We start from the raw sequence: 57,671 nt of genomic DNA on the forward strand, positions 1-57,671 counted from the left end.
GTTGGCGATGGCACAAGAACGGGCGGGGACTTCGGGCGTGTTCAGAACAATATTGGGGCGGTGCCGCACCCGATCGGTCCAGTAGCGTTGCAGATAGCGAAGACGGGCCTCTTTGCGCTCGATCCCAATGCCTTCGTGAAACTGAATGGCGTCCTGAATGGCCAGATCTGTGGCAACCGGGTGCGTTCCGGTATGATTCAGTTTTCGGATATCGTCATCGGCCACACTGCTATCAGCAAACAACGGCCAGAGTCCGGCAATTTTATCTTTACGCACGTACAGGATACCCGCGCCCAGGGGTGCGCCGAGCCACTTGTGTAGACTGCTGGCGTAATAATCGCAACCGCCAAGATCAGGCAGGGCGAAATTCAGCTGTCCGAACGCGTGTGCGCCATCGACCATTACCTCGACGTTGTGCTTATGGGCCATCTCCACGATCTGGCGAATCGGCATGATCTGACCCGTGATGTTGACCATGTGGCAAACCATCAGCAGCCGTGTTTTGGGCGTAATCGCTTTCTCATATAGGCTGACAAGTTCCGCGTCGGACTGCGGATGATTCGGCAGAGATACTACCCGGTTGACGGTGCCGTGTCGCCGGGACTGAAGGCGAAACATATCGAGCATAGCGCCGTAATCCTGTTCGGCCATCACGGCTTCGTCACCGGCTTTCCAGTCGATGCCCGCAATGACCGTATCCAGCGATTCGGTGGTATTTCGGGTAATGATCAGCTCGTCGGCCGAACAGCCCAGCAGGTTAGCCAACTGCGTTTTCGCTACTCGCTTGTCATCGAACTGGCGCGTTCGCATGTAGTAGGACGACACGGCGTTTACCTGTTGAATATGCTGTAGGTACTTGTCCAGTACGGGTTTGGCCGCCAGCGAATAGTAGCCATTTTCGAGCTGGATGAACTCTGTCGTGACCGGAAACGCCGTTCGGATCTGACCCCAGAATTCCTCCTGTTGGGCCAGCGTAGTGGCCGGAACATGGGCTACCGACGCCAGGAGTTCCGTCAGATTCGGGCCGTTCACTGTCGCCAGGCTCGTTGCTCCAACGACACTCTTCAGAAATTGACGCTTCGATAACGTGGACATAACTGATCAATAATAGGCTACGTGGGGAACGATTGCTACTGCGATATACGATCTAAAAACACCTGTAAGCGTATGATTTGAATACCTCGATATGGACTGAGCGCGAGCAAATCAATTTTATTGCCGGTGATAAGGTATTCCGCCTGCGCGTCGATCGCTAATGACAGAAGGTAATTATCATCGGGATCAGGGCTGTCTGTAACGACAGTGGTAGGCTCAATCAGGGTAAGTCGTGCCTGAATCGCTTTCAGAAAAAGAGCAATTTCGTCGGCAGTGACGTACTTTCGGAATTTATCCCGATGAGCCACTTCCGAAAGTTCAGCCAACAGACTGGCGTCAGCAAACAGCTCAATAGTGGGGTTTTCCAAAACGATTTTTAATTTATCGCGGTGTTTTTTGCCGATCAATGCACTGATAAAATCGTTGGTATCGACCACAATTTTCATGCTGGATCAGTTGGTTGCCCAAGTTGCTTTTCGAGCCGATGCGCCTTGATTTCGGTCATTATTTCATCCTCCGTGATGCCGGGTTCGGTTTGAGGCAATTGGCTATCGGCTTTGTTCCACAGATCTACCCAGGCGGGTTGATCCACTTTTAGGGAGATAATGCCCAGGTCAATCAGGTCGTCGATAAGCTTTCGGGCCTTGGCTGTCTTAATTTCTATAGTGAGCGTTTCCATATTACGTGCAGTGCTTACGTTTCCAAAGCTAACAAATAACCGGGGGCAAGACAAGTGGGTAAACAGGCCGCTTTGGTAGGTTTAGCCCGCCGATTGTGAGCCAGAAACCCACAACTGTCTTGCAATACGTTATCGCAGATTAGGTACGGGCAATACCGGTAAGCTTTCGTTGCCATCGTCACTAACCGACTGCACGGCGAAGTAATAGTTGTCTTTCGAGTAGGGCAGGGTCATACCAAGCTTGGTCGTAAAGAATTTCTTTTGCCAGAAGGGCCAGTACGTTTCGCGCATCAGCACATAATAGCCTTTCACCTTGTTGGACTGAGGTGCCTGCCAGTACAGAGCCGTTGAGTTTGTCAGGTTGCGAACATCAACCGTCACTTTTTGGGGTACGGTCGGCGATTTGGCGAGGTTGGCGAGCGTGGCCAGATTGACCGCCGTATTTTTGCGGAGGTAGTCGAAGTCCATAAACTTCGGGTAGTCGCCGTACTCAATGCCGTTCTCCGTTCGCAGGTCCTGGTGCTGGTGTTCGTAATTTTCGTTCATCTCCGTCAGGCGAACGGCGGCAATGCCCCGCTGCACGTAGGGCGTGTGATCACCACCGCGCAGGTAACGGTCGTTGCGATACACCAGGACTACTTCCAGATTCTCGACGTAGCGTTCGCCCACTTCTTTCAGGTAGCGGGCCAGGGTGCGGGCTTTGCCGTCGTTTTCGTTGCCAAACTGCCGGATTTGCCCAATGCGACCCGTTGTATCCTTCAGCAAGTTTCCGGGCAGTCCTTCACTGAATACCCGAAGCCGCGTATTGTCTATGATGCGAAGATCGCCCGGCGCGGACCCGCTGCTGTTGTTGCTACCCATAATGTCGTTATTGAGGACACCCTCTACGTTCCATTTCTCCTTGATGGCCCGCTCCGACAGGTGTTCGGCCCCGAGTAGCCCCTGTTCTTCGCCCGTCAGCGTAACGAAAATAACCGTGGCCGGAAACGATGCTTTGCTCATTACACGGCAAAGCTCGATCACCGCAGCCGTACCCGATCCGTCGTCATTAGCACCCGGCGCATCAGATTCGCGGTTCATGACGTTCGTGACGCGGCTGTCCATGTGGCCCTGAACAATAAAAATGCGGTCGTCGGTGGGGTCGGTGCCTTTGAGCGTTGCCATCACGTTGCCCATGTTCGCGGGCTTGTCAACGCGTCGGCCATCGGGCTGCAGCGTCCAGGTATCGAGTGTAGCGGTCAACCGGCCACCCGACTGTTTGGCGTATTGATTGAATTTGCCCAGAATCCATTGACGGGCGGCCCCGAGTCCTTTTTTTGCTGGTTGATCGGTGGCGTTGGCCGGAACGCTGAGGGTATGACGCGTACCGAAACTGACCAGACCGTTGACGTGTGCCCGCAGACTATCGGCCGACACCTGACTGACCAGATCAGCAATTTGTGGATCACGATTTATGATGGACTGGGCCTGTATTAGGGGAGAAGAAAGAACGGATAGGAGGAAAAGAGGAGGGATCGACTTTATTCGCATGAGTTTTATGATTGAGTGGGCGAAGCTAACAAAAAAGCGCAAACCAGCCTAGTTTGCGCTTCTATGAGGGGAAATTGCCAATTAATAAGCGGATAAATGACAATTATCCGAAATAAATGAATAGTGTTGATGGCTAGCGGCTCATGTAGGCGGCAACACCGAACGCCAGTACGGATACGATCAGGCCGAACATAAACACCGAATACGACCAGCGCAGGAGTTTGTATTTTTTGCCCAGCACTTTGCCCAGAAAGTAGATGTCGCGGATCATGCTCGAATACAGAAAATCCGAATCATCCATCATCCGGCGCATGCCCCATTCATAATCCGGGAGGTCCATCCGGTAGAAGTTACCGAAAAAGAGCAGGTTGGCGGTCTTGTTTTCAATGTCTTCTCGGCTAAATACACCGTTCGTCACGTTCGGGCGAGTAGCCAGCACGGCCAGTACGGTAGCGACTACGCTCGTGATGGTGAACATAATGGTCGGGATCGTCAGCGCGGGCCAGTCCTCCAGTTTTCGGATCAGAATGCTCAACACCAGCGAAATAACGATGGTATTGATCGAAATCATGATATTGGCTTTGGTATCGGCCATGGCACTCAGCTGGAAGTGATTCTGCGACGTTAGCCGAAACATCGTCTCGACACCGCGACCGCGCTCCTGTTTCTTTGCTTTAGGCGAGGCTTCGGCGGTTGGTGGGTCGAGCAGGTGATCCAGGCGTTCGGCCTGGTTTTCTGGCTTGTCTTTTTTAGCGTCTTTGGTGAATTTCTCCTTCTGTTCAGCCTTTATTTCGTCGTCGCTATCATCACCGTCGTTGGCAATCTGCTGGCGAAGAATGTCCAGATTGGCCGCCTGACGGGGAGCCAGCACGGTTTTGCCGTAGTGGCTGAAGTACTGGTGGTTTTCCAGAAAGCCCGCCGTTTTTTTGCGCCATTTTTTCTTGCTGATCTTCGTACCCGTCCGTTTTAGCTCCTGCCGCAATTGCTCGCTGCGTTCCAGAAAATCGGGTGTCGACAAATGCCCTAAATCGGCGTCGCAAAGGATCTCGGCCAGGGGGTTTCCCTTCGGCGATTGCGGCATCTTCGTGGCTTCGATGCAGGCCACGACGGCCTCGATGCGCTTGGACGGCATGCCGTGCTCCCTCAAAAAAGGACGGGCGTGATCGACGCTGTTATCTTCGTGGTTATCACAGCCATTAATGTAGCCCGTGTCGTGTAGCCAGGCGGCAATCAATACCGTTTCGCGATCCGTATCCGATAAGCCCTCCTGATCGGCAATCTCGGTGGCAAACGATACGACGGCCTGCGTATGGCTCAGGTTATGGTAGGTGTACTCTAATGCAAGCTGCTTGAGCAACGTTTCAGCGTAAACACGGGTTTGATGAAGCAGCGTGGTTTCCTGAGCGATCATACGGTTTGTTTGACTATACTTGCCGGTAAGCACCAAAGTAACCAATAAAACACGGATTCCGTTACCGGTGCTCGGTTAATTTTGCTCAGCTGTATCGGCCTGACCAGCACCCGGTTGTTCCAAAAATTGGTTGACTAATTGGATCGAAATCGCACTTGGATTCGACGATTATAGTTATGGAGCAGACAAATTTCCTCGCTGCATGAAGTTTTTTTACATATTGATTTCGCTGTTGACCATCGGAACACCCGTTTGGGCACAAACAACGTACAGCCTCTTTTTACTCGGCGATGCCGGAGCACCTACGCCCGATGGTCGTGATCCTATACTGAACACGCTTCGGGCTCAGCTACAAAATGCTGGTCCGAACAGTTCGCTGATTTTGCTGGGTGATAATATCTATCAGTTTGGTATGCCCGACGCCGATCATCCGGATCGCGCTGATGCTGAACGACGTATCCGCGAACAGCTCGACATGAAGGCGGCATTTGGTGGCCGAATTTTTGCCATTCCGGGTAACCACGACTGGGACAAAAGCGGAAAAGAAGGGTGGCAGCGGATTAAAAACCAGCAGGCATTCGTCCGGCAATACATGGGGCGTGATGATGTGTTTTACCCAAACGATGGGTGTCCGGGTCCGGTAGAAGTACGATTGTCCGATTCGCTCACGCTGGTGTTGATGGATACCCAATATTGGTTGCATCCGTGGGATAAGCCGGGTGCCGATTCCGATTGTGGCGCGAAGACCCTACCGGAATTTCTGACCCAACTCGATGATATTCTCTACCGAAACCGGCATCGGCAAGTGGTCGTTGCCGGGCACCACCCGATGTACAGTCATGGGGAGCACGGCGGACATTATACGCTAAAAGACCACCTGTTTCCGCTGACCAACATTCGTAAGTGGCTGTACGTGCCGCTACCCGTCCTTGGGTCGATCTATCCCGTTTATCGATCGGTATTCGGGAGCTTGCAGGACCTGCCAAATCCTGTCTATCGGGAACTACGCAATGGCATGGTGGCCGTCTTCAAAAAATACCGAAACCTGATCTACACCAACGGGCATGATCACAACATGCAGTTGATTCGGCGCGATAGCCTGAATTACCTGACCAGCGGCAGTGGTTCCAAACACGAGTCGGTTGGCAAGCCCAGGGAGTCACTGTTCGCGGCCGAAAAGCGAGGGTTTGCCCGGCTCGATCTGGGGCGTGATAACCAGATGACCATTTCATTTTTTGCGCCCAGTGAGCAGAAGGTAACTGGCGAATTACTCTACCAAACCGTTATTCAGCTCCACCCCGACGCGGCTCCGAACAGGACCGGACGCATTCAGAAACAGCCGGACAGTGTACGGGTCGTGCCGGGTGCCGGGTATGCCGCCGGAGCGGGCAAACGGTTCTTTTTCGGTAGGAATTATCGCGATGTCTGGACGAGCCCACTGACGGTTCCTGTGCTGAATTTGCGGAAAGAAGGGTTGGTGGCTACGGAGCGCGGGGGAGGGATGCAAACGCTGTCGTTGCGGCTGGTTGACCGGAAAAAGCACGAATTCGCAATCCGTTCGATCGAGAAATTTCCGGAAAAGGCGATTCCGGCTGAACTCCGAAGTGGTTTGGCGAAAGATATCGTACAGGATCAGATTTCAGCCTCGCATCCGTTTGCGGCACTGGCCGTAGCTCCCCTGGCCGAGGCTGCCGGTGTTTACCATGCCAACCCGAACGTGGTGGTCACGCCCGACGATTCGACGCTGCGCGATTACCAACATCTATTCGCCAACACGCTGATGCTCATTGAAGAACGGCCCGATGGTGACTACAAAGGAACGGGTCTGTTCGGCAACACGACAAAGCTGTACAGTACGCCCAAACTGGTTGATAAATTACAGGACGACAATGACAACCGGGTCGATCAACAGGCAGTGTTGCGGGCGCGGCTGTTCGATATGCTGATTGGCGACTGGGACCGTCACGATGATCAATGGCGGTGGGCGAGTTTCAAATCGGGGAAAGGCTTGGTGTTCAAGCCCGTACCACGCGACCGCGACCAGGCTTTTTTCGTTAATGAAGGCGTCTTGCCCCGCATCGTGAGCCGACGCTGGTTGATGCCGAAAATTCAGGGATTCGATTATACGATTCGGTATGTGCCCGGCTTTAATACGAACGCCCGATTTTTCGACCGCTCGTTTCTGACCGAGCCTAGCCGCGCCGACTGGCTGGCCGTGGCCGATTCTCTTCAGAAGGTTCTGACTGATCAGGTTATCGATGATGCGTTGCGTCAGTTACCCGAACCATCGCGCCGACTCACCGCCGAAACGATAGCCGCCAAACTACGCCAGCGTCGCGCCGATCTACCGCGCTATACCGACGAGCAATACCGTTTTCTGGCCAAGGCCGTCGACGTAGTAGGCAGTGATAAAGATGAACTTTTCGATCTGGTCCGGCGGCCCGATGGCAAAACGGATGTGGTCGTTTACAAGCTCAATAAAGACAAACAGGCGACGCAGCAGCTATACCGACGGCTATTCGATTCGAAAGAAACGGACGAAATTCGGTTGTATGGACAGGGGGGCGACGATCGGTTCGTGCTTCACGGATCGGCTTCGGATGGTAGTCTGATCCGGATTATTGGGGGCAAAGGTGAGGACGTAATAACGGATAGTTCATCGGTTCAGGGACTGTCGCGGAAAACGTGGGTATATGACCTGCGTAAGAATACGACTATTACGAGCAGTTCTGAAACGCGGAGTCGCCTATCCGATGACAAAGCCGTGAACACCTACGATCGGATGGCGTTTCGCTACAACCTCACGATGCCGCTGGTTACGATACAGGCGAATCCCGACGATGGCCTTTTTCTGGGTGGTGGTATTCTACGCCGGACGCAGGGCTTCCGAAAAGAAACGTTTGCCCAACAGCACCGCATCATAGCCAGCCATGCCTTCGCGACCAACGCGTTTAACTTCCACTACGACGGCACCTTTACCGACCTGGTAGGGAAGGCCGACCTGGTCGTCAATGCCGATATAAAAGCCCCCAACTTTGTCCAGAATTTCTTCGGAATTGGTAATGAGACCGTATTCAACAAAGAACTGGGCGTCAATTATTACCGGGTGCGGTTCGAGAACTGGGGCTTGAACGCGCTTTTACAACACCGAGTCGGGAAAGCTACTTTTTTCTACGGTCCCGCTGTTGAGCGGGTCGAACTGGAAGAAGGGCAGCAGAAGTTTATTACGGACTATGCCCAGCGCATTCCCGATGGGAAACACTTGTTTGAGTCGTTCCTCTACGGGGGTCTGAAAGCGGGTTTCACCGTCGATACGCGCGATAACGTGCTGCTGACTACACGCGGGCTGCACTGGCGGACAGCCCTGACCGCCTACCGGGGGCTGAACGAGCAATCGAAGTCGTTTTCACAGCTGCAATCAGAGCTTTCGTTTTACGCCAGCATTCGGCTACCGGCTATTCTGACAATTGCCACGCGCGTAGGAACCAGTCTGAACCTGAATGATACCTATGAATTTTTTCAGGCCAGCACCCTTGGGGGGTTAACGAATCTACGCGGCTTCCGACGTACGCGTTTTGCGGGAGAAAACGCATTCTACCACAACCTGGATCTGCGAATGCGCCTGTTCACGATCAAGACCTATCTGTTTCCGGCATATGCGGGTATTCTGGCGTTCAACGATGTCGGGCGGGTGTGGGTCGATAACGAAAAGTCGACCGTCTGGCATCATGGCTACGGCGGAGGACTCTGGTTATCGCCCTACAACACCGCCGTTATTTCAGTACTATACGCCGTCTCCCGCGAAGATCGCATCCCCATGTTGCGGGTTGGCTTCTTCTTTTGAGAGAACGAGGGAAGTCAAAACAACTGGTACAGGTCAATTTCTTCATCAACGCCTTTGATGAGAGTTGGTCCCAGGGCGCGGGCGGTTACGGGGGGCTCCGTCAGGGAATCATAGACTTCCCGCGAAACCAGAAACTGCGTCTTAAACGGCTTGTTTAATTGCTCGATGCGGGCTGCCAGAATAACAACATTGCCCGTAACCGAGTATTGCTGCCGGGTTTCGGTGCCGATATTGCCCACCACCGCGTCGCCAAGATGAATGCCGATGCCGATCGTGGTTGGAATCATTTGCTCATCGTTGACCGCTTTTCGGATTTCTTTTAGGATCGTAAAGCCCGCTTCGACCGCAACCTCGGCGGGGTTTATCACTTCGACCGGTGCGCCAAATGTGATCATACAGCCATCGCCCAGAAACTGATTGACAACACCGCCGTACTGCTCCACGATGCGAATAATAATTCCGAAGAAGGTATTCTGGTAGACCATCACGTCTTCGGGCGTTTCGTGGCTGGCGTATTTGGTGAAATCGCGAATGTCCAGAAACATGACCGCGACCCGCATCCGATGGCTCTGGTATTTTCCTTTTTGCTCGAGTACCGCGCGGGCAATTTCGGGAGAAACCTGCTGACCGAATAGCGCAACGGCTTGCTGCTCGGTTTCGGTCGCGCGAATCGTGTCGGCGATACTTTGCCGGATTTGCCGCGACACATAGCCCGATGCCAGTCCCGCCATCATTAGTAAGCCTCCTTTTGCAATGAACATCAGGGGCAAATGCACGAACATGTCGATCTCCCGGTAGGGTTCGACAAGGCTGGGCTGTTCGATCAGAAAGTAAACGCCAATAAACTCCGCTCCGGCAATACATCCCGTATAGACTGACAGCCAGACGTTAAGCCGAAGCGTCGAGAGAATAATGAAAAACAGGTACGTAAAAGCCAGCGGGCTGTTGAGTACGAGAAGCGAATCGCCCAGATGCCGCGATACGAGAAGCAGTATAAAGGTTATCGAGGTAATCTCGAAGGTGGCGTTGGCATACTTGAAGAACGTAGGTAAATCCTGATGACGATCCAGCTGTTGCCGGAACAACCGCCGGATACCCAGCTCATAGATGCTCATGCCCACCAGGTACGGCGCTACCGTACGCATGATAGGACCCGGCAGATAAATCAGGTTATCGTCGCGCAGAAAAGGCTGTAAAAGGGCCAGCACGACGATAGTAAATAAAAACAGCGCCGACAACACACCCGCTCGCTGCGCTTCCCGTTTCAGGCTTTCATCCGAAAAATGTTCCTGAAAGTAAGACGCTATAGGCGGTTGCTGCGCTGCGCGAAACGGAAAAGTCATTTCATAGTAAAGAGGATGATTCGTTCAGCTTAAACAGAGCGCGTTCAGGATTGATTCCTGTTGATTCTCCTTTCAGAATTTATACGCAATGCCAACGCCGATCGCCTGTTTGCCCGTCAGCGGTATGGGGGCAATGGACATGCCCACGCGTGGTTGCCGAAGCAGTTCATTGTAGCGTGTAACGGCCTTATTGACGTGTCCGTTGCCAATGATGGCCAGCGTAAGCGAGGCCCCAATCGATGAACCATAGACAATCCAGTAAGTGCTGTTTCGACCGTTTTTGTTGAAGATAACGTATGCCAGCGTCGCCAGTGACGTTAACCGACTAATGCTGGTCAGTGTCCTGAAGGCGCGGAAATGATGGTTGACCATCGGGTCGTTGAGTTCAAAAAAAGGAACTTCGAGCGCGTAGGGGGAGGAAAGCCGTTTGCCGCCATAGAAATAAACGGCACCAAAGGAGGAGGCCGCCGTGTGTTCGATCGGTAACAGATGCGCCGGGATTGGAACGGATCGATAATGCGACGTATCGTCCGTGCGCTGGGCAAATGTGACGGCGATTGAGGAGAGAACAAGTAAAACGGTCAGTAAATGGGTCTTCATAAAGATGAAACGAAAACAGGGCGCCGAAGCGATAATGATTTTTTTTACGGTCGGTTCTACTGTCGATAGTACGCAGCACGGTCATAAATGCCAGTAATCATCGGGTAGCGCAAAGTAGTTCCGCATTCGTAGGGTTTCAGTCGCTTCTACAATTGCGGTTTATATGGCTGTTGGATGGATAGCGTCCCGATGACTACAACGGAATGGACGTTTGCTTGGTTTATGGCCTTGTCAACCGATACGCAGCCCGTTGTCGGTAGGGCGTTCGGGTTGAAGCAGCGTGACGGAACCATCGTCGGCAACGGCTCCCAAAACCAGGCATTCGCTCATGAACGTCGCGATTTGTTTGGGCGGAAAATTAACGACAGCCACGACCTGCATTCCCACCAGCTCAGCCGGTTTGTATTGTTTGGTCAGTTGGGCCGATGTGCGCTTAACACCAGAATCGCCGAAGTCGATCGTCAGTTTATAGGCTGGCTTGCGGGCTTCCGGAAACGATTCGGCTGATAGCACGGTGCCTGTCCGGATCTCAACCTTCTCAAAATCAGCCCAGGTAAGCGGTTCGTTGCTCATGGCGCAAATTAATCATCCAGCCGCTATGAACGCCAAAAACTTTTGTGAGCGACGCATCGTTAAGCACACGACAACACGTCCTCAATCACTCATCACATTATGAAATCAACAGTACTGTTGCTGGCCATGACCGCAACCGTTGCGCTTGCCGGGCGACACATGGGGCCACCTGCCAAATCCGTCAAAGCAAAATCGACCCCTACCCGTAGTTCGCTCCCGGCACCTGATCCCGACAATGGCGGCCTTAAACTGGTCAATGGCTTCAAAGCGCTGGTCTTTGCCGATAATCTGGGGAAAGCTCGCCATGTCGCTGTTGATCAGGCTGGTACGGTATTCGTGAAGCTGGAAAAACTCAATGATGGCAAAGGGATCGTTGAGCTGAACGACACGAATGGCGACGGTCGGGCCGATCAGACCGTTATGTTCGGCAACAATACCGGAACGGGCATGACGATCTACAACGGCTACCTGTATGCTTCTTCGGACACGTCGGTTTATCGCTACAAATTGACCAATGGGAAAGTAATGGAGACGTCGCCTGCCGAACCCATTATTTCGGGTTTAACGCTCCAGCGTCAGCATGCCAGTAAATCACTCGCCATCAGCCCCGATGGTAAGCTGTTCGTGAACTTCGGCGCACCATCGAACGCATGTCAGGAAAAAGATCGTCAGAAAGGATCGAAAGGCATGGACCCCTGCCCAATCCTGGAAGAATACGGCGGCATCTGGCAGTTCGACGCTAATAAACTCAATCAGCACAAAGCCGACGGGAAGCGGTACGCAACCGGCATCCGGAATGCGGTGGCCCTCGACTGGAATACGGCAACGAACTCGCTGTATGCGCTCCAGCACGGTCGCGATAATCTCAACAACTGGGGCGGTGTGTTTACCGATGAAATGAGCGCTGAGTTGCCATCCGAAGAGTTTCTGATGGTGAAAGAAGGCTCCGATTTTGGCTGGCCATACTGCTACAATGATCACTCGAAAAATCAGAAATTTCTGGCTCCGGAATACGGTGGCGACGGCACCAAAATAGATCGTTGTGCGGGTAAGGACAAACCAATCATGGCCTTCCCGGCCCACTGGGCACCGAATGATTTACTGTTCTATACCGGTACTCAATTTCCTGCCCGGTACAAAAACGGTGCGTTCGTATGTTTTCACGGTTCCTGGAACCGGGCTCCGCTGAAACAGGGCGGCTATTTCGTTGCCTTTATTCCGTTTGGAAAAGATGGTCGTCCGTCGGGTAAGTACGAGGTGTTCGCGGAAAATTTCGCGGGCGTAGCGGAACTTGGCAAACCCGGTACCGACGTAAACGCGGGTAAACTTGACCTCGCCAGTCCCGGCGATGCGAAGGCTCGTCCGGTTGGGCTGGCACAGGGACCCGATGGATCGCTGTATATTACCGATTCGGTGAAGGGTAAAGTATGGCGCGTGATGTACGCGAAAAAATAGAAAGCAGTTTATTGCCAAAATCCCCGCATCGAACTATACTGTTCGATGCGGGGATTTTGTATTTATAGCCGCAACGGTGCTTTTGCGCAACCAACGCTCAAGTGGGAAGGTTAGCTAATTCAGCGGCCATAAATTGTTGGAACCGCTCGTGCAGAGTCCGGTAAAAAGTCAGGTATTTTTCGCCTTCGGCCGTAATGATGGTGCCCCCGCCTTTTTCTCCGCCGGTCTGCGTTGTTACCAGGGGAGTTTTGGCTAGCGTGTTCATCGAATGGACCATCTCCCAGGCGCGTTTGTAGGACATGTTCATGGCCTTGGCCGCTTGATTGATGGAGCCGGTTTGCTGAATGTGGCCGAGCAATTCGAGTCGTCCGATGCCCATAAAACGTTCTGCTCCGTCGGCTGAGACTGTTTCGAGCCAGATGCGCCCATTGATGCGAAGGTTCATGCCAGAAAAAGTTGTTCCGGGGCGAATGTACGACAAGCGTGGTTTCGGGTGGTTGATTCATACGTCGTATTTCGAAAATACGGCGTATGAATCAACCACCCGAAACCACAAGATTACTTCACTGATCGCTGTACACCCAAGCGGCTGAAGGCTCCTTTCAGACGAACGAGCTCTCGGTTTTTCAGGCTGATGGAGTCTTTGGCCTGCTGGCTGATACTACGGGCAACACTATCGGACATGAACCAGCCCAGCGGATACTTGGCGTTGTAGGCCAGCCGGAGGGTCAGGTAATTTGTTTTGGGATTGGCAAACCGGTCCATGAAGGAGTTGAACATATTGTCGCGCGTACTTGACCCATTATCCCAGGCATTGAAAAAAGCCAGCAGCGGAATCTGCACCTCCTGCAAAACGGACCGTTTCTGCGGTAGCTTGCCAATGGTATTGCTGTTCTGAACGAAGAGAATGTACGGAATAACGGTCACGCGATCCGCCGTGTCCAGCCGTCGGATGAAAGGCACAAGGTTGTTCAGAAGCTGGATGCAGGTTTCAACGCCGGAGTTGTCGAAATAACCGCCATCGACCACGTGCCCGCCGTAGCGCTGTTTGCTGTTGTTGCCTACAACCGTGTCTTTCTGGATCAGGCCACCGTTGGTCACCACCGGAAAACGACTACACAACGACGCGGCTGTCTTGAGTGGTACATCTGAGCCTAACACATCCAGCGTTGACACGACGTTCTTGAAATAACGGGCATCCAGTTGCAGATTCGACGTAATCACCTTCTGTCCCGATTCGGCAAGGGTTCCGTTCAGTAACAGCGACGGGAGGTTGTAATTATAGCCATCACGCGTCTGGTAGAGCTGCGTCAGCGATGAGTCAAGCGTCTGTAGACCAAGATTGTCGTGGTAGGAACCCGCCCAGGAATCTTCGAGCCATTTGGCCCGTTCGAGCGCCGGAAGCGGGAACGGGACAAAACGCTGAATGGACTCCGGAAACAACAACGCCGACGATACCGCCGACAAATAATCGTCCCGAATTACGTTCCTGAACTGCTCAAACTGACGGATGCGGTTGCGTTCGGCCACATCGCGCAGAAAGGCTGTGTAAAAAACCGTTCCAACACCCCCGCCCGATACGCCACTGAGCGCGTACACATGGCGGCTGAAACCGGGAATGATGGAATCGAGCCGGATCAGCGTCTCCGCCGTCCAGTTCAGCGCACGAATGCCACCACCTTCTGCCGCTACAAGCACGAGCGGAATAGTGTCGCCTTCTTCCCGCCGACGGGCGGCTACCCACTTAGTAAAGTGCGCTTCGACGGTTGGGCGTTGCGTGATTGGCGGCACGGACAAATCGGTGGCCCGACGCACGGCTGTATTGTCATTGAATGCGCTGACGACAATGAGGTAGACAAAGACAAACAGAACCAACGGACGATAGCGGTAATCGTTGAAATACACCACCAGACTTCCCCAGAAGGTATACATCGAAATGCCGAAAATGATAATGGCCGTGGGGCGCAGTCGTCGCGCAATTTCCCACTCGACCGGGAGGCTCAATAGAGCGATCAGAAAAGCCGTTAGCAGTAATCCCGCCGAAACGACTAACCGGCCAAGAGGGTGTCGCCAAAGTTCGCGCACATCCTGTTTGAAGCTCGTGTAGCGGTCCGAAAACCGCCAGTGTTCCGGTAACCTGAATACCGCTACCCGCCGTTCGACCCAAAGAAACAGGAATGGCATCAGCCCACTTTCCAGCAGGAGAAGATACGGCTGCCAGCGATTGGATGCCCAGAAAGCATACGCCAGAATCAGCGCCGGAATAATGCCCCCCAGTTTGGGCAGCCACCGCAGCAGCACCTCAGACTCCTCATTGAGCCGTAATCCAACCGGTGAAATATGCAGAATCATGCGGGTGCTGCCATACACGATCCAGCTCCAGACGAACGTACTGAGCAGAATATACTGGAACAGCCGACTGAAGACACCGTCGTCTATTACGGCGTTGATCATATCGGCGGCCTGGTCGGGAACCGTTAAAATGTAGAACGAAAGGAGTAAGGTAATGATGACGACAAACGCGTTACGTTGTGTCTGGTAGAACGCAACAATGTAATTTCTAACTTGCTGCTGAAACGAGTGAGGTCCGGCGGATGGCACGAGAATTGGATTGATACATCAATTTATTGAATGTAAGCTTTTCTGGTTTACCGGCGACGAAAACGTCGTCTATTTTTAGGGAAAAACTCGGGTAAAAACGTTCGGTGTGTGCGTTCCGGTCGTACCTTTCGGGCGATAGTTTCCTCGCCTTGTTCGCCCCTTATCGCATCGTTTGTCTGCGACCTCGGCGACCCGTCCCGACTATCGCTCCGGTTATGGACAATGTCGAATTACTCTCCCGAATTCAGTTTGCCTTCACCATCGCGTTTCACTACATCTACCCGCCCCTGAGCATTGGTCTAGGCGTTTGCCTGGTGGTGATGGAAGGGCTGTATCTCAAAACAAAAGACAAGATTTACGAAGAACTGACCCGATTCTGGGTCCGGATTTTTGCGCTTATTTTCGGCATTGGCGTAGCTACGGGTATCGTTATGGAGTTCGAGTTTGGCACCAACTGGGCTACGTATTCGCGCTACGTTGGTGATATTTTCGGTTCTGCCCTGGCTGCTGAGGGTATTTTTGCGTTCGCGCTGGAATCGGCTTTCCTGGGTATTCTGCTGTTCGGCTGGAATAAGGTTAGCCCGCGTGTCCATTTTCTGGCGACCGTTCTGGTCGCGCTGGGTTCCATTTTTTCGGCCCTCTGGATCGTTGTGGCCAACTCGTGGCAGCAAACACCGTCGGGTTATCGGATCGAAGGAACAGGAATGCAGGCCCGTGCCATCGTGACCGATTTCTGGGCGATGGTGTTCAATCCGTCGTCCATCGAACGATACTCGCACGTATTGATCGGTGCGCTGCTGGCGGGGTCGTTTCTCGTGCTGAGCGTCAGCGCGTGGTACATTCTCAAAAAACAATACGTCGTTCATTCACGGGCGGCTTTCAGGATTGCGCTCTGGGTAGCGGCTGTATCGTCGCTGGGGCAGTTGTTCACGGGGCATCAATCGGCGGAGGTCGTCACGAAATACCAACCGGCGAAACTGGCCGCCATGGAAGGGCATTTCAAGAAATCGGCTCCGGCGGATATGTACCTGATGGGGTGGGTCAACGCGAGCGAGCAGAAGACGATGGGGCTGAAAATTCCCGGTGGCCTGTCGTTTCTGGTACATCAGGATTTTAACGCGCCCATTCCCGGACTGAACAGTATCAAAGCCGAAAATCGCCCCACGGCGGTCAATTTCGTGTTCCAGACCTATCACCTGATGGTCGCCATTGGCATGACGCTGATCGCGCTGACCTTGTTCAGTTTGTATCTGCTCTACAAGAAAAAGCTGTTCGAAACGCGCTGGCTGATGAGCGTATTCGTTTTCGCGGTGCTCTTACCGCAGATCGCCAATCAGGTGGGTTGGTATACGGCGGAGGTGGGTCGCCAGCCGTGGGTTGTCTACGGGTTGCTCCGCACCTCCGATGCCCTGTCGCAAGCCGTCAAAGCGGAGCACGTCCTGGCGTCGCTCATTTTGTTCACGCTTGTGTATGTGATGCTGTTTGCCCTGTTTTTGTACCTGTTGAACAAGAAAATTCAACACGGTCCCGACGTGATGGACTCCGATCAGGAAGAACCATCGTCCCGCATGAATCCGGTACTAAATTAATGAGCGAGAGGTGAATGAGCGAAAGGGCGAATTTGTCCGCGGGGACGATCGCTAACTGGCTCAATCACTCTTTCGCCCTTTCACTCATTCGCTCTATGGATACGGTTCTTGGTATTGATTTGCCTACGTGGTGGTTTCTGCTGATTGGCGCGCTCATTAGCGGCTACGGCATTCTGGATGGTTTCGATCTGGGGGCGGGCGCGGTACACTTATTTTTCCGGAAAGAAGAAAGCCGCCGGATTGCGCTCAACGCCATTGGCCCGGTTTGGGATGGCAACGAGGTCTGGCTAGTAATTGGTGCCGGATCATTATTCGCGGCTTTTCCGTTCGTGTACGGCACGATTTTGTCGGTATTTTATCTGCCATTTATGCTATTTCTGGTCGCCATTATCTTTCGGGCAATCTCGATCGAATTTCGGAGTAAAGAGGAAATGAAGTGGTGGCGGAAGATGTGGGATGTGAGTTTCTGTTTGTCCAGCATTACCATTTCGCTGCTGCTGGGTCTGATTCTGGGTAATCTCATTCAGGGGATTCCCTTGAACGCCAATCACGAGTTTGTGGGCCGGCTGCGCGACTTTTTCAACCCCTATGCCTTGCTGATTGCCGTTACCGTTCTGTCACTGTTTATGATGCACGGTGCCATGTATCTGATCATGAAAACCGAAGACCGGATTTTTACCCGCCTGACGATCATCGCTAATAACACCAGCAAGTTTTTCATCCTTTGTTTTATGGCTACGTCGCTGGCAACGCTGATTTACGTGCCGCACATGACGGCTATTTTCAAAGATCACCCTGCCTTATTCGTGCTGCCCGTTGCCGCCGTATTGATCGTGCTGAATATCCGGCGAAGCATCGAAAAACGGCAATACCAGCGTGGTTTCGTTTCGTCGGCCGTCACCACGGCGTTGCTCCTGATCCTGTTTGCGATGGGTTTGTACCCCAATCTGGTGCTGTCGAATATTGACCCGAGAGGCCATATCAGTATTTACCAGGCGGCTTCCTCGGAGGGTTCGCTGCGGACCATGCTGCTCATTGCGTTTATTGGCATGCCGCTGGTGGCAACCTACACCATCTTCATGTTCTGGACGTTTCGCGGTAAAGTGAAGCTGGAAGAGCACAGTTATTGATTTTTTTGGCCGAAGGGTACTCGATACGCCATATCTTGGAGATAGGGCGTATCGAGTACCCTTCAGTTCTTAAGTCGTCAAATCTGGTCGTTCGCCCTTGCGCAGGGCATTCACCAGATTATGCGTTCGGCGTGTTGGCTCGGGAATCCGATACCCGACTCCACGGGGGGCGATTCCATGGGGGCCGACTCCACGGCGGCCACCGTCGCAGGCTAGCGTAAGTGCAATTGCGGTCTCCAGATCGATCAAATGACCGGGTGAGACATAAACCGGATTGACTTTATTTTTAGTTCGCAGGGCCGCGCCGACCACATCGCCGTAATGCAGCATGGGCGACCACGAGCCCCGTTCAGGAGCGGGTTCTTCGTATTTTCCGACCAGTACCGATTTGCCACAACCGAACGTCGGACGATTCAAGAATAAACCCGCGTGGGAAGCAATTCCGATTCGGCGCGGGTGAGCCGTACCATGTCCGTCGAACATCACCACATCCGGTTCGGTCTTTAATTTGGACCAGGCTTCTAACAGCGACGGGATTTCCCGAAACGACAGCAGACCGGGAATGTATGGGAACGGAGCCGTGCTGATCACCCCGGCTTCTTCAATGGTTTCGAGTGTTTCCAGGTTTAGCACGACAATCCCCGCGTAGACCGTTTCCTCAAACTTGTTGAACGAAATATCGCAGCCCGCAATCGTCTTGGGCGGAGTCGCTATCGGCCCGATCCGAATCTGCGAACGCAACTGTTTTTGCAGCGCGACAGCCTCAGCGGGCGAAACGTTCCAGTCGTGTAATTGTAGGTAGTGAGCCATATGCCGGATAGGGTTGTTGGTAGGTAACACCCGTTCGCAAACAACAGTTATGAACCCGTTTCGCCTGTGCGCTTCATCTGCGCGGCTCGCTGATTAGTTTCTTCACAAAATCCAGTTGGTCGTCGGTATGCTCAAGGATATTCTCCAGTCTGATCGGGACCGTATAATCGGGCCGGGTTCCGCGCCCTCTGGTGGCTGTTTGGCCGACAGCCGTGTCGTAGTAGACGAGTGGCGTACCCACTTGAATCTTGGAGTGAGGTAGTTCCAGCGTAATAAAACTGCCGCCATTACCCCCTTCGTAAGCACCACCGGACTCTTCCCCGATAAACAGACCCACGTTGTTGGCGTGCGCAAGGGCTAAAAACTCGGAAGCGGTCGACGCACTTTGCCCGTTCATGAGGATGTAGACCTGTCCCCGGAACCGGTTTGGTTTGGGTGTGTACCGTTTGGGACCCCGACCGCTATCACCTTGCCTGAGCGTAAACGTCCCGTCAGGTTCGGGAATCAGTTCGTTTTTGATGTTTGATCGATCGGCCTCCGACAAATCCGAAAACCGGATGAAATCGGTGCTGTCTGTGATACTGTGCTGCCGGGCGTAATAGGCAACAGCGGAATCCGACTTCATCAGGTACGTGAGCAACTCGATCCCCTGGCTATCCCAGCCGCCCGGATTGTCCCGGAGATCAACGATTAGGTTACGGGCTTTTCGGTTCCCGATCTCCGCCATACACTTGTCCATAAACGCCCGGAACCGGGCCACGGCGGTTTCGTTGCTGGTAGCGCCTTCGCCACTGAAGCCATCAATCCGCAGGTAAGCCGTTTGGGTAACGTCTTTCGGAAACAAGAGCCGCCAGGGATGCTTCTGTTCCTTTTTCTGGTAATACCATCCGATCATTTGTTTGTTAACGGGATTCTTTCTGTAGCCTTTCAGCGACGTAGGAAAAGGCTGGGCTGGCACATCGACCTGAATCGTATCACCGGTCAGCGTTCTGAACGATAGCTGAAATGTATCCGGTCGGTCAATAAACCAGTAGTAGAATAGGGCAAAAAGCGCGCCTTTCATACTTGCCTGCTTTGAGGTCTGGATGTAGCCATCAGCCCAGTGATAGCGATACAGGATCTGTTGGATGCTGGCCATATCCCGCCCATTGATGCGCAATAGCTCAAAGCCCGGTCTTATAATCGGGTTGGTAGTCCCATTGAACAGAACGTACGAACGGTTCTGGAGAGGCAACATGAACAGCGGAAACGTTTTCCACGTATCGAAACCCTGTCGCCACTCTTTCGTCGGAAACGCGTGGGTATGCGCACAGCGAATGTCAGCAATGAGGGCTTCAATCGTCCCGTAGAAGGAATAGAACGGCATCGGTTTTGTCAGGGTACCGTCGATACTATCCAGTTTAGCCTGCATAGCCACTTTGGGGGTGTAGCGATACAGGCCGGGGTGAGTTTCTTCCAGCAACCGGCGGAAATAACGGAAGTCAGCCTGCATGTCGGCGGGTTGCAGCACGGTGGTCTGCAATGAATCACGGACCGATTGGGCGTGTAGGGAGCAGGGAAGAAGGAAAAAGAGAATACGGTACAGGGCGCTCATAACTTGTTGATTTTTGCCCAAAAAAGGCTGAAATCAACGAGCGGATCTGCTCAAATCCGGATTTGAGCAGCCTTTTTCTTCTGTTGCGCCTGGTATTCGCCCGGCGATAGGCCGGTTAGCTGCTTGAAGGTTCGCTGGAAGGTAGCCTGGGAGTTGAAACCGCTCTCGAAAGCAATGCCCGTTAGGGTCAGATGGTCGTAGGCCGGATCGGTCAATCGATGCTTCACTTCGCTAACTCGGTACTCATTGACGAAGCTGTTGAAATTTTTACGAGCGTGCTGATTCAGAACGGCAGAAATGAGCCTGGCGTTTACCTGCGTGTGTTGCCCTAGTTTCTCGACCGTTAATTCCTGATCAAGGAAAAGACGGTCTGTTTCCATGGCCTTCGTCAGGGCGGCTAGCACGTGTTTACCGGTTTCTTCGGGGATTTCTGAATTGACTGATCGGGCAGACTGACGCGTTGCGGTGACCGCTCGGGTATGCAGGTAGCCCCTGATGCCGATCCAGTAGATCAGCACCGCAATGGGAATATAGATTGGATACCAGCCAAAGCGATCTAATAACGGCTCCCGAAAGGCGGGTATGATGTACGGCACCAGATGCACCAGCCAGATCGCTTGAAACAAGAAAAATGCCCGAACGAGTTGTCGAAGCCAGCGCAAAGTAGCTTGTTGCTCGTCGGTGATGGCGTTCGTTGGCAACGGCTGGCTACGAAGAACTCGTCCAGTCAACAGCAAATACGTCGAGCAGGAAAGCCAGCGGGGAATGTCGATGTAGGTGTTGTATTCATTCATTACACGCCCCCACGCTGGTCCCTGCTGTTGCGGAAAGAACCCAAGCAGCATACCCGTAATGAATACCCAACAAATAATTGGTGATCCCCAGTCCAGCACAACTGGATAGAAATGGCGTCGTTCGCGCGGGCCGATGCGGAAAGATGGGTCAAGAACCGAGCGTGTGTAAAAGAAGATCAGCGGTCCGATTGGCATCGCCATGATCAGCGGGGTCAGGTCGATGAACAGTCTGACGAGCCGGTTTGCTACGGGTATACCGACCGAAAAACTCATTAGGGCCAGTAAACCAATGAGCGAAGCCAGCAAGCGACTTGCCAATCGATTCCCGTTCGGATTAACCCATAGCAACGTGGCTACAATGAACCCTTGCAGAGCACCCAGCAGTAAAATAAGGTCGAAGGGAGCGATTGTCATGCCGCACTGTAGCGTGGGTGGGAACCCGCGATCATATCTGTAGCGTCTTATCCGGCAACTAGCAGGGTCTACCCGTACTACGTTAATCGACGATTTTTACCCGAATCCGGTGCGGTGCGGGCTGGCTACCGCCAAAGTAAAGCCCGGTGGCGTAAGCAAACGATTTGTCGTGCGTAAAGGGAATCGGTGTGCCGCCCAAAATCTGGTATACTTTTCGATCGTAGTCGATTTTTATGGTCAGCCGGGTGGGTTGGTTGATGGCCGTTTCGGCTACTTTGAAGTCAACCCGTTTTCCTGCAATGTACGCGTAAGCCCCCAGATCGATACGTTTGGTTTTGGTATTATACCGCCAGCCGACCCGCGCGCCATCGATCTGGTGCGGAGGAACGCCGTCCAGCGGCTGATCTTTGGAACCAACAAAACCAAGTCCAATTACTTTATTCCAATCGTCGGCATCTATCGCGCCAATATCGTATACGCAGCTGCTATCGAACGTCACTTCGGCGGTTATCTGTCCCGGACTGATCAAAAGACCCACTTTACGTTTCGGCATGGGTTCATGTTCGCCTTCCTCAATGACTACCCAGTCCGGATTTGACAACAGAAAATCGGGTACGCAGGCGCTCATGAACAGGCAAAGGCCAACAATAAGCGTTTTGGCTGCCATTGCCGATGGTCGCACCGATGAATCAAAACGAAGCATAATGATGGAAGAGGAATGTATTTAAAGTACAAATAACGTTATTATTGACCGAATATATATCCCGCTCGCTCAGTGTGAAGCTGTGGGGTAAGTATAAAGAAGGATAGCGCTGAAAAATTCGCTTTTTCAAATTTGATTATAAGTGATTAAGTAAAAGCCTTCTAGACAAGACGAAAGTTTTGCGAAGTTGGACTATTTTTAGGGGAACAACGCAACTTTTTCGTATTTTTATACCTTATTGGATAAGTTTAAGTAAACATTAAGTTTATGAATTCCGCACTCCCGTCCTCTTTTCAGTCGGTGCATGAATCGTCAACCAGTCGGGTAGCGGGCTGGCGATTAGGCATACCAGTCTACATCTACGCCGTTATTTTCTCTTCTTTTTGCGTCGTGCTGGGCCTGCTCTGGGACATTATGTGGCACATGAGCATAGGACGCGACGGCCTGCTGGCACCACCGCACGTCGTCATCTACATCGGTGCGATCGTGTCAGGATTGTTTTCTGCTTACCAGATTCTGAAATTAACCCTGACCAAAAACGATCCGGGTCGGGCTCAGGCAGTTCCGTTCTGGGGTGTTTTCTATGGACCACTCGGTGCTATGTTCAGCGTGTGGGGGGCGCTGGCCATGTTGACCTCGGCTCCCTTCGACGATTGGTGGCACAACACCTACGGACTCGATGTGCAGATTCTGACCCCACCGCATACGGTGCTGGCCATTGGCATTATGACCGTGCAGTTTGGGGCGCTGGTTGGCGTGCTGGCGTTGCAGAATCAGTTACGATACCAGACCGTAACGCCGGATAGCCACAGCAACGGACGCGCTTCCCGGCTGAAATGGTTGTTTGCGCTGTCGGCCGGATTTCTGCTGATGATGCTCTACACGCTGCTTTCTGAGTCGATGGGTAAGCACGAATCGCATTACTCCGGCTATTACGCGACAGCCGCTATTATCTTTCCGTTCTACTTGCTGGCGGTGGGCCGGGCTTCGCTGCTCCGCTGGCCAATCACCATCATTTCCAGTATCTACATGATTGGTATGCTGGTGCCAAGCTGGGTTCTGCAAAACTTCCCGGCAACCCCCAGACTGGGTCCTGTTTCGAATGATATTACGCATTATCAGCCTTTCATGTTTCCCTTGTTACTGGTGATACCAGCACTGGCGATCGACTGGCTCATGCAACGATTTGATGCGCCGAAGGATGGGAAACGAAAGTTGAATGACTGGCTACTGGCCGGACTATATGCCGTTGTGTTCATGCTCATTCTACTGGCTGTTCAATGGCCGTTCGGTGAATTCCTGGTGACATCGCCGTATGCGCGTAATGGCGTTTTTCTCTCGTATAGCATGGGCTATGACGGTTCTCCTGACTGGGAGTTCCGCTATGCGTTCCCGCCCTGGCTCACGCAATCGACCCCTGTTTTTCTGAAAAATTATGGAAAGGCGCTGCTCTATGCCACACTCTCGGCCCGTGTCGGTCTGTATTGGGGTAACTGGATGAAGCGGGTAGCTAGATAGCCTAAATGAGTTGGTTTACCACCGTAACTAGGACACAGATAAATGACTATAACGTGTAAAAAGAAGAGTTGGGTGAGTCGATTGCTGTTCGTCTATTCGCTCATGCTGTTCATAACGTATTCGCTCAGCGTAACCGCCCATGTGGGTAGTGCGGGCGTAATTGTTCAGAAACAGGCCGGTAAGTACCAGTTACTGATTCAGGTAAACCCACCCGACGTGGTTCCCGGAACGGCCAAAGTAACGGTATTTGTCGAGCAGGGACGGGTTAGCAGCCTGGGCGCACGACCTATCTATTTTCGGTCGGGCGATAAAGGTGCGCCAGCATTCGATGACCTGAAGTCCGTCGGTAACAATAGCTACGAAGCCGATCTCTGGCTGATGAATTCAGGTTCATCAAGCATCGAATTGACGATTGATGGACCGGATGGAAAACAGCAGGTTGTGGTGCCCGTTGTGGCGGTCGCTACGGCTTTGCGTGATATGCCCGCCGGAACGGGTTGGGGGCTGGCTGCTATGGGTCTGCTGCTGACGATTATGCTAATCACAATTCTCGGGGCCAGTAATGCCGATGGCATGGTGGCACCGAGCCAACCGATTCTACCCGCGCTCCGGCGTCGGCGGTTGATCGGTATGGGCGTTGGGCTGGTGGTTCTGGTGTTCATTTCGGTCGGCTGGCGGTCGTGGTGGAACAACACTGCCGAAGCGTACCGAAGCGAACAGCTGTACAAGCCCCTGCCCATTCATACGTCGGTGACGGTTGCCAACGCGCAGCGCCAGTTGACAATTCGACTTGATACGGCAATGTCCGGAGAAAACGGGCGTCTTCGGCGGACGCTGAGTTACGTGTTGCCTGACCACGGGAAGCTAATGCACGCCTTTATGGTCCGCATGCCGGGTCTGGACGCGTTCGCCCACCTGCACCCGAACCGACGCGATACCCTTCACTACGATGCGGCACTGCCCCCGCTGCCGGGTGGCAAATACCTGCTCTACGCCGATGTGGTTTACCGCAGTGGTTTTGCCGAAACGCTGACCGATACCGTCGAGATACCATCCCCTAAAATTGGTGCGGATGCAGCTACTGCCGCCAAACCATCCGATCCCGACGATAGCTGGCATGTGACCGAACCGATGGGTGTAAAACCCAACGCGGTGAACGTGCCGCATCTGGACAACGATATGGTTGTTTGTGGTAAACCCGGTGCCAGCACTAAGCTGGAAGATGGATCTACGATGATCTGGATGGATAAGAAAAGCCAAGTGTTGGAAGCCGGGAAATTATACACGCTAAAATTCGCCGTTGCTGATGCGCAGGGGAAAGCGGTGACGCTGGAACCGTACCTCGGTATGGGTGGTCATGCTGCTATATTGCGCTCGGACGGATCGGTGTACATCCACCTCCACCCGGTTGGCACCTATTCAATGGCGGCTGAACGGTCGATGGTAGGCCGGATTGCCGACACAGCCCGAACGTTCCATTATCCCGATGCGGTCAAATTTCGGGATAGTATCGATACGTACATCGCCACCTTGAAAACGCTGCCCGAAGCTGAAAAGAACAAGTTGCTGATGGCGAGTATGCCGACCATGAATCACGGTATGAAGACCAACAACATGGTCGAATTTCCGTATGCGTTTCCCCGCGCCGGTCACTACCGGATGTGGATTCAGGTGAAACGAAATGGCCGTGTGCTGACGGGCGTTTTCGATACACAAGTAAACGAACCGCTGCTGTAGACAGTAGGATAAGATCATCTTTTGTTTTTAAGTGTATCGCGGACTTCAGTCCGTTTTCTAGACAGGAACGGACTGAAGTCCGTGATACACTTACTGCTTATGCCTCACTCCGTGACTCGTCGCCAACTAATGGCGACGCTGACTACTGCCGCCGGTGCGTCTTTTCTACCTGCTTCGGCAGCTCCGCAACCGGCTGAACCGTCGTTGGCTCCTCTGGCCACCCCGCCACCGTTCATCCTCTGCCTGAATATGAGCACCATTCGGGGCCACAAGCTTGGGTTGGTAAAGGAGTTAGAAACGGCCTCGAAAGCTGGGTTCAAATCCGTTGAAATATGGATCGACTCACTCCAGGAATACCTCAAATCAGGCGGAACCACGGCAGATTTGCGCAAGCGACTGGCTGATCTGACCATTCGCGTTGAGAATGCCATCGGCTTTGCGCCTTGGATTGTCGATGATGAAGCGGTTCGGGCCAAAGGTGTCGATCAGCTCAAACGCGAAATGGAACTGCTGGCTCAGATCGGCTGCAAGCGAGTGGCAACGCCATCGGTTGGCGCACAGGCTCCGGATGCGCCTGTCATCGACCTACGAAAAGCCGCTGAACGATACCGCGCGATTCTGGAAGTAGGTGATCAGACCGGAGTGGTGCCCCAGCTGGAAATGTGGGGTTTCGCAAAAAACCTGACCAAGTTGAGCGATGTGATGTATGTTGCCGTCGAAAGTGGCCACCCATCCGCACGACTACTGCTCGATATTTATCACATGTTCAAAGGAGGGTCGAGCATCGACAGCCTTCCGCTGATCGGAAAACCCGCGATCGAGGTGTTTCACGTTAATGACTACCCGGCTAACCTAACGCGTCAGGCCATTGGCGATGCTGATCGGGTGTATCCCGGCGATGGCGTTGCACCTATCCAGGAGACGCTGAAACGGATCAAAGACCCCAATAAATCCATCGTGCTGTCACTGGAAGTTTTCAACAAAAACTACTATGCGCAGGACGCACTGACGGTTGCCAAAACGTCGATGGAGAAGATGAAAAAGATGATCGCTGGGGTATAGAGAACGACCAAAGAAGCCCCGATATGCCAATCGGGGCTTCTTTGGTCGATACGAAGTCATTTGTCATTCCTTATCCGCCCGTCGGTCGGCGCGAATCTCCGGAATGGTATCCGGATCGATCAGGCCCAGTGAGGCTGCATGTTCGGCGGCTTCAACCGTGTCAGGAACGAGCAGCATCGGGACGTTGAACGCTTCGGCGGTTCGGATCAGTTCGCGAACGGACTCATCCCGCTGCTCTTCCGTTACATCGCGAATGTAGATAGCCCGAATCCGCCCCGGATTCTCCCGAACGACCTGCGTATAAATTTCCGGGTCCTGCTGACCACTGTCACCGATGAGCACGAAAGGCAACTGCGGGTTCACATCCAGTACTTTTCGGATCATGGCCAGTTTGTGCGTATGATGCGATTGCGACGAAAGGAGTTTGGCACTAAAGCTGAAATCGCGTAGTAAAATGGGCCCTTTCGGAATGCCCTGAATCCGGAAAAAATCGACCAGCAGATCATACAGATTCCACGGACTGCTCGACACAAAGTAGATTGGATTGAACAGCGTCGTGATCGGTCCGCTTTGTAAAGCCCGGTAAAAAGCCGCCACCCCCGCGAAGGGAAGCCGGGTATACGCATTACCCAGGAATGTCAGTCGGGCAGTTTGCAACAGATTTGTTGCGCCGGTTACCAGAACGGTATCGTCAATATCCGAAATAACACCAAACTGGCTGTACAGGGGCGAAATCATCAGATGACCCTCTTTAACGACCGCTTCGCCATTGGGCTGCACAACGTCGTCCAGCGCATACCGGACCGGGAACCACGCCCGACCCGGCGGCAGATCATCCGGCGGATTGATCGTTAGCTCGAAATAGCCCTCTTTGTCAGTTGTTGTGGTATACGACTCGTCAAAGGCATCGACCCGAACAGTTACGTTGGGTACTTCATCACTCTCAAACCGCTGGTATGTCGCCAATAAATTCTGCCAGAACGTGTCGTTGTCGCTGGGTGTGCTGAGATCCCGTTCGCGCAGGACCCGCCCCGTAATCCAAACGGCAGTCGGACTCCCAAAGCCGCGATAGTAGACAAGTTTGTATGGTTTTTTCGCGTCAAGGCGCTTGGCAAGACGGTTTTTAAGCCGGTCGAACTGGTTTTCGGCGTCGGCGGATGCGCTTACTAAGAAATCTTTCCAGGTAGTCATTGAATAGCTCGTTGGTAATCGGCCCACTCGTCAATGTCCGTCAATTCATCCAGCAACTCGACTGTCAGGTCACGTTGTAAAATGGCCAGTTTGGTCAACTGGCAAAGTTCGGGTTGACTCCAGGGCATGTTGTCAAACAAAAACGGGTACAATTGCTTCGTACCCAGTAAATAATACCCACCATCCGTTGCCGGTCCGATGACGACATCTGCTACCGTCAGGGCGTCGAATGCCCGTTCGATGTGGTCGGTGGTTAGTGTCAGGCAATCGCTGCCAATGATCACGACCCGATCAGCACCCGCGTCAAATTGCTCCCGGAAAGCATGTAGCATACGTTCTCCCAGGTCCTGACCGAGTTGCTGTCGTTTCTCATAGTTGGCATTGTTCCAGTCGTCGGCTTGGTTAACGAAATCGCCGTAATAAACGACCTTATGGACGGGTAAAGGGTTCGTAATCTGTTGCGTATACTGGAGCAAATGCCGGTACACCTCAACGGCCCGCCCATCACCAACGGTTTGGGCAATGCGCGTTTTAACCTGCCCGGCAATGGGATTTTTCACGAAGATAATGAGGTGATTTTCGGCCATACGGGGGTTTGGTGGTAACTTGCGGTCGAAATTAGTGATTGGAGGACCAGTCGTCTGTTGTAACTAAGCCAACCACTACGCACCAGTCACTAAATACTAATAAAACCATGAGCAAACAAATTGTTTATACGGAGCAGGCTCCCGCGCCGATCGGGCCTTATAGTCAGGCAGTAAAAGTGCAGCCAGCGTCTGCTGCGGGCATGTTGTTCGTATCGGGTCAGGTCGCGATCGATCTGGCACCGTTGGGCGATATTCAGGCCGAAACGCAGAAAGTAATGGAAAATATCGGCGCTATCTTGAAAGCCGCCGACATGGATTATACCCACATCGTTAAGTCCAGTATTTTCGTGAAAGACATGAATAATTTCGCGGCTATCAACGAAGTATACGGTCGATTCTTCACCAGCGAACCGCCTGCTCGCGAGACGGTGGAAGTAGCCCGTCTGCCCAAAGATGTGAATGTTGAAATTTCAGTTATCGCTATTCAATGAATAAAAGAGTGAGAGAATGAAAGAGCGTTACTAAACTAGACGACTTTCCACTCTTTCACTCTTTTATTCATTCGCTCTTTATATTTTACTATGTCAACACCCGTTCGCGTTCGTTTCGCTCCCAGTCCGACTGGACCGCTGCATATTGGCGGGGTGCGTACTGCGCTCTACAATTACCTGTTCGCTCGGAAAATGGGCGGCAAAATGCTCCTTCGGATTGAAGATACGGACCAGAATCGCTTCGTGCCCGGTGCCGAAGAGTACATTCTGGAATCACTCCGCTGGGTTGGCATCGAGATCGATGAAGGACAAAGTATGGGTGGTCCCCACGCGCCTTACCGCCAGTCGGAACGTCGGGAGATTTATCAGAAAGAAGCCCAGCGGTTGATCGACGAGGGAAAAGCCTATTATGCGTTTGATACGGCGGAGGAACTGGATGCCATGCGCAAACGGCTCGAAGAAGCCAACGCGCCAGCCGCACAGTATAACTCGATTACCCGAATGCAAATGCGCAACTCGCTGACCATGAAGGCTGACGAGGTACGTGCCCGCATCGACGCGGGTGATCCATATGTGATCCGGTTGAAAACGCCCCGCAAGGAAGAAGTTCGGCTAAACGACATTATTCGCGGTTGGGTGAACGTTCATTCGTCGGCCATTGATGACAAAGTACTGCTCAAATCCGATGGATTGCCAACGTATCACCTGGCGAATATCGTAGACGATCACCTGATGGGTATCACGCACGTCATTCGGGGTGAAGAGTGGTTGCCGTCGGCTCCGCTGCACGTTTTGCTGTACCGCTATTTAGGCTGGGAAGATACCATGCCTCAGTTTGCCCACCTGCCGCTGTTGCTCAAACCCGAAGGCAACGGAAAACTCAGCAAGCGTGATGCTGATCTGGGCGGTTTCCCGATTTTTCCGCTGCAATGGACCGATCCATTCACGGGACAGGTTGCCAAAGGGTTTCGGGAAGAAGGGTATCTGCCGGAAGCAACCGTAAATTTTTTGGCACTGCTGGGCTGGAATCCCGGTACGGAGCAGGAACTGTTTACAATGGATGAACTGATTGCGAGTTTTGATCTGGCGCAGGTGCATAAAGCGGGCGCGCGGTTTGACATTCAGAAGGCGCAGTGGTTCAACCACCAGTACGTTCGGCAACGGTCCGACGCGGAGCTGGCTCCGACCGTTCAGGAACAAGCCGAAGCCGCTGGGTTTACCTGCTCACCGGAAAAAGCGGAAAAAATTGTCGCCTTGCTGAAAGGACGCGTCAATTTCGCCCGTGAGATCTTTACGGAAGCCGGAACGATTTTCAACGCACCCGCCACCTACGACGAAGCGATTGCTGCGGCCAAATGGAACGACGATGCTGTTCGTGCGGTGACTGCTTTCCGCGATGCTCTACAGTCATTCGACGGGGCGTTCGTCGCTGACGATATAAAACATGCGCTGGGCGACGCCATGCAGCAGGCTGGTATCAAACAGGGTAAAATCATGCAGGCGATGCGGTTGGCACTGACAGGCTCCGGCGCTGGGCCTGATCTGATGTTGACAATGGAAATCATCGGTAAAGACGAAACCATGAAACGCCTTGAACAGGCGCTTGGGGCACTGCATGTTAAAAGCTGATCGGCGAAGGTTGTAGGCTGTACGTGGGCTAGCGTGGAAAGCGAGCATACCGTTCGGGAAGGGAGCGCGCGTGGAGGGTGATACCGATTTTATTCACAAGTTAGGTATTGCGCAAAAAGAATGTGACGAAACATGTTACTGGCTCGAATTGTTAAGAGCCACAAACTACCTCGACGAAAAGCAATTTGTGTCGATACATGCCGATGCCGAAGTTTTGCTCAAACTAATCAAGAGCTATTAGTCTGACTAAAAAGAAAAATCGCTCTTGAGCAACCCTATAGCCCACAGCATACATCCTATATCTTTAGTTATGGCAAAGAAGAAAACGAATCCCGACGAAAACGACAAGCCACGCGTTCATAAGGAACTCGAAGGTTTCGATATTCAGATCAACTCGTTCGGTGAGATCACGACGAGTTTCGACATCGATAAAATCAACCAGTTTCTGAATAAAACGGTTGACGATAAAAAACTGCGCCATCGCACGGATCTGAACCTCAAAGGGGAGCCTGAATCGGACGAAAAAGAAAAGGATTCGGACGATGAACGACTCTTCGACGAAACGGATAACGATCTGCCCGACGATATCAATCAACGCTAAAGCCCGACCCGCAAAAATGCCCGGTCGGGCTTTTTTTGATCCGTTTGTACGAATACCGACGCGTAAAATGCGCACGTTTCCGTAGTTTTCGGCCAGTAATAATCACGGTGAAACCAACCGCTAACCGCACTCATCATGTATTCTCACGAGATCGACTACAAAATCATTGGCGAAGACATCCAGATCGTTGAAATAGAACTGGACCCGAACGAAACAGTCATTGCTGAAGCCGGTTCTATGCTGTTCATGGAAGACGGTATCGACTTTGAAACCAAAATGGGCGACGGCTCACAGCCCAATCAGGGGTTTATGGGCAAGCTGCTCCAGGCCGGTACGCGCATGATCACGGGCGAGTCGCTGTTCATGACTCATTTCACCAACCGGTACGGCAGCGGAAAGCGCAAAGTTGCTTTTTCAGCACCTTATCCGGGAACGGTAATGCCCGTTAATCTGGGTACGACCGTCGGCAACACACTGATCGTTCAGAAAGATGCGTTCCTGTGTGCTGCGTTGGGTACCAAGCTGAGCATTCAGTTCAATCAGAAGTTAGGGGCCGGATTTTTTGGTGGGGAAGGTTTTATCCTGGAAAAACTTCAGGGTGACGGTATGGTGTTCATTCATGCCGGTGGCGTCGTTATCGAGCGGACGCTGAACAACGAAACGCTGCGGGTCGATACGGGGTGTGTAGTTGGTTTCGAGCCCAGCATCAGCTTCGATATTCAACGGTCGGGCGGGTTGAAAAGTATGATTTTCGGCGGTGAAGGGCTGTTTCTGGCCACTCTGCGCGGAACGGGCAAAGTCTGGATCCAGTCGATGCCGATCTCGAAACTGGTGCAACGCCTTGCTCCCAATGGCGGACAGGCTCACAAAGAAGGGGGCTCAGTATTAGGCCAGTTAGGGAATTTGTTTGAGGATTAATTTGTCTTTGACCTGTGATCAGGCTGATCAATCGATACCCCGCAATTGGTAAACAACGGGATCAGCCGGATTAGAAAAATTAGCATTCAGAACTGTATGGAAGTCATTTGCACCAACGACAACTTTCCCGCGCCCGTCCTGGCATTTTATGCTGAATTCGGCATTCAGACGCCAAAGCGCGATCAAATGTATACGATCCGGCAGGTCAAGCGCCATACGACCGGTGACACTGGGGTGCTGTTGAATGAAATTCAAAACCCAGAGGTGCCCGTTAAACATCCGGTCATGGGGGAGGTCTGGTTCGAACCAACCTTTAACATCAATCGCTTCGCTACGTTACTGGGCCAACCGGTGCGTCAGGAAGAATTAGAAGATGTGAACGCCTGATCGATCGCTGGTCTACCTAATAAAAAAGCCCTGCACCAAACCGCTGGGCTTTTTCGTTGTTTGCATAATTCGGGCAGTTGTCCGGCCAAGATATACCACTCACACTGTGATTAGATACCTGTTTATTCTGCTTACGGGGTTGTTCATTACTGCCTGCGGTAGCGATTCATCCGAAAATTATACGCCCAAGCCAAAGGGTTATCCGCGTTTCGATCTGCCAGTTGCACGTTACAAACTGCTGGAACCGACGCATCCGTATCAGTTCGAATACAACCAAATTGCTAAAATTCTGCCCGATACCTTCGCCCGATCGGAACCACACTGGATTTTTATCAATTACCCGGCCTATCATGCCAGTGTTCAGTTGACTTATAAGCCCATTAACAACGACGTCAATCGGTTGCGGGCGATGCTCGAAGATGCGTACAAGCTGGCGGCCCGGCACAATATAAAAGCGTATGCCATTGAAGAGAAAAAACTCCGGCTGAAGTCGGGTCTGGAGGCCAGTATCATTGATCTGTCGGGTGAAGTGCCGAGTCAGGTACAATTTGTAACGACCGATTCGACAACCCATTTCCTGCGTGGCGCGTTATACTTCAATACGGCCACTCAAAACGATTCGCTACAACCCGCTATTCAGTACATTCGCAAGGACATTGTTCATCTGCTGAATACGCTGAAATGGCGCAATTAACTCACGTCACATGAAAGTATTGATCATTCTTTTCGCCTGCCTGTCGGCATCGATCGCCAGTGCGCAAACCAAAAAGCCAGCGGCCAAAGCACCCGAAAAATCGGCGGTTGTGGCGGCAAAATTGCCCGGCCAGCTCATCTACGAACAAAACTGCCTGACTTGTCACCAAGCCAACGGATCGGGCGTTCCCAACCTGAATCCGCCCCTCCGTGGAACCGACTGGGTAAATGGCGATAAAACCCGACTCATCAATGTTGTATTAAAAGGCTTACAGGGGCAGGACATCGAAGGTGATGCCTACGATAATGCCATGCCTGCTCACGACTTTTTAACCGACGATCAGATTGCCGACGTGCTGACCTACGTCCGCAGCAATTTTGGTAACAAAGCCACGGCTGTCACCACTGACGAAGTAAAAGCGGTCCGGGCAGGTAAATAGATTTTTCCAACGCTTATGTGTCGATTGGGGTCACTGCAGAAAAACTGACCTCAATCTATGCGTAGATTTCTAGTACTGACATTCTGGCTAGGCGTGGGCGCTGGATGCCATAAACCTATTGGTCCGGACTGCGTGGAAACACCGTCAACTACACCTTGTTATTGTACACTGCCTGCCACAGACCCCGTGTGTGGGTGCAATGGAAAAACGTATACTAGCCCTTGTGCAGCGCAGTGTGTTGGCATACGTTTCACAATGGGTGCCTGTCATTGATAGCTAATACCTACGTCTGAATGACACCGACCGAGAACGGCTTCGTGATCGGGGCGTGGTTGGCTGCCGCAATACCTTCCGACAAGATTTGCCGGGTCTGGAGTGGATCAATGACCGCATCGACCCAAAGCCGGGCGGCCGCGTAATACGGCGAAAGCTGGGCGTTATACTGATCGGTGATCTTTTTCAACTGAGCCTGTTCTTCTTCGGGCGTCATCGGTTGTCCCTTCGCTTTTTGGCCCGCTACCTGAATCTGAAGGAGCGTTTTAGCCGCCGAAGCTCCACTCATTACGGCCATTTGGGCCGTTGGCCAGGCTAGCATCAGGCGTGGGTCGTACGCCTTGCCGCACATCGCGTAGTTACCCGCGCCATAAGAATTACCCACAACGACCGTAAATTTCGGCACGACAGAATTGGCCATCGCACTGACCATTTTGGCACCATCTTTAATGATGCCACCCTGTTCGGCCCGACTCCCGACCATAAAGCCCGAAACGTCCTGCAAAAAGACCAGCGGAATCCGTTTCTGATTACAGTTCATAATGAACCGGGCGGCTTTGTCGGCTGCGTCGCCGTAAATGACACCGCCCATCTGCATCTCGCTGGGTTGCCCCGTTCTTCCTTTGGCCTTTACGACCTTGCGCTGATTGGCGACAATACCGACGGCCCATCCATCAATTCGGGCATATCCGCAGAGCAACGATTGACCGTACCCCGGTTTATACACATCGAATTCGGAGTTATCCACAAGTCTATCCACAATTTCCTGCATATCGTACGGTTTTACCCGATCAATAGGCAGAATCTGGTAGATTTCAGCGGGATCTTTGGCTGGAGGGGCTGGGGTCACACGATCGAAACCCGCTGTGCTGGAGTGACCCAGTTTATCGAAAATTCGTTTGATCGCGTCCAGGCAACTTTTGTCGTCGGGGTATTTGTTATCGACAACACCGGAAATGTCGGTGTGCGTAGAGGCTCCACCGAGCGTTTCGGCATCCACATCTTCACCGATGGACGCTTTCACCAGGTAAGGACCCGCCAGAAAAATAGAGCCTGTACCCTCAACAATCAACGCTTCATCGGACATGATGGGCAGGTACGCACCACCCGCCACGCAACTGCCCATGATGGCCGCTACCTGCAAAATGCCCATTGCCGAGAGGTGCGCATTGTTGCGGAATGTCCGGCCAAAGTGTTCTTTATCGGCGAAGACTTCGTCTTGCAAGGGAAGGTAAACGCCCGCGCTATCGACAAGGTAGATGATGGGCAGGTGATTTTCCATCGCAATTTCCTGCGCCCGAAGGTTCTTCTTAGCGGTGATGGGAAACCACGCTCCCGCCTTTACCGTCGCATCGTTGGCGACGATGACGCACTGTCGGCCCGAAACGTGACCGATCCCGACCACTACGCCACCGGACGGGCAACCGCCGTGTTCGGCGTACATACCTTCACCCGTAAACAGGCCAATCTCGACAAAAGGGGCGTTATCGTCAATGAGGTAAGCGATGCGCTCGCGGGCCGTTAACTTGCCTTTACGGTGTTGATCGTCAATTTTTTTCTGACCACCACCCAATTGGGTCTGCGCCGTACGCTGGTTTAACTCATCGATGAAGGATTGCATGGAATAATCAGTTGTAAGAACGCAGGTAAACCATTACTGCTTGGTCGAATCCGCCGGTACAATCGTAGTGGTGGTTGCCGTTGCGGTGGCCGATTGGGTCGTTACTCCTTTTTCCTTACGGCCAAAGAGCGAGAAATGTACGTACCGTTTCGGATTCTCGCGGAAGTCGGTCAGGAGTTTTTCGAGACTGGTCGTCGTTTTGTTGACATTGCTGTAGAGCGCTTCGTCGGAGGCTAGCTTGCCCAGCGAACCACGCCCCTTGCTAATGTCGCCCAGAATGCGCTGCAAGTTGCCAACGGTTTGATTGACACTCACAAGCGTCTGTTTCAGTTGAAGCCCCTGGAGCGAATCGGCGAAGGTATCTGCTTTTGCCAGAATGGGTTTGAGCTGCTTCTCGGTTTCGATCAGCGAGGCTGATAACCGGTTGACGTTGGCCAGCGTAGCCTGTAGGCCAGCCCGGTTCTCGGAAACGGTCATACCCAGCGCACCAACGGCGGCATTGGCACTTTTAAGCGTCTGATTGAGTACGATACCCGTTTGGTCGAACTGGGCAACAACGCGGTTGAGCTGATACGTCAGCGAATCAACATTATTCAGTACCGGCAGCGTTTTTTCCCGAATTAGCGACGTAAGCCCCGATTCTTTGGCCGCAACCAGGGTACCACCATCTTCCAAGACAGCGCCCCGTGGATTGATGCTCAGCAGAATATTTTTACCACCTAATAAGCCATCATCAGCCAGAACTGCCTTCGAGCCCTGCGTGACGCGGATGTCGTCGCGGAGTTCGAGCGTAACCCGCAAGGCGTTGCTTTTGTCCTGTAGAATCTCGATCTGTTTGACCTGGCCGACCGATAGGCCGTTGATCCGAACCGGATTCGACGCCGTTAGTCCGTCAATGTTATCGTAAACGACTGTGTACTTGCGTGTTGTGGAGAAAAAGTCAGATCCTTTCAAAAATTGAAATCCGAAATAAAGCATCATCAACGAGATGACGGCAAGCAAGCCAACTTTTACTTCCTGAGAAATTTTCATGCGTATGTGAAGGTGAACAACCCTGTGGGTCTCGCCAATCAATTGGATTGACAGTATAACCAACTTTAGGGGCTGTTTGTCCCGCGAAGGTGGGATTTTCGGTAAACAGTTTGGTCCGGTCGATGTGCGTAAGGGAATCGACCGTTTACCGAAGAATGACCGGACTGCGCTTAATCGCCCGATTCGATCTCCTGCTTGTACTGCGCAAACGCCTTGTAAATAGCCGTGGAAATTTCGTCCTGACCTTCTTCCGAGCGCAGGTAATTCTCCTCATCCGGATTAGTCAGGTAGCCGCTTTCGATCAGCACGCTGGGCATTGTGGTTTTCCAGAGCACGATGAAACCCGCCTGTTTTACGCCGTTGCTTTTCCGGCTGGCATTCTGCCGAAAGCTCCGCTCCAGCTTTTCGGCAAAGGTGATGCTGCTCGCAATAAACGCGTGCTGGTAGTTGGCCAGCATGATCGTCGCTAAGGGTGAGTTCGGGTTGAAGCCCTTGTAACTTTGCTGATAATTCTTTTCCTGCAAGATTACGGCATTCTCACGCCGTGCCACATCGAGGTTGCTCTGGGTTCTGTGCAGCCCTAATGTGTAGGTTTCGGTTCCATAAACCCGACTGCTGGATGGGCTGGCGTTGCAGTGAATCGAAATGAATAAATCGGCCCGATTTCGGTTTGCTATGGCACCCCGTTCGTACAAATCGACAAAGTGGTCCGAACTCCGCGTATAAATGACCCGAACGTTTGGATACTTATCCTTAATTTTACGACCTAGTTGGAGAATCAAATTCAGGTTAATTGTCTTTTCTTTGGCGTATCGACCGTGCGTACCGGGGTCTTTGCCGCCATGTCCTGCGTCGAGCACGACAACACGAAGTTGGTTCGGCGTATCATTGGCCGCATCGGGCTCCTGGGCATTGGTCCGGCGGACCGTATCCTGGTTCAATTCCTGTACGACAGCGTCAGGAGCCGGGAGTACGGTGATCGCCAGCAGAGGCAGGGCGGCCAGCAATAGTGTTGTTACTTTTCCGGGAGTTGAAAAAGAGGAACGAACACATTTTGATTTAATAATTTTTAACAGCTCAAATCGTTTCAAGGCAATAGCGGGATAACTGTTCGTGAATACCTTTGTAAGCCATGGGTTTAGTACCACTTTGGCAAATATAATTTTTTTGATAAAACTCCAAAAAGGACACTTTATTTTACGGTCCCCGCTGATACACGTTATAATCTGCCTGCTTGGGTCAATCCTGACCTTTACTGCAATGGGGCAGAGTCAGCCGACACCCAAGCGGTCGGCCAATGATACTATACCCAGGGGAACCGTTCCGGCGAAGCAACTACCTGCTTCACCAGCCGCCAACCCGACGCGCCCTGACTCGGCTACGGAAAGCGATCTGGAGCGTGAACTGAACAAGTCCTACACGACGCCGAACCGGCTTGGCCCCGAACCGGCCAGGGCCACTTCGACGCAAGCTACTAAACCTCGCTCGAATACTGTATCGCCCAAGGTAACGACCAAACCGACGCGGGTAGCCAAAACCGCGCCTGATTCAGTCAAAACCCGTCAACCGGTTCGAGCGGTTGTCAAAAAAGATACCGTACGGCCCGATACCACCCGGCGTAATGCCGTGACACAGGAGAAACCGGTGCAGGCTCCTGCGTTGCCTCAACTACCGGCTAAAGGGGGTATACCACCGGCCAACGTTCCGTCGCAACGTGTGTCAGACGCGCCAGCCGGGAGTACACCCGCATCGCGTAGAGCGGCCAATAACCCTGCCGCCGGAACACCAGCCAGTACCACCGCTACCGTTACGGCAAGACCAGCCAGTACTACCGCTACCGTTACGGCAAAACCAGCCAGCACCACCGCAAGTACTGTTAGGGCAAAGCCAGCCAGCACCACTGCTACTGTTACGGCAAGGCCAGCCAGCACCACGGCCACGACAACGATTCCCCGGTCGAAAACGGCGCTTGCCGGTAAGACCCGATTGATTCCGGGTATAGTATCGCCCAATATCGTTCGGCCGGAGAGCCTGACCCTGATCCGCCCGAACGCTGGGCAGATGGCTGCCCTCGATTCGGCCAAAGCCGATTCACTGAAAAGCCCTGATTCGTTTGCTACTACCGTCAAGTATCAGGCCAAAGATTCGACGATCTACGCTGCCGATGGACAAACGGTGGAGTTGTTCGGTGAAGCCAGCGTGATCTACGGCGAAATTTCCCTCAAAGCCGATTTCATTCGCCTGAACTATCTGACGAACGAGGTCTACGCAAAAGGCCGCTACGACTCAACGGCCAAAAAATGGATTGGCCGTCCCATCTTCCAGGATGGCGAAGGAAAATACGATACCAAAGAGATTCGCTACAATTTCAAGTCGAAGAAGGGCAAAATTCAGGGTGTCATTACGCAGCAGGGCGAAGGAAACGTGCGCGGGCAGAACGTAAAGAAAGATGCTGAAGACAACCTGTACATCGGTTCGGCGATTTATACGACCTGTAATCTGGCAACACCTCACTTCCACATCAATGCCAGTAAGCTGAAAGTTGTTCATAATAAACAGGTGGTTGCCGGGCCGTTCAATCTGGTCATCAATCAGATACCGCTGCCGCTTGGTTTGCCGTTCGGATTCTTCCCTTTTCCGAAGAAAAAAGACATTGGCGTCTCCGGTATCATCGTACCGCAGTACGGCGAAGAACCTAACGGACGGGGCTATTACCTGCGCGATGGCGGCTACTACTGGGCCGTGAGCGAAAATCTTGGTCTGCAATTCAAGGGGCAAATTTATTCGCGGGGAAGCTGGGGACTGGGCCTTTCATCGGCCTACAACAAACGGTATCGCTACAGCGGTGGCGTAAATCTGCAATTCAACCGTAACCGCTCCGGCGACCGCGTTGATACGACACAGGTGCCCCGCAATGATTTCTCGTTTTCGTGGTCCCATTCGCCGGTGCCGCGCGGACGGGGCAGTTTCTCGGCGAACGTCAACGTCAGCAGTAACAGCTTTAACCAGTTCAACTCAGGGACGGGCACGAATGCCTATATCTCCAACGTGGCCGGGTCGTCGGTGCAGTACAGCCGCCAGTTTGGACAGTATGCACGGGCGGGGGCCAACATCCGCGTGAACCAGCAGTTTGGGCAGATAAACCAAATAACGGGGGTTCGCGAAAATGGTAAAACAGACGTATCATCGGATTTTAACTTCGGTATCAACCAGATTTCGCCGTTTGCGCTCAAAGGGGGTTCGGGCCGCTGGTACGAGAGTTTCCGGGTAGGGCTGGACGTGAGCGGATCGATTGCCATCAGTAACACGATTCGTACGCAGGTCGATACCAGTGGGTTAGGTTTTCCGGTGGTTACGAACCTGCGAACCATCAGTTCCGTTCAGCGGGCCCTCGATAGTATTGCGCGGGCAACAGCCATCCGGAATGGCGAAATCGTAACCGATCCAAACCTGATTGCCTTTAGTCTGGCGAACCGCGACCGGATCTGGCGGAATCGAACGGTGCAGGCCACGTATAGCATTCCCATTTCCCTGCCAAACTTCAAACTGCTCCGCTACATCAACCTGACGCCGGGTTTCTCGTTGCAGGGTAACATTTACACCAAGAAACTCAAGTACACGTATCTGGATTATAATAATACGGTGATAGTCGATCCGGCTACCGGTCAGTATTCATCGGATCGGAACAAGGTTCGGATCGATACGATGCCGGGCTTCTTCCCGTCATACAATTTCTCGGCGAACATCAGCATGAATACGCGTTTTTACGGCACGTACTTCGTTCGTGGAAAGCGTATCGAAGCCATCCGGCATACGGTGGCCCCGTCGATCTCGTTCAGCTATGTGCCAGACTTTACGAATCCAGCGTTCGGGCAGTTTCAGGTCTTGCCCGCTACGGGGAGCTTAGCCGGTTTAGCGGAATATCGTCGGACGTTGTCCCTGTTCCGTGGACTAGGGGGCAGCAGCGGATCAGGCGGCAGTACCCAGTCGGCCTTTATCTCCTTCGGCATCGTAAACCAGCTGGAAATGAAAGTACGCACCCGTGGCGATTCTACCGGGCAGGACTTTAAGAAGATTCCGCTCTTCGATAACATCAGTGTCAACGGGAGTTATAACCTGCTGGCACCGGACTATAACCTGTCGCCCATTTCGATCAGCGCGAATACGCAGATTTTCAAGAATGTGAGCTTCAATTTCTCGTCCACGTTCGACCCGTATGCAACCCGTCCCTACGGCGGAATTCCTTATTACGCCTTGCAGGTTGCCAATTCGGGAAATGAAGCCATATCGGCCTATAGCTATTCCCAGTATCTGCTAAAAGCAGCTGGCTATACGGGGCAGCAGTACGCCCGCGTTCCGAAATTGTATGCGTTTCAGGAGGGACAGGGGCTGGCGCGGTTAACGAACTTACAGGCTTACATCAGTACGCGTCTGGCACCGAAGCAGGCCGATAAAAAGAAAACCAGTCCGAATGCGACCGATGCAACGATGAAGGCAATCAATAACAACCCCGAACTGTACGTCGATTTTACGATTCCCTGGTCGCTCAACATCAGCTACACCTTTAGCTTAACGAAACTGACGCCAGAAATTTCGCAGGTCGTTCAGGCGCTGACCCTGACGGGCGATTTGAGCCTGACGCCGAAGTGGAAAATTACGTTCAACACGGGGTACGACTTCCAGTTCAAGAGTCCAACGCTGACAACCATCGGCATCAATCGCGACCTCCACTGCTGGGAAATGGCGTTCAACTGGACCCCTTATTCGGGAAGCAACATCCGTTCGGGGAACTACTCCTTCGACCTGCGGGTGCGGTCGTCCATCCTCCAGGAGCTGAAACTGAGCCGTCGCCGGAGCTTCTACGATAACGGCGGTTTCTAAAACGTGTACAAAGAACAACTCACGGAAAAGGGGTTGATCGTGGCAATGGCTCACGATCAACCCCTTTTCCGTGCAATTGAACCGGCGTCTACTGTTCTTCGTTGACGGGCTCATTCATAATCGTATGACCCATTTTGTCCCGCTTGGTGCGCAGGTAGCGCTCATTGTGCGGATTCGATGGAATTTCGATGGGGACCGTATCGATTATTTCCAGACCGTAGCCCATGAGCCCGGCCCGTTTTTTTGGATTATTGGAAAGAAGCCGAAGCTTACGAATACCCAGATCGCGGACGATCTGTGCCCCAATGCCGTAATCGCGGGAGTCCATCGGCAGGCCCAGGTCGAGGTTAGCTTCAACCGTATCGCGGCCCATTTCCTGTAATTTATACGCTTTCAGTTTATTGAGCAGACCAATGCCCCGTCCTTCCTGAAACATGTAAACGACAACGCCTTTGCCTTCGGCCTCAATGCGTTTCATCGCTGCGTGGAGTTGTTCGCCACAGTCGCACCGGCACGAACCAAAAATATCGCCCGTGATGCAGGACGAATGGACCCGCACCAGCACCGGTTCGTTCGGTTCCCAGGTGCCTTTCACCAGCGCCAGGTGGGTATCGCCGGTGTTGCTTTGTTTGTAGGCGATCAGATCAAAATGACCCCATTCGGTCGGCATGTCCACGCCAATTTCGCGCCGGATCAGCGTTTCTGTGCGCAGCCGGTATTCGATCAGATCCTGAATACTGATCAGCTTCATCCCGAACCGGTCGGCCATGATCCGCAGTTGCGGCAGACGAGCCATTGTCCCGTCTTCATTCAACACTTCGATCAGTACGCCCGCGGGTGCCAGACCCGCCAGCCGGGCCAGATCGACAGCGGCTTCGGTATGACCCGCCCGGCGAATGACGCCCCCTTCGACGGCACGTAATGGGAAAATATGGCCAGGGCGACCCAGATCGTCGGGTACAGTTGCGGGATCGACCAGGGCTCGGATTGTCTTCGACCGGTCGGACGCGGAAATGCCCGTTGTACAGCCATTACCCAGTAAATCGACCGATACCGTAAAGGGTGTTGTGTGAACGGAGGTGTTGCTGGTCACCATCATCTCCAGGCCAAGTTCGTCGCAGCGTTCCTGCGTGAGTGGGGCGCACATAAGGCCACGGGCTTCACGAACCATGAAATTGACCATTTCGGGCGTGATCATTTCGGCCGCGCAGATCATATCCCCTTCATTTTCGCGGTCTTCGTCGTCGACTACCAGAACGATTTTGCCCGCTTTAATATCGGCGATGGCGTCTTCGATACGATCCAGACGTATTGTATCGGACACAGGTTCATTGGATGATTCTGTCCCGGTGCCGTTGGTATTATTATTGCTCATTGGTTTGTACGATGCGTGTAGGCGAACAAGCGCCGGATTGTCGGATTACGAGCATACAGTTTTCGATTTTGTCAGTCAACTGCCGAAAACTACTTACTTTTAAAGGCAAAACTGTTTTTGCGAAAGATACGTTTCGCCGGGCGCGAAAATGTCCGCCGTAACGTTTCTAGGGATAGAAACCGTCATCAGCTTATCATTGATAAAAAACTTTACCCTTGTGCGAATTTTACGAATGTGGCCGATTGGAATTGGGGTGAAAACCATGTGTTTAACTGCTTTTCTAGCCAGTTTATTTTTACTGATAGGAGTGAATGTGCAGGCACAGAATTACTGTGTTGACAGACGTGGAACAGCAGAAGGAGGATTTACTTTAGAAAAAACTAGAATCTGTCTCGGGGAAGCAGCTAAAATTATAGCAGTACAGCCAGATGTGACAAATGCCGGATACGACTTCCAATATAACGGAAATGGTTTATCCCAAAACCTTACCACAAATGTCACTTATGTTAATTATACTAAGCCAGGTTCGTACACGATCATACAGGTAGGTACTGGAGGTAGTGCCGGAACAGGCACGATTGCCTGTAAAGAAATAACGGTCCTATCGCGTGATCCCATAAAATTTACGGCCAAAGCCTGTTCAGGCCGTCAGGTCATTGTCAACGTAACGCTGGATGCCAACACCGGTCAGTATGACACGTTTACAATCAACTGGGGCGATGGACAGAATGGTGGTCCTTATAGCCGGGCCGATGTTATGAAGCCGATCAGTCACACCTACAGCGCCAACGTAGCCACACCAACGATCTACATAAAGGGTCGGTACAATGCACCCGCCAGTTGCGAGCTTTCCGATGTAGACGCCCGAGCAACCCAGCAAACCGTTTCGCTGATCGGTACGATCACGACGCCCGTCATCACGAAGCTCACGACAACCGGTGATAATTCCATAGCATTACAGTACCAGTCGACGACAAATTTATCCGTTCAGTTGCTGCAAAAAGATGCGTCCGGCATATACGCGCCAACGGGCCAGACAGGCACAGGGTCCGGGACGTTTACCGTTCAGACCGATGCCAAACAAGTGCAGTGTTTTCAGCTGGCGTATCAGGACGCCTGCGGCAACACGAGCCCGAATCAATCGGAACAGGTCTGTAGTCTGGTACTCGATACGAAAGCGGGCAGCAAACAAAATAACCTGAGCTGGTCGGCCTATGCGGGGTCCACGTCAGCAACCAGCAGCTTCCGATCCTACCGGATTTATAAAGGGGCGGCCCCGACCGGCTCCGTTGCCAACCGGACAACAACGACGTATACGGACAATAGCGCGATTGAATGTGGCGTCCAGTATTGCTACACACTCGAAGCCACCGTTGGCCAGACGGTCGTTACCTCGGCGCAGTCCTGCGTGACGGGCGTCAACAACGAGCCGACAGGTAACTTCGGTGACGTGATTGTTTCGGTCGAAAACAACCATCCGTACATAGTGGCTACCCTCCCGACATCCGGCACATCGGCTAGCTACACGATGACGGTCAGCCGATCTACCAATTCGTCAGGTTCCTTTGAGGTCATCGCAAATATCAGCACAAATTCATACCTCGACGCAACCGCCGATGCATCGGCAAACTCGTATTGCTACCAGCTAACGTACAGAAATAACTGCGGTCAGACATCGGCTCCTTCGCAGCCTGTGTGTTCGGTGTTGTTGTCTTCCCAATCGCCGGCGGGCATCGACTGGACAGCGGCTTCGCCCTTTTCGCCCAGCAAGGTTGATTATTATACGCTCGAAATAGTCGATTCCGTAAGCAATACCCGGCAGCAGATCGCACTCGGCGGGAATACGCATTTCGAGCCCGATCAGAATGACCCGAATCTACAGTCGCAGCGATATCGGGTTGTCGCGGTATCGCCGGAGGGGTACGCCAGTTACTCGAACTACTTCACGTTCCGGCGCGATCCGAAAATTCTGGTGCCTGACGCTTTCACGCCAAACGGCGACAACATGAACGCTACCTTTCTGGTAAAAGGGAGTTTTTTCAATCAGTTTCGAATGACGATTTTTAGCCGATGGGGCGACGTGATCTATAGCACTACGGATCGAAATCAGGGCTGGGATGGTACAATTAACGGCCAGCCAGCCAACTCGGGACAGTACATGTACCGCATCGAAGTGACTGACGCTACCGATCAGAAAACCGTCCGGACAGGTGCATTGCTACTGCTGCGATAGAACCCTGAATCTTGCGCAACATTTGGTGAGCGACGAGTTAATGACCAAGCGCATGACTCTAAACAGAAACGGGCTCCGGAGAAATTCCAGAGCCCGTTTTCTTTAACGATTCCTGTCTTTATTGCTTACTGATCTTCACCGTACTCGTTTGCGTACTGGTGGCTGCCCGAAGCAGCAACAGACCCCCGTTTTGTTGACTGAGCTTAAACGTTTGCTCTTCGGACCGGCCCGCCCGCTCAATCGCCCGACTTTCCAGTAAACGACCCGTCTGGTCCATCAACTGTACGTTCACAGCCTGGCCCTCGGCTCCGTCAATACGAACCCGTAGCTGCTCCTGAACCGGATTACCCAACACCGTTAACGATAGGATCGAACCGGATTCCTGAACGCCGACACGGGCCCGTCCGCAAGCCGCTTTCAGATCCCAGGTGTAGGTAGTTTCGTACCCACTCTGACGAGCCATCAGCGTGAAGGGTTTTACATCATTGGCGGTACGACTGTCTCGGTCCACAAACTGATCCGGATTGATGGTCCAGTCGGTAATGCCGACCGCCTTAAACTCAACGGGTGAGCCATTGCCTCCGCCCGCATTGAAATGAATAGCTCCGGTGCCGCAATCGTAGGTCGGTGCCAGCAACGTCAACGTTCCTCCCGTTGGCGGATTTGGTGGCGTCGGCGTGCTGCAATAAGCCGCCGTGTAGGCTTTCAGATCAAAAACATAGCTCACCGTTCGCCCACTCTGCGTTGCCTGAATGGTAATGGGGCGAGGGTTATTTTGTACGTCAGCGTTAACAACTCCGGTCGAACTGGTTGCTGATGTAAGAGTAACGTCTGGCGCGGTGTAGGTAATGGGCGAAACATCCGTTGTCGCGCGGTTTACCAGGCGAAAGCCAACAACACCGGTCTGACAGTTATAATCAGGTTGAGTTAGTTCCAGTGCGCCATCGGCATTAAAGGCAGGTTTATCGATAACCTGAATGATCAGGGGAGCCGATGTCGAGTTGGCAGGGGCTGGCAGATTCAGATTGGTAGCGGTTACAGTCACCGTATAGGTGCCTGGCTGCGTGGTCGATCCGGCGATGAACGCGTAGGCAGACTGCTCCGCACTCAAATCTTTCAAAAACAGACCCTGCGGCAGGGTCGTCAGCAACTGACCCGACGAACCGGCAATGCTAAACCGTAGGTTAGATTTATACGTGCCAAACGGTTGGGTTGGGTCGCGGAAGTACTGGCTTACAACAAACGGTTCTACGGCCCGACCACTATTGGTTCGCACAACCATCGCAGGAATCGCACCGTCGACAACCGGCGGAAGAATCGGCGTCACGTTGCTACAATACGCTTTGAAGTCAAACGTATAACTCACAGTCTGCCCGCTCTGGGTGGCCGTGATGGTGATGGGCTTGGGGTCGTTACGTAAACCCTGTTCGACAACACCCGTATTGCTGGTGGGCGAGGAGCGGGTGATGCCCGGTGCCGAATACGTGATGGGCGAGCCATCGCCACCCGTCGTATTGAAGGTAATGGCTCCGGTGCCGCAATCATAGGTGGGCTGGGTCAACGCAAGTGCTCCGCTGGTGGGTGGATTAACCGGCTTGTCAGTTACCGTAATGTTGAAGGTCGTTGTGACGGGCTGGGAAGCAAAATACTGGGTAGCTGCTGTTGCCGTCACGGTATAGACACCACTTACGGTAGGCGCACCCGTCAGCGAAACGCTAAGATTATAGCGTAAATCACCGAATGTGTTTTGACGGATACCCGCCGGTAATCCCTTGATAGAGGCTGTCCACTCCGGGAAGTAGCGCGGCTGACTTTGGGTAGGGTCAACAATGTAGTTGCCCAGATTGAAGTCTTCCTGCTTCGGAACTTGTCCAACGGTAAAGGTCATATCAGGGATGGACTTCGCTAAAACGGGGGGCTTGATCGGGGGATTGACGACCGATGGGTCAGTAACGGTGATCGTAAAGGTGGTGACGTAGGGAGGATCGTTTGGAAACTTAGGATCAACAGCCGTTACACGCACCGGATATACGCCAGGGGTAGTTGGACTGCCGGCAATGCCGACAGCGAAGAGCGTTCCTGACATTACACTTGTGTACAAGCCGAGTCCAGGTGGTAAGCCGGTAGCGGAGATTGGCCATTTTGTGTAGTTGTAATAATCATACGAAGCGTAGTAACCCTGCCCAACTACGAAGTCCGGATAACCTAACACGAATTGGCCTACGGGCAAGGTTCGATTGTCAACCGTTTTATACAGGGGTGAAGATTGGCGAGTATTACAATACAGCGCAAAATTAAAGGTAGTGCTTACGGTCTCCCCATTCTGAGTAGCGGTGATGGTAAGTGATTTAGGGTCGTTGCGCAAGCCCTGTTCGACAACGCCCGTGTTGCTGGTGGGCGAGGAGCGGGTGACGCCCGGTGCCGTGTATGTAATGGGCGAGCCATTGCCACCCGTTGTTTTGAAAGTGATCGCTCCGGTAGCGCAATCGTAATCTGGGTTACTCAACCGAAAGGGCACCTGGGCCAACACGCCGAAGGGCAAGGATAAACACAGCGCCCAAACCATAACCAACCAGGTTGGACGGACTACTAAACGGTACATGTTTTGCATAAACTTGAAACGGGTTAGAACATGAAATACTGTATGAACTGGTAAGCGGATAATCGATGCGCCATCGCCTGCAACAATGCCTGAACATCATCAAGTAAGCGCAACGGGTAGCGATTTATTAAGTATCCTTGCGAACGAATTGATTTATTAACTAAGCGGCATCTATTGTTTTTTAGTGGCGCAGTCGATCTACCTGCAAATGTAGTTGAGCCTTGAAAAACGCGCTTTTCGATTGGGGACATCTTCTGTCGGATTGGGGACAATCGGTTCGGTTTGGTACCTATTCGGAGCCGTTCGTAGCAAAGAAGTGACTAGGTTATCGGGTCAACCTGGAGCTTGGCCAAACCCGCTATTCTTTATTCTGGCGGAGCACTAGTGGCTCAGATCTCACCAGTTGTTAAAACTTCATAAAGAACTGGCTCGTACTAAAAGATGCGCGGTTTTATTCGCTTCTGGACTGGTAACTCATTTACCAACTCGAAAGCGACGTACCGCGATGAAACAGTTTATCTACTACGTGGTGACAGCACTACTGGTTGTCTCCTGCAATCAGGCTAATGAAGCCGCCACATCGATTCCATACGGCTCCAACAAGGGCAGCTATTTGACCATACACGGCACGAAGATTTACTACGAAGAATACGGGAAAGGCATGCCCTTACTGCTGCTTCACCAGGGGCTTGGGTCAATCGAAAACCTGGGCGATATCATTCCCGAATTGTCCAGGCACTTTAAAGTGATCGCACCGGATGCGCCGGGACATGGCCGGTCTGAGCAGGCCGACAGTTTGAGCGGGGACTTGTTAGCCGAGTATTGCTCGGCACTCATCGACCAACTTCATCTGGACAGCGCCTATGTGATGGGCTGGAGCATGGGCGGCAACACCGCCCTGTTGCTGGCGGCCAATAGACCAGATAAAATAAAGAAAGTGGTTAGTGGCGGTTCCAACACCCGATCAAGCGGGCTGACCCAGGAAGGGCGTGCGTTGTTGAAGGAGTATACGGTAGAAGCGGTAAAAGAAGACTCCACATGGCTTGAAAACTACCAGCGGATGAATCCGCAACCCGACAAATGGATCAAATTCTGGGAGGATACACAAGCCATGTGGTCGCGAGAAATTAAAGTGCCGGACAACAAGCTTTCCCGCATTGCCGTACCCGTGCTAATCATACGGGGAGATCGTGACATGATAAAACTGGAGCACAGCGTCGAGATGTTCCGATCACTCCGAAGAGGACAATTGTGCATTTACCCAAACATGGGTCACGAGATGCCGGAGCTGAAAAGTGACAGGCTTTGTCAACTGGCGATTGATTTTTTTGCCGAGAGCGCTGATAAAGAGCAAAGCCACTGATAAGGGTTGCGCAGAATGGACTAGCCTGCCATTGCAACCTTTCCCGTGTTGACCGGGTCTTCGTTAGAAAATATAGCTATGACGATCTCCTATCCAGTACGATGCGTATGCATTGGCCTGATCGGTCTGCTGAGCACGTGTAACCCACTCATTGAACCTGCTTTCGACACGGAACGACGCTATAAACACGAGCTGTACAGCCCTGATGAGTGCGTTCGCATTAGCCAGGCCAATGCGGAGTTTAACTGCTCGGAAGTGGTTTACTTCAACGCGAACGGTACCGCTGGTCTCCTGCTTGGTGGAGGAGACATAATTGTGAGTGCTACTTATCAGCGGAAGGGCCAAAAAATCACCGTTCAACCCTCCACCAGCCTACCAGAGGAAATCGTTTTTAGGGTAATAACCGATGGCGAGCTGGTCCGAATGGATGACAACACCAGATGGTTTATCTACTAGTGACTAGTCATGGCTTCTGCACCGCACAGCCCATCGATGCTGTTGGCTTAAGAAGGCTCGCTAGTCGCTGGACGATGTGTCAGGGCCAGGTGCCGTTTCACCGTCACGCGAATGGATTCCTCCTTGATGGTATGAACTAACTGCCCGGCATGAGTATAGGTGGTCACCTGATCGGTAAATTTGTCGTAAATACCGTAGGGGAGTAACTGCTGATCTTCGTAACCCCAGAACAGAAAGTCGAGTGCTTCGACGGAGTTAGTAAACCCGAGTGCGTGGGGTACTTGATGTTGATTGAATATGGCGACAAAACGCATAACGACCTGATGAATTATCCGGTCAAAAGTACCCATTTTCGCCAAAGCAGCTGTTATGTAAAAGTTATCAAAAACGATAATTCGTTAACAATATCGGTCTGCCATTTTTGATTCTCTGTCCGAAGAGTACGCTCTACGTCAGACGCTGGTGCAGTTTACTACGTTGTCATGGTAAACCGTTCATACACGGTTGTGATCAGTACTTCCTGAACACCCGCCCGCGTATACAGCCGCCGTTTGTTTACTACGCTGATCCGTCCAGTAGCATCAATCGTTACGGATTCGGGCCGAACCCAGCGAAATGGGTTCTCGTTTTCATTTGCGTTTATCGTGAGTTGTTTCAGGTCGGTCGAAAAAGAGAAGGAGCGCCCTGCACCCTGAAAATCATACTTCACAAGATAGTCCGGATTATAGCTTATCAATTCACCGCCATCCCAAACGCGGCCAACGCCCGTTCGTATGTATTGTTCAGGCCACCATTGGGTGAATGAAAAATGAGGTTTCGAACTGGTCGCTGACGGACCATAGATGCGTATATCGATGTGATATTGAGTGCCGGCTTGCAGCCTTAATTCGGGAATTTCTGTTAATAGATCGGACGATGAGTCACCGTCCTGGTTGACGTCTACAGGCTGGTTACTGGTCGAACTGATCACTTTGTATTTACCATGAAACTGCTGGAAGAGAGCACTGACATTTTCGTTGGGTGCTACACTCGTCGATCCACTCGCACCTGGAACGATGACGCTCGATGAGATAGAGCCATCCGTCGAACAGCTCATCAGTGAAGCCGTGACGAGGCTGGCATAGATAAAATTCTTCATAGCCGCTTGAGTTTAGGCTAGCTAAGCTAAAAGTCACCGCCGAATAAACGGATTAATTCATGTTATTTTTATATTAACTTTCTGGCTTATACCGTGGTTCTGGTGGGTAGATGTCAGTAGTAGCCTGAATGATCTTCTGGCCGCAGATCGTCAGGTATCACCTTCCTGGTATGTCCAGCGGTATTTCAGCCACCGTCTATCACAGGAGAGGTAGGGTACTAAAAAAGCCCGGATTCATAGAGGTCCGGGCTTTTTCAACGCGATGAATAGTAAAGGAAACTAAGGTTTTAAGACCTTAACCTGCTGGTGCTGAGTAGACGTGCTCACATCCAGGAACAGCAGCCCACTACGGGCACCCAGGGGCAAGCTGACCCGCTCAATAGCTTGGGCCTGCTCGATTCGATGCGTATTCACCAGCTTGCCTTGTAGATCGACCAGATTCAGCTGAACGGCCTGGCCAGCGACCCCACTAATATGAACCTCAACTGATTCGCCCACGACGGGATTGCCCAGAACGGTTACCGACAGGGATTCGCTATGTTCGCTAGCTCCCACGCGCGTATTCGGACTGCAAGCGGCCAGCCAGTTGTAGGTGAAATTAGCTTGCGTACCATCCTGAGTCGCCCGCAGAGTAATCGTTGGGTTATCGGTGTACAAACGCAGGGTGTAAGGGCCTGCCACCGTAGTCGCACCCAGCTCGTTAACTACCGAGAAGGTGATGGGCGAACCACTGGCACCATTGTAGACGGGGTTAAACGTCACACTCCGCTCACCACCTGATACCACCACACAGTTGATGGTATTTACATTAGCGATGGTAAAGCTACCTGGTGTAACGACCGTTGCCGGATTGACCGTCAGGGCAAAGCTGGTGCTGACCGACAGACTGCCCGGATCGGTTGCCGTCACCGTAATGGTGAAGGGCGAGCCTACCGTTGTCGACGGAGTACCGCTGATGGTGGCCGGAGCAATGAAGCTCAAGCCCGCGGGCAGACCACTCACTGACAAACTCAGCGCGTTTGGCGTCTGGGCATCGGAGAAGGTGTTGGCCGGAATCACAAAGCTAAAGCCTGTACCTACCGTAGCCGACTGGGGTACAATCACATTGGCAACCGTTGGTGCCGTGTTGGTAGGCGGTGTGCCCGAACAAGCGGCCAGCCAGTTGTAGGTGAAACTAGCTGGGGTGCCATCCTGAGTCGCCCGCAGAGTAATCGTTGGGTTATCGGTGTACAAACGCAGGGTGTAAGGGCCTGCCGCTGTCGTCGTGCCTAGCTCATTAACTACCGAGAAGGTGATGGGCGAACCATTGGCACCACTGTAGACCGGATTGAAGGTCAAGCTTCGTTCGCCAGCCGACAGTGTCGCGCAGTTCACCGTCGTCACGGAGGCAATGGTAAAGCTAGCCGGTGTAACGACCGTTGCCGGGTTGACCGTCAGGGCAAAACTAGTGCTGACTGACAGACTGCCCGGATCGGTTGCCGTCACCGTAATGGTGAAGGGCGAGCCTACCGTTGTCGACGGAGTACCGCTGATGGTGGCCGGAGCAATGAAGCTCAAGCCCGCGGGCAGACCACTCACTGACAAACTCAGCGCGTTTGGCGTCTGGGCATCGGAGAAGGTGTTGGCCGGAATCATATAGCTAAAGCCCGTACCTACCGTAGCCGACTGGGGTGCAATCACATTGGCAACCGTTGGTGCCGTGTTGGTAGGCGGTGTGCCCGAACAAGCGGCCAGCCAGTTGTAGGCGAAACTAGCTTGCGTACCATCCTGAGTCGCCCGCAGAGCAATCGTTGGGTTGTCGGTGTACAAACGCAGGGTGTAAGGGCCTGCCTCTGTCGTCGCGCCTAGCTCGTTAACTACCGAGAAGGTGATGGGCGAACCATTGGTACCACTGTAGACCGGATTGAAGGTCAAGCTTCGTTCGCCAGCCGACAGCGTGGCGCAGTTCACCGTCGTCACGGAGGCAATGGTAAAGCTAGCCGGTGTAACGACCGTAGCCGGGTTGACTGTCAGGGCAAAACTAGTGCTGACCGACAGACTGCCCGGATCAGTTGCCGTCACCGTAATGGTGAAGGGCGAGCCTACCGTTGTCGAGGGGGTTCCCGAGATCGTGGACGGAGCGATAAAGCTTAAACCGGCGGGCAGCCCGCTCACCGATAGCGTCAGCCCGTTTGGCGTCTGGGCATCGGAGAAGGTGTTGGCCGGAATCACAAAGCTAAAGCCCGTACCTACCGTAGCCGACTGGGGTGCAATGGCATTGGCCACTGTTGGGGCTGTATTCGGGGCAGAACCCAGTGCAACGATATCCGACCGGAATTTCTTAAAATTGTTCTGCGTCAACTCCTTCGCAATCGTGCCATCGTTATAATAGACGGCGTCCCCGTTGTCGACCAATAGCTGTATCTGTGTATTGTCCGATAGTGACGCGGGCACCTCAACGATTGACTCAAAGCTGCCATTCGCTGACAAGGCAGTTAGATTGGCATTGCGCTCTAGAGGTGCGTCGTTGGCATTACCGGTCCAGGTGAACAGCCGAAAATCATTCGGTGCTGCACCTGCATCGCCAGCGGCTCCGGCCACGATGATGTACTGGTTCGCTGTGTTCTTTCTGATTTCGCGAATGCCTCGTCCGCCCAGGTCCAGTTCAATCGGTGCACCAAACGTAGCCGAGCCCTGTGCTTGTCCACTCACCAAATTTGTCAGGTTCAGCACCGGTATGATCAGCGCTTTTGTCCGGTTCGCGGGCACGATCTGTGGGGCGCGAAGACCAATGTATACGGTATTCCCATCCGGCCCGAATTCAGCGCCTTCGATGTTGTACCCAGACGGCTGTTTGGAACCAACCGCCGGAGTTGCACTAGCTTGCAGACCGTAGTAATTAGCGCCTTTGCCATGCCCGTTTGTCAAATCCCAGTTAATGATATCTTCGCGTAAGAAATCGTACCGGCCAACGTAGTTCAGTGTGGTTGCGGCACCGCTGCCCGATACGTCCGTCGCAAATACCCGATCGCGGTTTGGGCGAGCGTTGCCACCATCCGCATTACTCTGCGAGCCTATCCAGAAAATGCGATTATTCTGACGAACCGACGCTTCAAGATCAACCTCACGAGGTACACCGCCCGATACATCGGTCAGGCCAAGCGACGACGTAAAATCAAATCCGGCTACTGGTAATCCCGACTGTTGACGATCGTACAGCCGCAGGCGTTGGTTCTCATCATCGGCGACAAGCATGTAGTTGGCATCGACCAGAATAGCCGTTGAGGCATCGCTGGTTTCCGTATGAAAACGGGTTGTAGCGGGCGTAACCGACGCGGCTGAAGCGGCATAATTAATAACGTAATTGGTTGTATTGAGTCCATCGGTCACCGCTACGGTAACGACCGAATAACCAATACCCGCCGGTACTAGTTTCAGGTTTCGACTGCTCCCTGTTCCGCTTAGATTCAGCGTTGCGTTAGCGTTATTACTGGTTGCCGTCACCGTCAGGCTAGCCACATCGGAATCGGTGTCCGCCAGCGTAAAATCAATGCCGAGCGTACTGGCCGGATCGGTTGGATCGTTGGCAACGCCACTCACGTAACCTGGACCATTAGCGGGTAAATTGACGAATCTGGTTGTTGTACTGGCGACCTGAATCGTAGGTGCTGCGCTGGCGGGCTGGTCATTGTCCGTAATCGTGACCGAAACCGGATTTACTACAATTCCATTGTACGCAGCATCATTACTAGCCGCACTTTGCGTGATCGTCACCGAGCGGGGAGCACCCTGGTAAATGGCATCGTCGATAGCCGTTACCAGTACAGTTTGCGGGCTGCTGAAATTGGCGGACGTGAACGTGAGCGTCGACGAATTGGTCGTTAATTGCGAACCCGGATTTACGGTGATCGTGACATCAGACGATGGCTGACTATTTAGCGCGATGGTGTACGTATCGGTGGCACCCCCTTCCGTAACTACCGTCGTTCCTCCTGATTCGCGCACCAGCACGCGATTGAGCGGGCTATAGTATCCGCCGGGACTGGCAATGTTACCAGTTGTAGCCGCGTACGAATTTTGCGCATCGCCCACTACCGATAACTGCCAGGAAGTAGCTGTTGTCGCGTTTAAGTTAGCCGTTGTTGGCCAGGCGCTGGTGCCGTTGGTGATGACGTTGCCCGTGTTGCCGTAGGTAAGCCGATCGACCAGGGTATTGGACGCGTCGTAAATGTTGATCTCATCGCCGTTGCCGAGGTTCTGATTATTACCACCGACAACTTTTACGGATGCGGGAAGATACCAGTTTGTCCGGAAAGCAGCCGCTGCCAGTTCCGATATGATAACGGACTCACCCGGCTGAACAACACCAAAACCACCGATAGGGAAGGAGCCAGGGGTTCGGGATGCGTCGTCGAAACTCCAGCCGGTCATGTCGACGGGCGCGTTGCTTACGTTCGTCAATTCGATAAACTCACCCGCCGAACCGTTGTACATGTATTCCGTAATTTGGATCGTATTGGCAACCGGAGCGGCACTAACAGTCAGCGAAAATGCTGCGCTGGCTGTGTTGCTAGCCGGATCGGTAGCCGTGATCGTAATGGCCGAAACGCCTGTTGTACTGGGCGTTCCGGAAATAATACGCGTAGCTGGATCGAACGTCAGCGGAGCTGGAAGACCCATAGCCGCGTAGGTCAGCGACTGATTTTCGGAGTCCGTAAACGTTGGTATCGTATAGCTAAAAGCTACGCCTACGGTTGCCGTTTGGTTCGAAACAATGGCTGGCGTTGGGGCTGCATTGGCATTGATGGTGATCGTAAAGGTGCCCGCTGTCGTAGCACTCTGCGGATCACTGGCTACGATGGTCACCGTCGATGTGCCCCCCGTTGTTGGGGTACCGCTGATGATTCGGCTCGCATTGTCAGCCGTCAGACCCGTGGGCAGGTTTGTAATCGTATAGGATAGCGGCTGATTTTCTGGATCGGTGAAGGCCGGAACGGTGTAACTGAACGGCACCGCTACAATACCCGTCTGATTAGTAAAGCCAGGAGCAACGGGCGGTTGATTCGCCGGTACTACTGTGGTCGAGAACGTTTCGGTTGAGTTGTTGTTCGCTTCGTTGCTTTCGGCAATAGTGTTGTTGGGATCGACAACCGCAGCCCCCGCTGGCATAGACACTGTACCCGGTGCATTGGCGGTAACGCGCACGATCAACGTAGTACTGGTACCCGCCGAGAGTACCCCCTGATCGAACGAAACGATTGAGCCCGATTGGCAGGGAACAAAGCCGCCAGCGGTTGAGATACCGGAGAACGAAGCGCCGGCTGGCAGAATAAATTGAGCGTCAATGGCTGTGGCGTTCCCCAAGCCCGAATTGCTCACAACCAAGCTATACGCGAACACATCACCCACGATCGCCGAAACAGGACCCGCCACCGAAACGGTCAGGTCAGGTTGTGCCGTAGGCGTAACCGTAATAGTAACGCTACTGGCTGATGCTGGGCAAGGGGCATTGGTGATCGTCCAGGTTAGTACATACTCACCGGCACCACCCGCCGGGGTAAATGAGGTCGATGGGTTTCCCGGATCGTTTAGCTGTGACGCGGAAGTCGATGGGCCGCTGGCTACGGTCCAGACACCCGCTCCCGTCGTTGGTGCGTTGGCGGCTAAAACGGCGCTGCTACCGGACGTGATCGTTTGCGAAACACCGGCGTTTGCGACGGTGGGCGGTGCATTTACGGTGATCGTAGCCCCCGACCCGCTCACGGTTCCCGAACAGGCGTTTGCGTCGCTTACGGCAATGATCGAGTACGTTTTGGTGGACGTCGGATTAACCGAAATGGCGGCGTTACTGACGTAATTCGATACCGTTGTGTTGGTTGTGCCATCCGAGTACGTTAGCGAGTACGGACCCGTACCTCCCAAAATCGTGGCCGACAGATTAGCGCTTGTGCCGGAGCAGATCGTCGTTGTCCCCTGCAAACTGGCCGTGATGGTCGGGCAGGCAACGGCTGGTGCAGCGGCCACTCCCCGAAAACTCGTATTGGCCGGTGCGGTTGCCAGGACTGTCGCGGCAGAACCGGTGCCGGTATCGGTAATTTTGATCAGGCGATTGGCCGTTGCTTCGGTTGTCGTTGCGTAAACGATTGGGTTTGTTCCGGAAAAATCGGCGGTTACCCCAAACGTACCGTTTGTTGAGTTGCTACCGGTGCCCAGCGTATAGGCCAATGTCCAGGCTGATCCATTGTTCACCCATTTCTGAACGCCACCGCCATTGGCTATGCTTCGCCCATCGGCAATGTAACAGATCGTGGTTGTTTCGTTAAAAAAGAAACCCGCTGGGGAAGACGTTCCGGTTCCCGTTCCTACGGTGCTGATAACAACGGACGTTGGCTGACCGCTGGTCGTTGGCAGGCCCGATCCAACCTGATATACGCCTAACGTAGTCCCTGATTGGGTCGAGAAATACAGCTTACCGCCGAAGACGGCCACCGATCGCGTATTGGCATTGGTGTTCTGCACATTGACGGGTGTGCCCAATCCGAAATAGTCGGTCCCGTCGTTTCCCCCGGCCGACCAGTACTTGTTCGCTCCATCGGAGGCAGCACCCCGGATGTTATTGCTGGAATGAAAGGACGTGCTGCTGGCAACCCGGCTGAATGTACCCGATGCGTTCACGCTGCCAATAGCCCGGTTAATGGTTGCCGCCGTAGAACTGGCGAGCTGAATTGTATTGGGTAGTGCCTGAGCATACCCGGAAAAGACAAGCGATTGGCCGTTGCCCGCTCTGGTCAGTAATCCTTCCGAAGCGGCTGAGCCACTAATGACCAATGGTGTTCCACCTGTGGTAGGAATTGTTACCGTCGTCGCCGGTTGGCCAACTGGGGAAAACTCCTTGAGAACGATCGGATTACCGGTGTTGGTTAGATTGACCGGAGCTGTTGCGTTACCGGCTTGCAGTACCACGACATTACCTGCCGTGAACTGGGCTCGTCCGCTGAAAGCAGAGAATAAACCCAGGAAATAGTAAATCACATAGCGTAATCTACGGAAGGAGAGGTGTTTCATAAAACGATGACTAAGGAGATTAACCGGTGCTAATGAATTGCAAAAATAGCCAGTCAATCAGTTGTAATGTTCTAGTTAACAATATGTTAACACGAGTTGCACGCTGCGAGATTTGCCCGGTAGCTGAAGTCAATGTTTGGTGCATCGCTTGTTGCTGATACAGAAACGGTGGGGCCCTTGTCCATAAGTATGATCATTGACCCTGGGTAAACGTCGATTGAGTTTAAGGCATTG

At 52.9% G+C, this 57,671-nt stretch carries 44 protein-coding genes (1 of these 44 only partly in view); 20 read left to right on the top strand and 24 right to left on the bottom strand.

Annotation, left to right across the window (positions count from 1 at the left end; genetic code table 11):
- The 5 genes from GK091_RS02920 to GK091_RS02940 all read right to left on the bottom strand — a co-directional run.
- A protein-coding gene (locus GK091_RS02920; protein WP_164035118.1) for an aminotransferase class V-fold PLP-dependent enzyme crosses the window boundary here: on the bottom strand, nucleotides 1–1,095 show its 5' portion. Its footprint begins 180 nt before the window's first position; only the first 1,095 of its 1,275 coding nucleotides appear in the window; the start codon lies at nucleotides 1,093–1,095; the stop codon falls past the left edge of the window.
- A gap of 35 nt (nucleotides 1,096–1,130) precedes the next feature.
- The gene (locus GK091_RS02925; RefSeq protein ID WP_164035119.1) at nucleotides 1,131–1,541 is read right to left on the bottom strand and encodes a putative toxin-antitoxin system toxin component, PIN family; all 411 of its coding nucleotides are present in this window, start codon (nucleotides 1,539–1,541) and stop codon (nucleotides 1,131–1,133) included.
- Nucleotides 1,538–1,774: a hypothetical protein gene (locus GK091_RS02930; protein ID WP_164035120.1), complete on the bottom strand. Its 237-nt coding sequence runs from the start codon at nucleotides 1,772–1,774 to the stop codon at nucleotides 1,538–1,540. Before GK091_RS02930 ends, GK091_RS02925 begins: the two co-directional genes overlap by 4 nt.
- Before the next feature lie 129 nt (nucleotides 1,775–1,903).
- A complete protein-coding gene (locus GK091_RS02935) occupies nucleotides 1,904–3,304 on the bottom strand; it encodes a M28 family peptidase (RefSeq protein WP_164035121.1) in 1,401 nt (466 codons plus the stop codon).
- 133 nt (nucleotides 3,305–3,437) lie between these two features.
- Nucleotides 3,438–4,715 carry a Pycsar system effector family protein gene (locus tag GK091_RS02940; RefSeq protein ID WP_164035122.1) on the bottom strand — a complete coding sequence of 426 codons (1,278 nt, stop codon included), beginning with the start codon at nucleotides 4,713–4,715 and terminating at the stop codon, nucleotides 3,438–3,440.
- 202 nt (nucleotides 4,716–4,917) lie between these two features.
- On the opposite strand from GK091_RS02940, the gene GK091_RS02945 reads away from it, so the two are divergent.
- On the top strand, nucleotides 4,918–8,559 hold the full coding sequence (locus tag GK091_RS02945) for a BamA/TamA family outer membrane protein (protein ID WP_164035123.1): 3,642 nt from the start codon (nucleotides 4,918–4,920) through the stop codon (nucleotides 8,557–8,559).
- A gap of 14 nt (nucleotides 8,560–8,573) precedes the next feature.
- Here GK091_RS02945 and GK091_RS02950 read toward each other — a convergent pair whose 3' ends face one another.
- From GK091_RS02950 to GK091_RS02960, 3 genes are all read right to left on the bottom strand, one after another.
- A complete protein-coding gene (locus tag GK091_RS02950) occupies nucleotides 8,574–9,902 on the bottom strand; it encodes an adenylate/guanylate cyclase domain-containing protein (protein WP_164035124.1) in 1,329 nt (442 codons plus the stop codon).
- A gap of 72 nt (nucleotides 9,903–9,974) precedes the next feature.
- Nucleotides 9,975–10,502, bottom strand: a complete 528-nt coding sequence (locus tag GK091_RS02955; RefSeq protein ID WP_164035125.1) for a hypothetical protein — start codon at nucleotides 10,500–10,502, stop codon at nucleotides 9,975–9,977.
- Nucleotides 10,503–10,733: 231 nt separating this feature from the next.
- Entirely contained in the window at nucleotides 10,734–11,075 is a 342-nt protein-coding gene (locus GK091_RS02960) for a tRNA-binding protein (protein ID WP_164035126.1), read from the bottom strand.
- 99 nt (nucleotides 11,076–11,174) lie between these two features.
- On the opposite strand from GK091_RS02960, the gene GK091_RS02965 reads away from it, so the two are divergent.
- Nucleotides 11,175–12,530 carry a PQQ-dependent sugar dehydrogenase gene (locus GK091_RS02965; RefSeq protein WP_164035127.1) on the top strand — a complete coding sequence of 452 codons (1,356 nt, stop codon included), beginning with the start codon at nucleotides 11,175–11,177 and terminating at the stop codon, nucleotides 12,528–12,530.
- A 97-nt stretch (nucleotides 12,531–12,627) separates the two neighbouring features.
- Here GK091_RS02965 and GK091_RS02970 read toward each other — a convergent pair whose 3' ends face one another.
- On the bottom strand, nucleotides 12,628–12,975 hold the full coding sequence (locus tag GK091_RS02970; protein WP_164035128.1) for a winged helix-turn-helix domain-containing protein: 348 nt from the start codon (nucleotides 12,973–12,975) through the stop codon (nucleotides 12,628–12,630).
- Between the two features lie 113 nt (nucleotides 12,976–13,088).
- On the bottom strand, nucleotides 13,089–15,131 hold the full coding sequence (locus GK091_RS02975) for a hypothetical protein (protein ID WP_246202130.1): 2,043 nt from the start codon (nucleotides 15,129–15,131) through the stop codon (nucleotides 13,089–13,091).
- Between the two features lie 215 nt (nucleotides 15,132–15,346).
- Between GK091_RS02975 and GK091_RS02980 the strand changes: the two genes are divergently transcribed.
- Both GK091_RS02980 and cydB read left to right on the top strand, forming a co-directional pair.
- Nucleotides 15,347–16,720 carry a cytochrome ubiquinol oxidase subunit I gene (locus tag GK091_RS02980; protein ID WP_164035129.1) on the top strand — a complete coding sequence of 458 codons (1,374 nt, stop codon included), beginning with the start codon at nucleotides 15,347–15,349 and terminating at the stop codon, nucleotides 16,718–16,720.
- A 95-nt stretch (nucleotides 16,721–16,815) separates the two neighbouring features.
- Nucleotides 16,816–17,850, top strand: coding sequence for a cytochrome d ubiquinol oxidase subunit II (cydB, locus tag GK091_RS02985; protein ID WP_164035130.1), 1,035 nt, complete (start codon nucleotides 16,816–16,818; stop codon nucleotides 17,848–17,850).
- A gap of 69 nt (nucleotides 17,851–17,919) precedes the next feature.
- Here cydB and GK091_RS02990 read toward each other — a convergent pair whose 3' ends face one another.
- The 4 genes from GK091_RS02990 to GK091_RS03005 all read right to left on the bottom strand — a co-directional run bounded on the left by GK091_RS02990 (nucleotide 17,920) and on the right by GK091_RS03005 (nucleotide 22,165).
- Entirely contained in the window at nucleotides 17,920–18,660 is a 741-nt protein-coding gene (locus tag GK091_RS02990; protein ID WP_164035131.1) for an endonuclease V, read from the bottom strand.
- A 73-nt stretch (nucleotides 18,661–18,733) separates the two neighbouring features.
- The gene (locus GK091_RS02995; RefSeq protein ID WP_164035132.1) at nucleotides 18,734–20,254 is read right to left on the bottom strand and encodes a S41 family peptidase; all 1,521 of its coding nucleotides are present in this window, start codon (nucleotides 20,252–20,254) and stop codon (nucleotides 18,734–18,736) included.
- A 50-nt stretch (nucleotides 20,255–20,304) separates the two neighbouring features.
- A complete protein-coding gene (locus GK091_RS03000) occupies nucleotides 20,305–21,462 on the bottom strand; it encodes a helix-turn-helix domain-containing protein (RefSeq protein WP_164035133.1) in 1,158 nt (385 codons plus the stop codon).
- Nucleotides 21,463–21,544: 82 nt separating this feature from the next.
- Nucleotides 21,545–22,165, bottom strand: coding sequence for a hypothetical protein (locus GK091_RS03005; protein WP_164035134.1), 621 nt, complete (start codon nucleotides 22,163–22,165; stop codon nucleotides 21,545–21,547).
- A gap of 267 nt (nucleotides 22,166–22,432) precedes the next feature.
- Here GK091_RS03005 and GK091_RS03010 point away from each other — a divergent pair, with 267 nt between their 5' ends.
- The 3 genes from GK091_RS03010 to GK091_RS03020 all read left to right on the top strand — a co-directional run bounded on the left by GK091_RS03010 (nucleotide 22,433) and on the right by GK091_RS03020 (nucleotide 26,482).
- Nucleotides 22,433–23,683: a hypothetical protein gene (locus GK091_RS03010; RefSeq protein WP_170312622.1), complete on the top strand. Its 1,251-nt coding sequence runs from the start codon at nucleotides 22,433–22,435 to the stop codon at nucleotides 23,681–23,683.
- Nucleotides 23,684–23,725: 42 nt separating this feature from the next.
- Nucleotides 23,726–25,420: a hypothetical protein gene (locus GK091_RS03015; protein WP_164035135.1), complete on the top strand. Its 1,695-nt coding sequence runs from the start codon at nucleotides 23,726–23,728 to the stop codon at nucleotides 25,418–25,420.
- A 99-nt stretch (nucleotides 25,421–25,519) separates the two neighbouring features.
- Entirely contained in the window at nucleotides 25,520–26,482 is a 963-nt protein-coding gene (locus GK091_RS03020) for a sugar phosphate isomerase/epimerase family protein (protein ID WP_164035136.1), read from the top strand.
- Between the two features lie 63 nt (nucleotides 26,483–26,545).
- Here the strand turns inward: GK091_RS03020 and GK091_RS03025 are convergent, their stop codons facing one another.
- Nucleotides 26,546–27,673, bottom strand: coding sequence for an App1 family protein (locus GK091_RS03025; protein WP_164035137.1), 1,128 nt, complete (start codon nucleotides 27,671–27,673; stop codon nucleotides 26,546–26,548).
- A complete protein-coding gene (locus GK091_RS03030; protein ID WP_164035138.1) occupies nucleotides 27,670–28,260 on the bottom strand; it encodes a TIGR04282 family arsenosugar biosynthesis glycosyltransferase in 591 nt (196 codons plus the stop codon). Before GK091_RS03030 ends, GK091_RS03025 begins: the two co-directional genes overlap by 4 nt.
- 107 nt (nucleotides 28,261–28,367) lie before the next feature.
- Between GK091_RS03030 and GK091_RS03035 the strand changes: the two genes are divergently transcribed.
- The 9 genes from GK091_RS03035 (at nucleotide 28,368) to GK091_RS03075 (ending at nucleotide 33,692) form a co-directional block, all read left to right on the top strand.
- On the top strand, nucleotides 28,368–28,751 hold the full coding sequence (locus tag GK091_RS03035; RefSeq protein WP_164035139.1) for a Rid family detoxifying hydrolase: 384 nt from the start codon (nucleotides 28,368–28,370) through the stop codon (nucleotides 28,749–28,751).
- Between the two features lie 90 nt (nucleotides 28,752–28,841).
- Nucleotides 28,842–30,380: a glutamate--tRNA ligase gene (gene gltX / locus GK091_RS03040; protein WP_164035140.1), complete on the top strand. Its 1,539-nt coding sequence runs from the start codon at nucleotides 28,842–28,844 to the stop codon at nucleotides 30,378–30,380.
- Nucleotides 30,381–30,450: 70 nt separating this feature from the next.
- Nucleotides 30,451–30,621, top strand: a complete 171-nt coding sequence (locus tag GK091_RS03045) for a four helix bundle protein (RefSeq protein ID WP_317166267.1) — start codon at nucleotides 30,451–30,453, stop codon at nucleotides 30,619–30,621.
- A gap of 69 nt (nucleotides 30,622–30,690) precedes the next feature.
- The gene (locus GK091_RS03050) at nucleotides 30,691–30,981 is read left to right on the top strand and encodes a hypothetical protein (RefSeq protein ID WP_164035141.1); all 291 of its coding nucleotides are present in this window, start codon (nucleotides 30,691–30,693) and stop codon (nucleotides 30,979–30,981) included.
- 135 nt (nucleotides 30,982–31,116) lie between these two features.
- Nucleotides 31,117–31,899 (top strand): TIGR00266 family protein, encoded by a 783-nt coding sequence (locus tag GK091_RS03055; RefSeq protein WP_164035142.1) that lies wholly within the window; start codon nucleotides 31,117–31,119, stop codon nucleotides 31,897–31,899.
- Nucleotides 31,900–31,995: 96 nt separating this feature from the next.
- Nucleotides 31,996–32,286 (top strand): hypothetical protein, encoded by a 291-nt coding sequence (locus GK091_RS03060; RefSeq protein WP_164035143.1) that lies wholly within the window; start codon nucleotides 31,996–31,998, stop codon nucleotides 32,284–32,286.
- A 106-nt stretch (nucleotides 32,287–32,392) separates the two neighbouring features.
- Nucleotides 32,393–32,980, top strand: a complete 588-nt coding sequence (gene gldD / locus GK091_RS03065) for a gliding motility lipoprotein GldD (protein ID WP_164035144.1) — start codon at nucleotides 32,393–32,395, stop codon at nucleotides 32,978–32,980.
- 10 nt (nucleotides 32,981–32,990) lie between these two features.
- Nucleotides 32,991–33,419: a c-type cytochrome gene (locus GK091_RS03070; RefSeq protein WP_164035145.1), complete on the top strand. Its 429-nt coding sequence runs from the start codon at nucleotides 32,991–32,993 to the stop codon at nucleotides 33,417–33,419.
- Between the two features lie 57 nt (nucleotides 33,420–33,476).
- The gene (locus tag GK091_RS03075; RefSeq protein WP_164035146.1) at nucleotides 33,477–33,692 is read left to right on the top strand and encodes a Kazal-type serine protease inhibitor domain-containing protein; all 216 of its coding nucleotides are present in this window, start codon (nucleotides 33,477–33,479) and stop codon (nucleotides 33,690–33,692) included.
- Nucleotides 33,693–33,702: 10 nt separating this feature from the next.
- Here GK091_RS03075 and GK091_RS03080 read toward each other — a convergent pair whose 3' ends face one another.
- From GK091_RS03080 to GK091_RS03090, 3 genes are all read right to left on the bottom strand, one after another.
- Nucleotides 33,703–35,313: an acyl-CoA carboxylase subunit beta gene (locus tag GK091_RS03080; protein ID WP_164035147.1), complete on the bottom strand. Its 1,611-nt coding sequence runs from the start codon at nucleotides 35,311–35,313 to the stop codon at nucleotides 33,703–33,705.
- Nucleotides 35,314–35,346: 33 nt separating this feature from the next.
- Nucleotides 35,347–36,345 carry an MlaD family protein gene (locus GK091_RS03085; RefSeq protein WP_164035148.1) on the bottom strand — a complete coding sequence of 333 codons (999 nt, stop codon included), beginning with the start codon at nucleotides 36,343–36,345 and terminating at the stop codon, nucleotides 35,347–35,349.
- A gap of 170 nt (nucleotides 36,346–36,515) precedes the next feature.
- Entirely contained in the window at nucleotides 36,516–37,436 is a 921-nt protein-coding gene (locus tag GK091_RS03090) for an N-acetylmuramoyl-L-alanine amidase family protein (RefSeq protein WP_394351854.1), read from the bottom strand.
- A gap of 169 nt (nucleotides 37,437–37,605) precedes the next feature.
- Here GK091_RS03090 and GK091_RS03095 point away from each other — a divergent pair, with 169 nt between their 5' ends.
- Nucleotides 37,606–41,226, top strand: a complete 3,621-nt coding sequence (locus GK091_RS03095; RefSeq protein ID WP_246202131.1) for a putative LPS assembly protein LptD — start codon at nucleotides 37,606–37,608, stop codon at nucleotides 41,224–41,226.
- Nucleotides 41,227–41,314: 88 nt separating this feature from the next.
- On the opposite strand, the gene GK091_RS03100 is transcribed toward GK091_RS03095, so the two are convergent.
- Nucleotides 41,315–42,601 carry a bifunctional 3,4-dihydroxy-2-butanone-4-phosphate synthase/GTP cyclohydrolase II gene (locus GK091_RS03100; protein WP_164035150.1) on the bottom strand — a complete coding sequence of 429 codons (1,287 nt, stop codon included), beginning with the start codon at nucleotides 42,599–42,601 and terminating at the stop codon, nucleotides 41,315–41,317.
- A 430-nt stretch (nucleotides 42,602–43,031) separates the two neighbouring features.
- Here GK091_RS03100 and GK091_RS03105 point away from each other — a divergent pair, with 430 nt between their 5' ends.
- On the top strand, nucleotides 43,032–44,834 hold the full coding sequence (locus GK091_RS03105) for a T9SS type B sorting domain-containing protein (RefSeq protein ID WP_317166268.1): 1,803 nt from the start codon (nucleotides 43,032–43,034) through the stop codon (nucleotides 44,832–44,834).
- Between the two features lie 118 nt (nucleotides 44,835–44,952).
- On the opposite strand, the gene GK091_RS03110 is transcribed toward GK091_RS03105, so the two are convergent.
- Nucleotides 44,953–47,445, bottom strand: a complete 2,493-nt coding sequence (locus GK091_RS03110) for a hypothetical protein (protein WP_164035152.1) — start codon at nucleotides 47,443–47,445, stop codon at nucleotides 44,953–44,955.
- A 496-nt stretch (nucleotides 47,446–47,941) separates the two neighbouring features.
- Here GK091_RS03110 and GK091_RS03115 point away from each other — a divergent pair, with 496 nt between their 5' ends.
- The gene (locus tag GK091_RS03115) at nucleotides 47,942–48,799 is read left to right on the top strand and encodes an alpha/beta fold hydrolase (protein WP_164035153.1); all 858 of its coding nucleotides are present in this window, start codon (nucleotides 47,942–47,944) and stop codon (nucleotides 48,797–48,799) included.
- Between the two features lie 78 nt (nucleotides 48,800–48,877).
- The gene (locus GK091_RS03120; RefSeq protein ID WP_164035154.1) at nucleotides 48,878–49,255 is read left to right on the top strand and encodes a hypothetical protein; all 378 of its coding nucleotides are present in this window, start codon (nucleotides 48,878–48,880) and stop codon (nucleotides 49,253–49,255) included.
- Nucleotides 49,256–49,302: 47 nt separating this feature from the next.
- On the opposite strand, the gene GK091_RS03125 is transcribed toward GK091_RS03120, so the two are convergent.
- The 3 genes from GK091_RS03125 to GK091_RS03135 form a co-directional block, all read right to left on the bottom strand.
- On the bottom strand, nucleotides 49,303–49,569 hold the full coding sequence (locus GK091_RS03125; protein WP_164035155.1) for a hypothetical protein: 267 nt from the start codon (nucleotides 49,567–49,569) through the stop codon (nucleotides 49,303–49,305).
- Between the two features lie 158 nt (nucleotides 49,570–49,727).
- Nucleotides 49,728–50,393 (bottom strand): hypothetical protein, encoded by a 666-nt coding sequence (locus tag GK091_RS03130; protein WP_164035156.1) that lies wholly within the window; start codon nucleotides 50,391–50,393, stop codon nucleotides 49,728–49,730.
- Nucleotides 50,394–50,672: 279 nt separating this feature from the next.
- Nucleotides 50,673–57,437 carry a putative Ig domain-containing protein gene (locus tag GK091_RS03135; protein WP_164035157.1) on the bottom strand — a complete coding sequence of 2,255 codons (6,765 nt, stop codon included), beginning with the start codon at nucleotides 57,435–57,437 and terminating at the stop codon, nucleotides 50,673–50,675.
- Between the last annotated feature and the right edge of the window lie 234 nt (nucleotides 57,438–57,671).

The organism is Spirosoma agri (genome assembly GCF_010747415.1).
In the GTDB taxonomy this organism is placed as follows: Bacteria; Bacteroidota; Bacteroidia; order Cytophagales; family Spirosomataceae; genus Spirosoma; species Spirosoma agri.

Excerpts from the sequence above, each read along its gene's own strand:
- GK091_RS03035 (WP_164035139.1), top strand. The coding sequence starts at position 28,368 with ATGAGCAAACAAATTGTTTATACGGAGCAGGCTCCCGCGCCGATCGGG.
- GK091_RS03060 (WP_164035143.1), top strand. The coding sequence starts at position 31,996 with ATGGAAGTCATTTGCACCAACGACAACTTTCCCGCGCCCGTCCTGGCA.
- GK091_RS02980 (WP_164035129.1), top strand. The coding sequence starts at position 15,347 with ATGGACAATGTCGAATTACTCTCCCGAATTCAGTTTGCCTTCACCATC.
- GK091_RS03085 (WP_164035148.1), bottom strand. The coding sequence starts at position 36,345 with ATGAAAATTTCTCAGGAAGTAAAAGTTGGCTTGCTTGCCGTCATCTCG.
- GK091_RS03095 (WP_246202131.1), top strand. The coding sequence starts at position 37,606 with ATGGGGCAGAGTCAGCCGACACCCAAGCGGTCGGCCAATGATACTATA.
- GK091_RS03020 (WP_164035136.1), top strand. The coding sequence starts at position 25,520 with ATGCCTCACTCCGTGACTCGTCGCCAACTAATGGCGACGCTGACTACT.
- GK091_RS03070 (WP_164035145.1), top strand. The coding sequence starts at position 32,991 with ATGAAAGTATTGATCATTCTTTTCGCCTGCCTGTCGGCATCGATCGCC.
- GK091_RS03115 (WP_164035153.1), top strand. The coding sequence starts at position 47,942 with ATGAAACAGTTTATCTACTACGTGGTGACAGCACTACTGGTTGTCTCC.
- GK091_RS02990 (WP_164035131.1), bottom strand. The coding sequence starts at position 18,660 with ATGGCTCACTACCTACAATTACACGACTGGAACGTTTCGCCCGCTGAG.
- GK091_RS02970 (WP_164035128.1), bottom strand. The coding sequence starts at position 12,975 with ATGAACCTTCGCATCAATGGGCGCATCTGGCTCGAAACAGTCTCAGCC.
- GK091_RS03055 (WP_164035142.1), top strand. The coding sequence starts at position 31,117 with ATGTATTCTCACGAGATCGACTACAAAATCATTGGCGAAGACATCCAG.
- cydB (WP_164035130.1), top strand. The coding sequence starts at position 16,816 with ATGGATACGGTTCTTGGTATTGATTTGCCTACGTGGTGGTTTCTGCTG.
- GK091_RS03110 (WP_164035152.1), bottom strand. The coding sequence starts at position 47,445 with ATGCAAAACATGTACCGTTTAGTAGTCCGTCCAACCTGGTTGGTTATG.
- GK091_RS03130 (WP_164035156.1), bottom strand. The coding sequence starts at position 50,393 with ATGAAGAATTTTATCTATGCCAGCCTCGTCACGGCTTCACTGATGAGC.
- GK091_RS03025 (WP_164035137.1), bottom strand. The coding sequence starts at position 27,673 with ATGACTACCTGGAAAGATTTCTTAGTAAGCGCATCCGCCGACGCCGAA.
- GK091_RS02995 (WP_164035132.1), bottom strand. The coding sequence starts at position 20,254 with ATGAGCGCCCTGTACCGTATTCTCTTTTTCCTTCTTCCCTGCTCCCTA.
- GK091_RS03030 (WP_164035138.1), bottom strand. The coding sequence starts at position 28,260 with ATGGCCGAAAATCACCTCATTATCTTCGTGAAAAATCCCATTGCCGGG.
- GK091_RS02955 (WP_164035125.1), bottom strand. The coding sequence starts at position 10,502 with ATGAAGACCCATTTACTGACCGTTTTACTTGTTCTCTCCTCAATCGCC.
- GK091_RS03050 (WP_164035141.1), top strand. The coding sequence starts at position 30,691 with ATGGCAAAGAAGAAAACGAATCCCGACGAAAACGACAAGCCACGCGTT.
- GK091_RS02950 (WP_164035124.1), bottom strand. The coding sequence starts at position 9,902 with ATGACTTTTCCGTTTCGCGCAGCGCAGCAACCGCCTATAGCGTCTTAC.
- GK091_RS03015 (WP_164035135.1), top strand. The coding sequence starts at position 23,726 with ATGACTATAACGTGTAAAAAGAAGAGTTGGGTGAGTCGATTGCTGTTC.
- GK091_RS02965 (WP_164035127.1), top strand. The coding sequence starts at position 11,175 with ATGAAATCAACAGTACTGTTGCTGGCCATGACCGCAACCGTTGCGCTT.
- GK091_RS03005 (WP_164035134.1), bottom strand. The coding sequence starts at position 22,165 with ATGCTTCGTTTTGATTCATCGGTGCGACCATCGGCAATGGCAGCCAAA.
- GK091_RS03080 (WP_164035147.1), bottom strand. The coding sequence starts at position 35,313 with ATGCAATCCTTCATCGATGAGTTAAACCAGCGTACGGCGCAGACCCAA.
- GK091_RS02930 (WP_164035120.1), bottom strand. The coding sequence starts at position 1,774 with ATGGAAACGCTCACTATAGAAATTAAGACAGCCAAGGCCCGAAAGCTT.
- GK091_RS03135 (WP_164035157.1), bottom strand. The coding sequence starts at position 57,437 with ATGAAACACCTCTCCTTCCGTAGATTACGCTATGTGATTTACTATTTC.
- GK091_RS03000 (WP_164035133.1), bottom strand. The coding sequence starts at position 21,462 with ATGACAATCGCTCCCTTCGACCTTATTTTACTGCTGGGTGCTCTGCAA.
- GK091_RS03100 (WP_164035150.1), bottom strand. The coding sequence starts at position 42,601 with ATGAGCAATAATAATACCAACGGCACCGGGACAGAATCATCCAATGAA.
- GK091_RS03010 (WP_170312622.1), top strand. The coding sequence starts at position 22,433 with ATGAATTCCGCACTCCCGTCCTCTTTTCAGTCGGTGCATGAATCGTCA.
- GK091_RS02940 (WP_164035122.1), bottom strand. The coding sequence starts at position 4,715 with ATGATCGCTCAGGAAACCACGCTGCTTCATCAAACCCGTGTTTACGCT.
- GK091_RS03120 (WP_164035154.1), top strand. The coding sequence starts at position 48,878 with ATGACGATCTCCTATCCAGTACGATGCGTATGCATTGGCCTGATCGGT.
- GK091_RS03075 (WP_164035146.1), top strand. The coding sequence starts at position 33,477 with ATGCGTAGATTTCTAGTACTGACATTCTGGCTAGGCGTGGGCGCTGGA.
- GK091_RS02945 (WP_164035123.1), top strand. The coding sequence starts at position 4,918 with ATGAAGTTTTTTTACATATTGATTTCGCTGTTGACCATCGGAACACCC.
- GK091_RS02960 (WP_164035126.1), bottom strand. The coding sequence starts at position 11,075 with ATGAGCAACGAACCGCTTACCTGGGCTGATTTTGAGAAGGTTGAGATC.
- GK091_RS03125 (WP_164035155.1), bottom strand. The coding sequence starts at position 49,569 with ATGCGTTTTGTCGCCATATTCAATCAACATCAAGTACCCCACGCACTC.
- GK091_RS02935 (WP_164035121.1), bottom strand. The coding sequence starts at position 3,304 with ATGCGAATAAAGTCGATCCCTCCTCTTTTCCTCCTATCCGTTCTTTCT.
- GK091_RS02925 (WP_164035119.1), bottom strand. The coding sequence starts at position 1,541 with ATGAAAATTGTGGTCGATACCAACGATTTTATCAGTGCATTGATCGGC.
- gltX (WP_164035140.1), top strand. The coding sequence starts at position 28,842 with ATGTCAACACCCGTTCGCGTTCGTTTCGCTCCCAGTCCGACTGGACCG.